The organism is Mycobacterium sp. ACS4331 (assembly GCF_001667265.1).
In the GTDB taxonomy this organism is placed as follows: domain Bacteria; phylum Actinomycetota; class Actinomycetes; order Mycobacteriales; family Mycobacteriaceae; genus Mycobacterium.
In genome coordinates this window covers 1-56,515 of the sequence record NZ_LZHW01000029.1, presented here as the reverse complement: position 1 = coordinate 56,515, position 56,515 = coordinate 1, and the positions used below count along the sequence as shown (strand labels likewise).

General features: G+C 69.5%; 53 protein-coding genes, 1 tRNA gene and 1 pseudogene (1 of these 55 cut by a window edge). 17 read left to right on the top strand and 38 right to left on the bottom strand.

Features of this window, described 5'->3' with window-relative positions; all coding sequences use genetic code 11:
- The 4 genes in view from A5727_RS07920 to A5727_RS07905 are tightly spaced (at most 53 nt apart) and all read right to left on the bottom strand, a layout consistent with a single transcriptional unit that may run on beyond the window.
- Positions 1 to 50, bottom strand: the 5' portion of a protein-coding gene (locus tag A5727_RS07920; RefSeq protein ID WP_068247255.1) for a DUF3090 domain-containing protein. It extends 538 nt beyond the left edge of the window; 50 of the gene's 588 nt are visible here — the first part of the coding sequence; its start codon is at positions 48 to 50; its stop codon lies off the left edge, out of view.
- Positions 51 to 103: 53 nt separating this feature from the next.
- Positions 104 to 808: a histidine phosphatase family protein gene (locus A5727_RS07915; RefSeq protein ID WP_068247253.1), complete on the bottom strand. Its 705-nt coding sequence runs from the start codon at positions 806 to 808 to the stop codon at positions 104 to 106.
- Positions 805 to 1,635: an undecaprenyl-diphosphate phosphatase gene (locus A5727_RS07910; RefSeq protein WP_068247352.1), complete on the bottom strand. Its 831-nt coding sequence runs from the start codon at positions 1,633 to 1,635 to the stop codon at positions 805 to 807. Before A5727_RS07910 ends, A5727_RS07915 begins: the two co-directional genes overlap by 4 nt.
- Positions 1,636 to 1,677: 42 nt before the next feature.
- The gene (locus A5727_RS07905; RefSeq protein WP_068247250.1) at positions 1,678 to 1,998 is read right to left on the bottom strand and encodes a hypothetical protein; all 321 of its coding nucleotides are present in this window, start codon (positions 1,996 to 1,998) and stop codon (positions 1,678 to 1,680) included.
- A gap of 62 nt (positions 1,999 to 2,060) precedes the next feature.
- On the opposite strand from A5727_RS07905, the gene A5727_RS07900 reads away from it, so the two are divergent.
- From A5727_RS07900 to A5727_RS07890, 3 genes are read left to right on the top strand one after another with little or no spacing between them, the layout of a single operon-like run.
- The gene (locus A5727_RS07900) at positions 2,061 to 3,125 is read left to right on the top strand and encodes a YncE family protein (protein WP_231991989.1); all 1,065 of its coding nucleotides are present in this window, start codon (positions 2,061 to 2,063) and stop codon (positions 3,123 to 3,125) included.
- Positions 3,122 to 3,394 carry a DUF5703 family protein gene (locus A5727_RS07895; RefSeq protein WP_068247245.1) on the top strand — a complete coding sequence of 91 codons (273 nt, stop codon included), beginning with the start codon at positions 3,122 to 3,124 and terminating at the stop codon, positions 3,392 to 3,394. Before A5727_RS07900 ends, A5727_RS07895 begins: the two co-directional genes overlap by 4 nt.
- Entirely contained in the window at positions 3,394 to 4,452 is a 1,059-nt protein-coding gene (locus A5727_RS07890) for a quinone-dependent dihydroorotate dehydrogenase (RefSeq protein WP_068247241.1), read from the top strand. Before A5727_RS07895 ends, A5727_RS07890 begins: the two co-directional genes overlap by 1 nt.
- Here A5727_RS07890 and A5727_RS07885 read toward each other — a convergent pair.
- The 4 genes from A5727_RS07885 to A5727_RS07870 form a co-directional block, all read right to left on the bottom strand.
- Complete coding sequence (locus A5727_RS07885; protein ID WP_068247238.1) at positions 4,449 to 5,261, bottom strand: MBL fold metallo-hydrolase; 813 nt, start codon at positions 5,259 to 5,261, stop codon at positions 4,449 to 4,451. The genes A5727_RS07890 and A5727_RS07885 overlap by 4 nt on opposite strands.
- Positions 5,258 to 5,716 carry an ester cyclase gene (locus A5727_RS07880; protein ID WP_068247236.1) on the bottom strand — a complete coding sequence of 153 codons (459 nt, stop codon included), beginning with the start codon at positions 5,714 to 5,716 and terminating at the stop codon, positions 5,258 to 5,260. Before A5727_RS07880 ends, A5727_RS07885 begins: the two co-directional genes overlap by 4 nt.
- Positions 5,717 to 5,981: 265 nt before the next feature.
- Positions 5,982 to 6,512 (bottom strand): YbhB/YbcL family Raf kinase inhibitor-like protein, encoded by a 531-nt coding sequence (locus tag A5727_RS07875; protein ID WP_068247233.1) that lies wholly within the window; start codon positions 6,510 to 6,512, stop codon positions 5,982 to 5,984.
- Positions 6,513 to 6,546: 34 nt separating this feature from the next.
- Complete coding sequence (locus tag A5727_RS07870) at positions 6,547 to 7,890, bottom strand: M20/M25/M40 family metallo-hydrolase (protein ID WP_068247230.1); 1,344 nt, start codon at positions 7,888 to 7,890, stop codon at positions 6,547 to 6,549.
- Between the two features lie 103 nt (positions 7,891 to 7,993).
- Here A5727_RS07870 and A5727_RS07865 point away from each other — a divergent pair.
- The 3 genes from A5727_RS07865 to A5727_RS07855 all read left to right on the top strand — a co-directional run bounded on the left by A5727_RS07865 (position 7,994) and on the right by A5727_RS07855 (position 10,070).
- Positions 7,994 to 8,079, top strand: a tRNA-Leu gene (locus tag A5727_RS07865).
- 371 nt (positions 8,080 to 8,450) lie between these two features.
- Complete coding sequence (locus tag A5727_RS07860; RefSeq protein ID WP_082949666.1) at positions 8,451 to 9,557, top strand: type III polyketide synthase; 1,107 nt, start codon at positions 8,451 to 8,453, stop codon at positions 9,555 to 9,557.
- Positions 9,558 to 9,566: 9 nt separating this feature from the next.
- Positions 9,567 to 10,070 (top strand): isoprenylcysteine carboxyl methyltransferase family protein, encoded by a 504-nt coding sequence (locus tag A5727_RS07855; protein WP_068247227.1) that lies wholly within the window; start codon positions 9,567 to 9,569, stop codon positions 10,068 to 10,070.
- Here the strand turns inward: A5727_RS07855 and A5727_RS07850 are convergent.
- Positions 10,061 to 12,583: an excinuclease ABC subunit UvrA gene (locus A5727_RS07850; RefSeq protein WP_068247225.1), complete on the bottom strand. Its 2,523-nt coding sequence runs from the start codon at positions 12,581 to 12,583 to the stop codon at positions 10,061 to 10,063. The two genes, A5727_RS07855 and A5727_RS07850, sit on opposite strands and share 10 nt — an antisense overlap.
- The gene (locus A5727_RS07845) at positions 12,583 to 13,437 is read right to left on the bottom strand and encodes a helix-turn-helix transcriptional regulator (RefSeq protein WP_068247222.1); all 855 of its coding nucleotides are present in this window, start codon (positions 13,435 to 13,437) and stop codon (positions 12,583 to 12,585) included. The genes A5727_RS07850 and A5727_RS07845 overlap by 1 nt, the downstream gene beginning before the upstream one ends.
- A 77-nt stretch (positions 13,438 to 13,514) precedes the next feature.
- Here A5727_RS07845 and ilvD point away from each other — a divergent pair, with 77 nt between their 5' ends.
- On the top strand, positions 13,515 to 15,356 hold the full coding sequence (ilvD, locus tag A5727_RS07840) for a dihydroxy-acid dehydratase (protein WP_068247219.1): 1,842 nt from the start codon (positions 13,515 to 13,517) through the stop codon (positions 15,354 to 15,356).
- Position 15,357: 1 nt separating this feature from the next.
- On the opposite strand, the gene A5727_RS07835 is transcribed toward ilvD, so the two are convergent.
- Positions 15,358 to 16,272 carry an SDR family oxidoreductase gene (locus tag A5727_RS07835; RefSeq protein WP_068247348.1) on the bottom strand — a complete coding sequence of 305 codons (915 nt, stop codon included), beginning with the start codon at positions 16,270 to 16,272 and terminating at the stop codon, positions 15,358 to 15,360.
- A gap of 85 nt (positions 16,273 to 16,357) precedes the next feature.
- On the opposite strand from A5727_RS07835, the gene A5727_RS07830 reads away from it, so the two are divergent.
- Positions 16,358 to 16,918: a TetR family transcriptional regulator gene (locus tag A5727_RS07830; protein ID WP_068247216.1), complete on the top strand. Its 561-nt coding sequence runs from the start codon at positions 16,358 to 16,360 to the stop codon at positions 16,916 to 16,918.
- Here A5727_RS07830 and A5727_RS07825 read toward each other — a convergent pair.
- Together A5727_RS07825 and A5727_RS07820 are read right to left on the bottom strand one after the other, a co-directional pair.
- Positions 16,912 to 20,922, bottom strand: a complete 4,011-nt coding sequence (locus A5727_RS07825) for a bifunctional nitrate reductase/sulfite reductase flavoprotein subunit alpha (protein WP_068247213.1) — start codon at positions 20,920 to 20,922, stop codon at positions 16,912 to 16,914. The two genes, A5727_RS07830 and A5727_RS07825, sit on opposite strands and share 7 nt — an antisense overlap.
- Entirely contained in the window at positions 20,919 to 22,361 is a 1,443-nt protein-coding gene (locus A5727_RS07820) for a nitrate/nitrite transporter (RefSeq protein WP_068247210.1), read from the bottom strand. Before A5727_RS07820 ends, A5727_RS07825 begins: the two co-directional genes overlap by 4 nt.
- Before the next feature lie 224 nt (positions 22,362 to 22,585).
- Here A5727_RS07820 and A5727_RS07815 point away from each other — a divergent pair, with 224 nt between their 5' ends.
- The 4 genes from A5727_RS07815 to A5727_RS07800 all read left to right on the top strand — a co-directional run bounded on the left by A5727_RS07815 (position 22,586) and on the right by A5727_RS07800 (position 26,390).
- Positions 22,586 to 22,939, top strand: coding sequence for a molybdopterin oxidoreductase (locus tag A5727_RS07815; RefSeq protein ID WP_068247204.1), 354 nt, complete (start codon positions 22,586 to 22,588; stop codon positions 22,937 to 22,939).
- Entirely contained in the window at positions 22,939 to 25,413 is a 2,475-nt protein-coding gene (gene nirB / locus A5727_RS07810) for a nitrite reductase large subunit NirB (protein ID WP_068247201.1), read from the top strand. The genes A5727_RS07815 and nirB overlap by 1 nt, the downstream gene beginning before the upstream one ends.
- Complete coding sequence (locus A5727_RS07805) at positions 25,410 to 25,715, top strand: Rieske (2Fe-2S) protein (RefSeq protein ID WP_068247198.1); 306 nt, start codon at positions 25,410 to 25,412, stop codon at positions 25,713 to 25,715. The genes nirB and A5727_RS07805 overlap by 4 nt, the downstream gene beginning before the upstream one ends.
- A gap of 225 nt (positions 25,716 to 25,940) precedes the next feature.
- Positions 25,941 to 26,390, top strand: coding sequence for an STAS domain-containing protein (locus tag A5727_RS07800; protein WP_068247196.1), 450 nt, complete (start codon positions 25,941 to 25,943; stop codon positions 26,388 to 26,390).
- Positions 26,391 to 26,395: 5 nt separating this feature from the next.
- Here the strand turns inward: A5727_RS07800 and A5727_RS07795 are convergent, their stop codons facing one another.
- From A5727_RS07795 to A5727_RS07780, 4 genes are read right to left on the bottom strand one after another with little or no spacing between them, the layout of a single operon-like run.
- A complete protein-coding gene (locus A5727_RS07795; protein ID WP_068247193.1) occupies positions 26,396 to 26,788 on the bottom strand; it encodes a universal stress protein in 393 nt (130 codons plus the stop codon).
- The gene (locus A5727_RS07790) at positions 26,785 to 28,326 is read right to left on the bottom strand and encodes a tripartite tricarboxylate transporter permease (RefSeq protein ID WP_068247191.1); all 1,542 of its coding nucleotides are present in this window, start codon (positions 28,324 to 28,326) and stop codon (positions 26,785 to 26,787) included. Before A5727_RS07790 ends, A5727_RS07795 begins: the two co-directional genes overlap by 4 nt.
- On the bottom strand, positions 28,327 to 28,839 hold the full coding sequence (locus A5727_RS07785) for a tripartite tricarboxylate transporter TctB family protein (protein WP_068247190.1): 513 nt from the start codon (positions 28,837 to 28,839) through the stop codon (positions 28,327 to 28,329). It lies immediately after the preceding gene.
- A complete protein-coding gene (locus A5727_RS07780) occupies positions 28,836 to 29,825 on the bottom strand; it encodes a Bug family tripartite tricarboxylate transporter substrate binding protein (protein ID WP_068247189.1) in 990 nt (329 codons plus the stop codon). Before A5727_RS07780 ends, A5727_RS07785 begins: the two co-directional genes overlap by 4 nt.
- A 110-nt stretch (positions 29,826 to 29,935) precedes the next feature.
- Here A5727_RS07780 and A5727_RS07775 point away from each other — a divergent pair, with 110 nt between their 5' ends.
- Together A5727_RS07775 and mymT are read left to right on the top strand one after the other, a co-directional pair.
- The gene (locus tag A5727_RS07775; protein ID WP_068247186.1) at positions 29,936 to 31,138 is read left to right on the top strand and encodes a cytochrome P450; all 1,203 of its coding nucleotides are present in this window, start codon (positions 29,936 to 29,938) and stop codon (positions 31,136 to 31,138) included.
- 16 nt (positions 31,139 to 31,154) lie between these two features.
- Entirely contained in the window at positions 31,155 to 31,301 is a 147-nt protein-coding gene (gene mymT / locus A5727_RS28070) for a copper-binding metallothionein MymT (protein WP_082949665.1), read from the top strand.
- Here mymT and A5727_RS07770 read toward each other — a convergent pair.
- The gene (locus A5727_RS07770; protein ID WP_231991992.1) at positions 31,254 to 31,610 is read right to left on the bottom strand and encodes a DUF2784 domain-containing protein; all 357 of its coding nucleotides are present in this window, start codon (positions 31,608 to 31,610) and stop codon (positions 31,254 to 31,256) included. The genes mymT and A5727_RS07770 overlap by 48 nt on opposite strands.
- 111 nt (positions 31,611 to 31,721) lie before the next feature.
- On the opposite strand from A5727_RS07770, the gene A5727_RS07765 reads away from it, so the two are divergent.
- Positions 31,722 to 32,945 carry a serine hydrolase domain-containing protein gene (locus A5727_RS07765; protein WP_068247182.1) on the top strand — a complete coding sequence of 408 codons (1,224 nt, stop codon included), beginning with the start codon at positions 31,722 to 31,724 and terminating at the stop codon, positions 32,943 to 32,945.
- Positions 32,946 to 32,970: 25 nt separating this feature from the next.
- Entirely contained in the window at positions 32,971 to 33,702 is a 732-nt protein-coding gene (locus A5727_RS07760) for a type 1 glutamine amidotransferase (RefSeq protein ID WP_068247179.1), read from the top strand.
- Here the strand turns inward: A5727_RS07760 and A5727_RS07755 are convergent.
- Complete coding sequence (locus tag A5727_RS07755) at positions 33,684 to 35,012, bottom strand: TIGR01777 family oxidoreductase (protein WP_068247177.1); 1,329 nt, start codon at positions 35,010 to 35,012, stop codon at positions 33,684 to 33,686. The genes A5727_RS07760 and A5727_RS07755 overlap by 19 nt on opposite strands.
- A gap of 49 nt (positions 35,013 to 35,061) precedes the next feature.
- Here A5727_RS07755 and A5727_RS07750 point away from each other — a divergent pair, with 49 nt between their 5' ends.
- Positions 35,062 to 35,706, top strand: coding sequence for a phosphoribosyltransferase (locus A5727_RS07750; protein ID WP_068247174.1), 645 nt, complete (start codon positions 35,062 to 35,064; stop codon positions 35,704 to 35,706).
- On the opposite strand, the gene A5727_RS27390 is transcribed toward A5727_RS07750, so the two are convergent.
- The 19 genes and pseudogenes from A5727_RS27390 to mraZ form a co-directional block, all read right to left on the bottom strand.
- Positions 35,703 to 36,023, bottom strand: coding sequence for a phage holin family protein (locus A5727_RS27390; protein ID WP_157521275.1), 321 nt, complete (start codon positions 36,021 to 36,023; stop codon positions 35,703 to 35,705). The two genes, A5727_RS07750 and A5727_RS27390, sit on opposite strands and share 4 nt — an antisense overlap.
- Positions 36,024 to 36,045: 22 nt before the next feature.
- Positions 36,046 to 36,846, bottom strand: coding sequence for a DivIVA-like cell division protein Wag31 (gene wag31 / locus A5727_RS07740; protein ID WP_068247171.1), 801 nt, complete (start codon positions 36,844 to 36,846; stop codon positions 36,046 to 36,048).
- A 186-nt stretch (positions 36,847 to 37,032) separates the two neighbouring features.
- Positions 37,033 to 37,323 (bottom strand): YggT family protein, encoded by a 291-nt coding sequence (locus A5727_RS07735; RefSeq protein WP_068247164.1) that lies wholly within the window; start codon positions 37,321 to 37,323, stop codon positions 37,033 to 37,035.
- An 85-nt stretch (positions 37,324 to 37,408) separates the two neighbouring features.
- Positions 37,409 to 38,083, bottom strand: coding sequence for a cell division protein SepF (locus tag A5727_RS07730; protein WP_068247161.1), 675 nt, complete (start codon positions 38,081 to 38,083; stop codon positions 37,409 to 37,411).
- 52 nt (positions 38,084 to 38,135) lie between these two features.
- Positions 38,136 to 38,873: a YggS family pyridoxal phosphate-dependent enzyme gene (locus A5727_RS07725; protein WP_068247159.1), complete on the bottom strand. Its 738-nt coding sequence runs from the start codon at positions 38,871 to 38,873 to the stop codon at positions 38,136 to 38,138.
- Entirely contained in the window at positions 38,870 to 39,586 is a 717-nt protein-coding gene (pgeF, locus tag A5727_RS07720; protein WP_068247158.1) for a peptidoglycan editing factor PgeF, read from the bottom strand. The genes A5727_RS07725 and pgeF overlap by 4 nt, the downstream gene beginning before the upstream one ends.
- Positions 39,587 to 39,589: 3 nt before the next feature.
- Positions 39,590 to 40,747, bottom strand: coding sequence for a cell division protein FtsZ (gene ftsZ, locus A5727_RS07715; protein ID WP_068247155.1), 1,158 nt, complete (start codon positions 40,745 to 40,747; stop codon positions 39,590 to 39,592).
- A gap of 181 nt (positions 40,748 to 40,928) precedes the next feature.
- Positions 40,929 to 41,834, bottom strand: coding sequence for a cell division protein FtsQ/DivIB (locus tag A5727_RS07710; RefSeq protein ID WP_231991987.1), 906 nt, complete (start codon positions 41,832 to 41,834; stop codon positions 40,929 to 40,931).
- Positions 41,831 to 43,288 (bottom strand): UDP-N-acetylmuramate--L-alanine ligase, encoded by a 1,458-nt coding sequence (gene murC / locus A5727_RS07705; RefSeq protein WP_068247136.1) that lies wholly within the window; start codon positions 43,286 to 43,288, stop codon positions 41,831 to 41,833. The genes A5727_RS07710 and murC overlap by 4 nt, the downstream gene beginning before the upstream one ends.
- Positions 43,285 to 44,352 (bottom strand): undecaprenyldiphospho-muramoylpentapeptide beta-N-acetylglucosaminyltransferase, encoded by a 1,068-nt coding sequence (gene murG, locus A5727_RS07700; RefSeq protein WP_231991991.1) that lies wholly within the window; start codon positions 44,350 to 44,352, stop codon positions 43,285 to 43,287. Before murG ends, murC begins: the two co-directional genes overlap by 4 nt.
- Positions 44,353 to 44,767: 415 nt before the next feature.
- A pseudogene (ftsW, locus tag A5727_RS07695) lies at positions 44,768 to 46,062 on the bottom strand (putative lipid II flippase FtsW); the annotation flags it as partial.
- A gap of 56 nt (positions 46,063 to 46,118) precedes the next feature.
- Positions 46,119 to 47,579 carry a UDP-N-acetylmuramoyl-L-alanine--D-glutamate ligase gene (gene murD, locus A5727_RS07690; RefSeq protein ID WP_068247129.1) on the bottom strand — a complete coding sequence of 487 codons (1,461 nt, stop codon included), beginning with the start codon at positions 47,577 to 47,579 and terminating at the stop codon, positions 46,119 to 46,121.
- Position 47,580: 1 nt separating this feature from the next.
- On the bottom strand, positions 47,581 to 48,660 hold the full coding sequence (gene mraY / locus A5727_RS07685; protein ID WP_068247126.1) for a phospho-N-acetylmuramoyl-pentapeptide-transferase: 1,080 nt from the start codon (positions 48,658 to 48,660) through the stop codon (positions 47,581 to 47,583).
- Complete coding sequence (locus A5727_RS07680) at positions 48,657 to 50,165, bottom strand: UDP-N-acetylmuramoyl-tripeptide--D-alanyl-D-alanine ligase (protein WP_068247123.1); 1,509 nt, start codon at positions 50,163 to 50,165, stop codon at positions 48,657 to 48,659. The genes mraY and A5727_RS07680 overlap by 4 nt, the downstream gene beginning before the upstream one ends.
- A complete protein-coding gene (locus A5727_RS07675) occupies positions 50,162 to 51,715 on the bottom strand; it encodes a UDP-N-acetylmuramoyl-L-alanyl-D-glutamate--2,6-diaminopimelate ligase (protein ID WP_068247120.1) in 1,554 nt (517 codons plus the stop codon). Before A5727_RS07675 ends, A5727_RS07680 begins: the two co-directional genes overlap by 4 nt.
- Positions 51,716 to 51,773: 58 nt before the next feature.
- Positions 51,774 to 53,657: a peptidoglycan D,D-transpeptidase FtsI family protein gene (locus A5727_RS07670; RefSeq protein ID WP_068247117.1), complete on the bottom strand. Its 1,884-nt coding sequence runs from the start codon at positions 53,655 to 53,657 to the stop codon at positions 51,774 to 51,776.
- On the bottom strand, positions 53,654 to 54,703 hold the full coding sequence (ftsL, locus tag A5727_RS28065; protein WP_068247115.1) for a cell division protein FtsL: 1,050 nt from the start codon (positions 54,701 to 54,703) through the stop codon (positions 53,654 to 53,656). Before ftsL ends, A5727_RS07670 begins: the two co-directional genes overlap by 4 nt.
- Positions 54,700 to 55,854 (bottom strand): 16S rRNA (cytosine(1402)-N(4))-methyltransferase RsmH, encoded by a 1,155-nt coding sequence (rsmH, locus tag A5727_RS07660; RefSeq protein WP_082949663.1) that lies wholly within the window; start codon positions 55,852 to 55,854, stop codon positions 54,700 to 54,702. Before rsmH ends, ftsL begins: the two co-directional genes overlap by 4 nt.
- Complete coding sequence (gene mraZ / locus A5727_RS07655) at positions 55,829 to 56,260, bottom strand: division/cell wall cluster transcriptional repressor MraZ (RefSeq protein ID WP_068247112.1); 432 nt, start codon at positions 56,258 to 56,260, stop codon at positions 55,829 to 55,831. Before mraZ ends, rsmH begins: the two co-directional genes overlap by 26 nt.
- Between the last annotated feature and the right edge of the window lie 255 nt (positions 56,261 to 56,515).

Below are 56,515 nucleotides of genomic sequence, written 5' to 3'. Positions count from 1 at the left end.
CCGGCCACGAAGCGGTCGGGCGTGCGGAAGACATGAATTGCGCGGGCCATGGCCCCTCCAAAATACCGGGAAACCGGAGACGGCCGCCGAGCCGCCGGTGGTTTCAGTCCGTCGATCCGCCGACGACGGCGTCACCCGCCGATGGCGCGGACCCGTCGTGGTCGGGGGTGGGTGGCGCGCTCAGTGCACTGGCCAGCGCGGGACCGGTGTGATTGACGTGGACGACGAAGGGCCGCATCGCGGTGTACCTGATGACGCTGCATGAGGCGGGATCGGCGGTGATCCGCTGAAACCCGTCGAGGTGCAGGCCCAGCGCATCGGCGACGATGGCCTTGATCACGTCACCGTGGCTGCATGCGACCCACAGCACGTCGGCGCCGTCGTTCTGCTCGGCCAGCCTGCGGTCGTGTTCGCGCACCGCGGCGACCGCGCGCGCCTGTACGTCGGCCAGCCCCTCGCCGTCGGGGAAGATCGCCGCGCTGGGCTGCTGCTGCACCACCGACCACAGCGGTTCCTTGAACAGCTCGCCCAGCGGCCGCCCGGTCCAGGAGCCGTAGTCGACCTCGACGATGCGCTCGTCGACCACGGGTGTCAGGCCCAGGGCGGCGGCCAGCGGCTCCAGTGTCCGCTCGCAGCGCAGCAGCGGTGAGCGCACCAACGCCTTGATCGGCAGCCCGGCCAGCCTGTCGACAAGCTCCTGCGCCTGCGCGCGGCCCTTGTCGTCGAGGTCGACGCCCGCGGACCGTCCCGCCAGCGTGTGGGCGGTGTTGGAGGTGGACCGGCCGTGCCGAACCAGGATCACCGTCATGTTGCGCTCATCACTCCCGTCCCCAACAGGATCATCACGATCACGCCGAGCGCGATGCGGTACCCGACGAACCAGTACATGCTGTGCCGGACCAGGAATCGCAGCAACCACGCGATCGCGGCCAGCCCGACGGCGAACGCGATCACGACCGACACCAGCAGCTGCGGGCCGGTTGCGCTCATGCCCTCTTTGACCGGTTCGAACGCATCCGGCAGGGAGAACAGTCCCGAGGCGAGCACGGCCGGAATCGCCAACAGGAACCCGAACCGCGCCGCCAGTTCGCGGTCGACGCCCAAGAACAGCCCGGCGCTGATGGTCGCCCCGGACCGGGACACCCCCGGGATCAGCGCCAGACACTGCGCGAAGCCGACGATGACGGCATCCCGGAACGTCAACTGCTCGGCGTGCCTGGTCTGCCTGCCGAAATACTCCGCCGCGGCTATCACGACGGCGAACACAATCAGCGCGGTCGCGACGATCCACAGGTTGCGGGCCCCCGACCGGATCACATCCTTGAACAGCAGACCCAGCACGCAGATCGGGATCGTGCCGATGATGACGAACCACCCCATGCGGTAGTCGACGTCGCGGCGCTCGCGGTCGAACAGGCCCGCGAACCACGCGCGGACGATCCGGACGATGTCCTTGGCGAAGTACACCAGGACCGCCGCCTCGGTGCCCAGCTGCGACACCGCGGTGAACGACGCACCGGCGTCATCGGAGAAGAACAGTCGCGAGGTGATCGCCAGGTGACCCGACGAGGAGATCGGGAGAAACTCCGTCAGCCCCTGCACCACGGACAGCACCACGACCTGCAGCCAGGACATCGCCGCCACATCCACGCCGACGACCGTACCGTGGTTGGCGCGTCAGCCCACGGTGGGCAGCCGAGATCCCGGTGCCGCGGTGGCGATCGCGTCGCGCACCGAGGCGGTGAGGCTGCGTTCGTCGTCGAGGTCGATGTCGCGGCAACCGCGGACCGCGGTGGCCACGACGTCGTCGGCGTCCGGCACCGGGCCCACCATCGTGCGCCGGTACACCTCGACGACCAGATGTTGACGGTCGACGACGCTGAACGCGAAGGTTCGTCCGTCCGGCAGCGAACCGAATCCACTGGCATGGATTCCGGTCGAGATGTCCTCGAAGACCAGGTCGGCCCCCGCGGCGGTGCGGTCGTCGGCCAATGTCATGGGCCGACGATACCGCCAGGCTCGGCGGGCCCGGCTGACCCTCCCCGATACAGTCTCAGACAGTGAATGCTCTCCAGTCCCCCCGGTGGGTGCGCCACACGCTGGCCGCCGCGAGCGCCGCGCTGCTGCTCGTCGGTGGCACGGCGTGCTCCTCGGACGTCGTCGACTCGACGCCGCCGACGATCCCGGCCGCCACGCCCGCGGTGTCGCCGCCCGCGCTGACCCCGCCGGCCGGAGTCGTCCGTCCCCTGACTGGTACGCCGACCGCCGCGACGTTCGACGCCGGGGCGGCGGCGCTGGTGGTGCTGGTGTCAGGCGCGCGTCCCGGGGACCCCGCAAGCCTTGTGGTGATGCCCGCAGCCGGGGGCGCCGCGCGCACCGTGGGCCTGCCTGCCGCGGCCACCGCGGCGACCACCGACGGGACGGGCCGGGCGTATCTGTCGACCCGGGGCGGGTACCTGCTGGTTGAGCTCGACTCCGGCAACACGACCCGCGTCGACGTGACCGGCGAGGCGGACACCGACTTCACCGCGATCACGCGGCGCGCCGACGGACGAGTCGTTCTGGGAACAGCCGACGGCGCGGTGGCGATTCTGGCCGACGCTGATGCCGCACGCAGTCCCGTCGCCGTCAGCCACCGCTCGAAGATCTTCGCCCGCGTGGATTCCCTTGCCAGCAGCGACGATACGACCCTGGTGCTGGACCGCGGGCAGACCTCGGTCACCGCGATGGACGCCGAGGGCAACGCCGCGCAGTCGCTGCGCGCCGGTGAGGGCGCCACCACGATGGTCGTCGACGACGCGGGTCGCGTGCTGGTGACCGACACTCGCGGCGACGAGCTGCTGGTGTTCAGCGCCGAACCGCTGATTATGCGTCAGCGGTTCCCGGTGTCGGCGGCACCGTACGGCCTCGCGGGTTCGGATGGGCTCTCCTGGGTGTCACAGACCGCGTCCAACACGGTGATTGGTTACGATCTGTCCACTGGAATTCCCGTGGAGAAGGTGCGTCACCCCACCGTGCAGCAACCGAACAGCCTCGGCTACGACGCCGGCACCGACACCCTGTACGTGGTGTCGGGTTCGGGTGCGGGAGTGCAGATCATCGCGCGGGCGTCAGGTACCCGATGAGCACGGGGGGCGGTGCGCGGGCCTCGCGCAGCCGGATGCCTCTCGGCTGGGATCATGACCTGTCCGACGAGTACGAGTGGATTCCGCTGCGACTGCCCCCGGATGTCACGCGGCTGACGGCGTCCACCCGGCTGTCCATCGAGGCGGAGTACCGCGGCTGGGAGTTGACCAAGGTGCGGCTCTACACCGACGGATCGCGGCGGGTTCTGCTGCGACGCAAGAAATCCCGTGTGCTCAATCCGTACGCGGGCGACCTACCGGAGCTTTGATGTACAACACGCTGCGACGCGGACTGTTCCTCATTCCCGCCGAGCGGATCCACACCGTCGCGTTCACGGCCCTGCGTGCCGCCACGGCCCCGGGCCCGGCCCGCCGACGACTGCGCGCACGGCTGGCCCCCAGCGACCCGATCCTGGCCAGCACGGTCTTCGGCGTGCGGTTTCCCGGCCCGCTGGGACTGGCCGCCGGATTCGACAAGGACGGGCACGGACTGAACGTCTGGGGCGCCCTGGGATTCGGCTACGCCGAGGTGGGCACCGTCACCGCGGCCGCCCAGCCCGGCAATCCCGCGCCGCGGCTGTTCCGGCTGCCCGAGGATCGCGGACTGCTCAACCGGATGGGCTTCAACAACCGAGGCGCCGGGGAACTCGCCCTGCAGTTGGCCCGGCACCAACCGGACATCCCGATCGGTGTGAACATCGGCAAGACCAAGGTCACGCCCCCCGAACAGGCGGTCGACGACTACCGCACCAGCGCACGGCTTCTGGGGCCGCTGGCCAGCTACGTGGTGGTGAACGTCAGTTCGCCCAACACACCGGGCCTGCGTGATCTGCAGGCCGTCGAGTCGCTGCGGCCCATCCTGGCCGCGGTGCTCGACGAGACGACGACGCCCGTGCTGGTGAAGATCGCGCCCGATCTGTCCGACTCCGATGTCGACGACATCGCTGATCTGGCAGTCGAATTGGGGCTGGCCGGCATCGTCGCGACCAACACCACGATCTCGCGGGACGGTCTGCGCACCCCGGGCGTCGCCGCGCTGGGCGCGGGCGGAGTCTCAGGCCCACCGGTCGCACACCGGTCTTTGGAGATCCTGCGCCGACTGTATGGCCGGGTGGGCGACAAGCTGGTGCTGATCAGCGTGGGCGGCATCGAGACCGCCGACGACGCCTGGGAGCGCATCACCGCGGGCGCGACGCTGCTGCAGGGCTACACCGGCTTCATCTACGGCGGCGGCATGTGGGCCAAGAACATTCACGACGGCATCGCGGCGCGGTTGCACGCCGGCGGCTTCGCCTCGCTGAGCGACGCCGTGGGGTCGGCCTCTTAGCTTTCGGACTGGGGCTGGCTGTCGGACTGAGGGCCACGCTGCGCGCGGGTCAGCAGGACCGGATCATGCGCGCTGACCATCAGCAGATCGGGTTCACCGCGCTGATGCAGTTCGGCCAGGCGCTCCTGATTGGCCCGCATCTGGCGGTAGTTGAATGCGCTTGCCATCGCCGAGACCGTCACGGTCCTGGGCACGGGAGTCCGCCCGTCGATGACGCCCCGAAGGTAGAAGGCGTCGCCGCAGTGCAGGATCCACCGCTCGCCCGCATCGACCGCGACACACGCGTGCCCGCGGGTGTGGCCGGGCAACGAGATCAAGACGATGCCGGGTGCGATGTCGGTCAGTTCGCGGGCCGCGGCGAATCCACGCCAGGCTTCGCCGTCGGGGCAGTGTTCGACGAGCTTCGGATCATGCGACCACTGGCAGCTGCGGTACCGGATCCGCTCGGACCACGAGGGCGCCGACACCGCGCCCCGCGCTTCGGCGGCCGTCACGTGCACCTGCGCATGGGGGAAGTCGGCGAGTCCACCGATGTGGTCGAAGTCGAAATGCGTCGTGACGATGTGGCGCACGTCCTCGCGGTGGAACCCCAGCTGTTCGATCTGGTGGGCCGCGGTCTCCTCGACACGCAGCGCCGGACGAAGCAGATGCCGCAACGGACCGATGCGTCGCGGATCCGCGCAGTCGAGCAGGCCGTACCCGGTGTCGACCAGGACCAGACCGGCGTCGGTCTCGACCAGGAGCACATGGCACACGAACATGGCGCCGGGGGCGTGCATGGTGCCGCAGTTGAGGTGATGGACCTTCACGCCGCGCCGTCCCCGCCCGTGGATGCCAGCAGTTCGGCACGGCCGATCTGGGTGACCAGGCTGGCCGAATCGAAGTAGACGCGCTCGTTGATGATCCCCTCCCCCTCGAAGAAGAACACCGCGATGACCGGCACACGGAATGACTTCCCGGTCGGGGGCAACCCGTAGAACTCCCCCAGATTGGTTCCCAGCAGGTCGAATTCGACGATCACCGTGTCGTCGGCCACGTGGAAGCGCGCATTCTCATGGCGCTGGTCGGGGAACGCGGTGCGCGTCGTCCGGTAGTAGTCCATGACGGCGTCCGCACCGTCGAAGACCTGCCCGGTGGGCATGATCTCGTAGCGCGGATGGCCGTCGAAGGTCGCCAGCGTGCGGTCGAACTCCTTGGAGACCTCGGTCTCCATATGCTCGCGAATCACCGCCAGCCGACGTTCACGCAGTGCCTGAGCAACCATCTCGGCTACGGTATCGCCCCACCCCGGCGAGCGCCCGTGTTTGTACAAAACACGCCGCCCCCAACGTACAAAGGCGGCCGCTCGGCGTCCTGGTCATGCGCCCCAGTGGCGACGGTGTGAACGGAACGCACTGGGCCGGCGTTGATTTGACTCCCGCGTCACCCCGTTGGTCCCCTGAACTGGCGAGCGCCCGGGTTTGTACGCAGAACCTCGGCGGGTCGCGTACAGACACGGGCGCTCGCGGGAAAGAGAAGGGGGGTGCGAGTTATTTCTGTTCGTAGGTGCCGTGGATGACGGCGCGCGCGATCGCGTTCATGAACAGGTTGAAGCCGAGGTAGGCAGGCGTCGCCGACTCGTCGATCTCGAGCTTCTCGACCTGCAGCGCGTGCACCGCGACGAAGTAGCGGTGGAATCCGTGGCCGGCCGGCGGGGCCGCACCCACGAAGCGGCGCAGGCCCGCATCGTTGGCCAGGGTCAGGGCATCACCGGGCAGTTCGCTGCCGTCGCCGATGCCGGCGGGCAGTTCGGTGACCGTCCCGGGCAGGTTGGCCACCGCCCAGTGCCAGAAGCCCGATCCGGTCGGGGCATCAGGGTCGTAGACCGTGACGGCGAAGCTGCGGGTCTCCTCGGGGAAGCCCGACCAGCTGAGCTGCGGGGAGATGTCGGATCCCCCGGCCCCCATCAGGCCGCTGACCTGGTCGTTGCCCCACGGTTGGCCGTCGGAGAACGACGTCGAGGTGAGCGTGAAGCTGGGCAGCTTCGGCAGGAAGTCGTAGGGGTTGTAGTCGAAGGCCATGCTGGTGTTCCTTTCGGGAGGAGGTGCGATCGGTCTAGCAGTGGGTCAGGAAGTGCTCGAGAACCTGCGCGCCGAACTCGAGGGACTCGACGGGCACCCGCTCGTCGACACCGTGGAACAGCGCGGTGAAGTCGAGTTCGGGTGGCAGCCGCAGCGGAATGAAGCCGAAGCAGCGGATTCCCAAGCGCGCGAAGTGCTTTGCGTCCGTACCGGCCGACAGCATGTACGGCACGGTGCGCGCCTCGGGGTCGACGGCCAGCAGCGCGGCGTTCATGGCGTCCACCAGGTCACCGTCGAAACTGGTCTCATACGAGGGCAGTTCGGTGATCCACTCGCGCGTCACGTCGGGGCCGATGATCTCGTCGACCTCCCGCTCGAAGGCGGCCTGCCGGCCCGGCAGCACACGGCAGTCGAACACCGCCTCGGCGGTCGCGGGAATGACGTTGGCCTTGTAGCCGGCCTTGAGCATGGTCGGGTTGGCGGTGTCCCGCAGGGTGGCGCCGATGATCCGGGAGATCGACCCCAGTTTGGCGATGGCACCGTCGATGTCGGGCGAATCGGGATCGAAGCTGTAGCCGGTCTCCTCGGCGACCGCGGTCAGAAACTCCTCGACCGCGGGGCTCAGGACGATCGGGAAGCGGTGCCGCCCGAGTTTCGCCACGGCCTCGGCCAGCACGGTGACGGCGTTGTCCTGGTGCACCATCGACCCGTGCCCGGCCCGCGCCCGCGCCGTCAGCCGCATCCACAGCATGCCCTTCTCGGCGGTCTCGATCAGATACAGCCTGCGCTCACCGCCGTCGCGGCGCGGGACGGTCAACGAGTAGCCGCCGACCTCACCGATCGCCTCGGTGACGCCCTCGAAGAGATCCGCCCGATTCTCCACCAGCCAACGGCAGCCGTACTTCCCGCCGGCCTCCTCGTCGGCGACGAAGGCGAACACGATGTCGCGGGACGGCACGATCCCGGCGCGTTTGAAGTGCCGGGCGACCGCGATCATCATCCCGACCATGTTCTTCATGTCGATCGCGCCACGGCCCCAGACGTAACCGCCCTCGACCGCACCCGAGAACGGGTGCACGCTCCAGTCGGCGGCTTCAGCGGGCACGACGTCGAGGTGCCCGTGCACCAGCAGCGCACCGCGCTCACGATCGGCGCCCGCAAGCCGCGCGAACACGTTGGCCCGGCCCGGCGCCCCCGATTCGACGTACTCGCAGGAGTACCCGACCTCCTCGAGCTGGGCCATCACCCACCGCGCGCAATCGGCCTCGCCCTTGGTGGTTTCGAGCTCCCCCGTGTTGGAGGTGTCGAACCGGATCAGGCTGCTGACAAGGCCGACCACCTCGTCGACGGCGCGCACGGAGTGGGTCACAGTTCCCATTACTACCAGCGCGCGTCGCGCCCGCGGCGTGCGGGTTTGGGCCAACGCGGCATGATCCGTTAGCCTTAGCTGCCCCACCGCGGAGACGGGGTGCGGCGAGCAGGTCCGAGTGGCGGAATGGCAGACGCGCTAGCTTGAGGTGCTAGTGCCCTATTAACGGGCGTGGGGGTTCAAGTCCCCCCTCGGACACTCTCTTCATCTCTTCTTCTTCCCCGTCCCGTTCACGGGGTTCTTCGTCCCCGTGACTCTTCACGGTCGGCTGTCAGCCGATCGGCAGGCAGCCGGCATCGAATTCCCAGTCTGAGACGCACGCCATTCGTATAATCGCCCCGATTCCTCCACCGGTTCCATGCCCAGCGGATGCACAGCCAATGCTCGGGAATCGCCACAGAATTGTTCATCAGGAATGGCTTTATCTCGGCCTTTGGATCCGTTCTGACCAGGAAGTTCACAGATACACAGGAAGATCTTTTATTCCGCTGGCCGCACATTTTCACAATGGACTTTGTCACGCCTTCCAGCACTGGAAATGGCTCGATTTATCCGTACTTTTGAGCGTTATGACCGATACCACGCATTTCCCCCTGACCGATCCGATCACCCACCACCGCAGTGGCGCACCCCGCATCGCGGGCACCGCGGTGGCGTTCACGCCGAACCGGTACGACCAGGCCGAGGTCGCCCAGGAACTCACCACGATGGGCGGCCCGGAGTTCATGCGGTTCGCACAGACCGCCGGGGTCGACACCCGCAGTCTGGCGCTGCCGTTGAACCGCTATCCGAAGCTGTCCGGATTCACCGAGGCCAACACCGCCTACCTCGAAGTCGCCACCGACCTCGGCGAACAGGCCATCCGCTCGGCACTGGAGGCCGCCCATCTCGGGGCCGACGAGGTCGACGCCATCATCACGGTGTCGAGCACCGGGGTGGCCGTCCCGACCATCGACGCGAGGGTGGCGTCCCGAGTCGGCCTGCGACCCGACGTCAAACGCATCCCGCTGTTCGGGCTCGGCTGTGTGGCCGGCGCGGCCGGGATGTCCCGGATGCACGACTACCTGCGCGGCTACCCCGATCACGTGGCCCTGCTGCTGTCGGTGGAACTGTGCTCACTGACCCTGCAGCGCGACGACACCTCGATTCCCGCGCTCATCGGGGTGTGCCTGTTCGGGGACGGTGCCGCCGCGGTGGTCGGCACCGGCGCCGACCGCGTGCCGTCGCACCCGGGGGTTCATGCCGATCCCCGCGTGCTGGCCACGCGAAGCCGGCTGTTCCCCGACACCGTGGACGTCATGGGCTGGAACGTCAGTTCCTCCGGATTCCAGCTCGTGATGTCACGCGACGTCCCGAAGATGGCCGACAAGTTCCTCGGCGCGGAGGTGGACAGCTTCCTGGCCGAGCACGGGCTGACCACCGACGACATCTCGACGTGGGTGTGTCATCCCGGCGGCCCCAAGGTGATCGACTCGATCGCCTCGGCGGTCGGACTGCCGCTGGACGCCCTGGCGCACAGCACGGAGTCCATGCGGGAGAACGGCAACATCTCGTCGGCCTCGGTGCTCGACGTGCTGCGCCGCACCATCGCCGACCCGCCGGCCCCGGGCAGCCTCGGGGTCATGTTGGCGATGGGGCCCGGGTTCAGCTTCGAACTGCTGCTGCTGAGCTGGTAGGGGGGCGACATGGTCTACTACCTGTTCATCCTGGCCATCGGAATGGAACGACTGGTCGAACTGGCGGTCTCACGGCGCAACAGCCGCTGGTCGTTCGCCCAGGGCGGGCGCGAGTTCGGGCAGGGTCACTATCCGGTGATGGTGGCCATGCACACGCTGCTGCTCCTGTCCTGCGTGCTGGAGGTCGCGGTGGCCCACCGGCCCTTCATGCCGTGGCTGGGCTGGCCGATGGTGGCGGTGGTCGCGGCGAGCACGATCCTGCGCTGGTGGTGTGTCGCCACGTTGGGCAGGCACTGGAATCCGCGGCTCATCGTGATCCCGAATGCGCCACTGGTGCACCGCGGTCCGTACCGCTTCCTGCACCATCCCAACTACACCGCCGTCACCGCGGAGGTGCTAGCACTGCCGTTGGTGCACTCGGCATGGCTGACCGCGATCGTCTTCACGATCGCCAACGCACTGGTGCTCAACGTCCGAATCCGCGCCGAGAACACCGCGCTCGGCTACGCCTGACCCCCCAGGCTCGCAGCCAGGTAGGGGGCAGTGCGGCTCCCCTCGGCTGCGGCCACCTCCCCCGGCGTGCCGGTGGCCACCACCCGGCCGCCGGCATCGCCACCTCCCGGGCCGAGGTCGATCACCAGATCGGCCCCGGCCACCACGCCCATATCGTGTTCGGCCACCACGACGGTGTTTCCGGCGTCGACGAGGCGATGCAGTTGACGTTCCAGCTGCTCCACATCGGCCGGATGCAGTCCGGTGGTCGGTTCGTCGAGCACGTAGAGGGTGTGCCCGCGACGGGCCCGCTGCAGTTCGGTGGCCAGCTTGATGCGCTGCGCCTCGCCGCCGGAGAGCTCGGTGGCGGGTTGCCCGAGACGCAGATACCCCAGGCCCACCTCGCGCAGCGTCGTCAGACTCCTTGCCGCGCTGGGGATGTCGGCCAGGAACTCATGTGCCTCCTCGACCGTCATGGCGAGCACGTCGGCGATCGTGTGGTCGCGATAACGCACCGTCAGTGTCTCCTCGGAGTACCGGGCACCGGCACAGGCCGGGCAGGTCGCGTAGGTCCCGGGCAGGAACAACAGCTCGACGGCGACGAATCCCTCACCCGCACAGGTCTCACAGCGACCCTCGGCGACGTTGAACGAGAATCGCCCTGCGCTCCAACCCCTCCGACGCGCCGCGGAAGTGTCGGCGAAGGCCTTGCGCACCGCGTCGAACATCCCGGTGTAGGTGGCCAGATTCGACCGCGGGGTGCGCCCGATGGGTTTCTGGTCGACGACCACCAGACGGCTGATGGTCTCGACGCCCTCGACCGTCACACCCACGCTGGCGTCGGTGTCGATGTCGAGCAGTTCGCTGTCGGGTTCGGCGTCGGCATCGGAGGCCTCGGCGGGGCGACCGCCCAGATGCCTGGCCACCACGTCGCCGAGCACCTTGCAGACCAGTGTCGACTTGCCCGAACCGGAGACCCCGGTGACCGCGATGAACGATCCCAACGGCAGGTCGACGCTGACGTCGCGCAGGTTGTGGAACGAGATGTGGCGCAGCCGAAGCATTTCGGTGGACCTGCGCGGGGCCCGTGCACGCCCCGCGCCGTGGGCGAACAGGTGCTGACGGGTGACGGACGCCTCCACGGCGGCCAGGCCGGCCACGGGTCCGCTGTAGAGCACCTCACCGCCCAGTTCACCGGCACCGGGACCGACGTCGACGACCCAGTCCGCGCGGCGCACCACGTCCATGTCGTGTTCGACCACGAACAGCGAGTTACCGGCGCGACGGAGCTTCTCCAGGACCGCCAGCAGCGGTTCGGCGTCGGCCGGATGCAGGCCCGCCGACGGCTCGTCAAGGACGTAGAGCACGCCGAACAACCCGGCCCGCAACTGTGTTGCGAGCCGAAGCCGCTGCAGTTCACCCGGGGACACCGACGGCGTGCGCCGGTTCAGGCTCAGATAACCCAGGCCCAGGTCGATCAGCACGCCGATCCGGGCCACCAGGTCTGCGGCGATCATGGTGGCCACCTCGGTGTGCTCGCCGGACTCCAGCGACTCGTAGGCGGCCTCGAACTCGGTGCGGGTGGCGGTCGGGCCCAGGGTCTCGGACAGTTCCGTCAGCGGCATGGCGACCATGTCGGCGATCGTGTGGCCGGCGAACGTGACCGCGAGCGCCTCCGGTCGCAATCCGGAACCGCGGCATTCGGGGCAGTCGATGCTGTCGACGTACTGCAGCACGCGGCGGCGCATGGTCGCGCTCTGCGAGTTGGCCAGCGTGTGCCGGACGTGGCGTTCAGCGCTGGAGAACGTGCCGTTGTAGTAGTAGTCGGCGGTCACCGGATGCTGGGACGGGTCGATCTCGACGGTGGGCTGTTCGTCGGTGAAGAGGATCCAGTTCCGTTGCCGTTTCGGCAGTCTGTGCCACGGTTTGTCGATGTCGTAGCCGAGTGTGATGAGGATGTCGCGCAGGTTCTGCCCCTGCCAGGCGCCGGGCCAGGCCGCCACGGCCCCCTCGCGGATGGTCAGCGACGGATCGGGCACCAGGGTGTCCTCGGTGACCCGGTGGATGCGGCCCAGCCCATGACATTCGGGACATGCACCGACGCTGGTGTTCGACGAGAACGCGTCGGAGTCCAGACGCACGGTGGCGCCGGCCGGATAGGTGCCCGCGCGGGAGAACAGCATCCGCAGCAGGTTCGACAGCGTGGTGACGGTGCCGACCGTGGACCGCGAGGTCGCGGTGCCGCGGCGCTGCTGCAGCGCCACCGCCGGCGGCAGGCCGGTGATGTCGTCCACCTTGGGCGCGTCGTCGGGCAGCAGCAGCCTGCGGGCGTAGGGGGCGACGGACTCGAAGTAGCGGCGCTGAGCTTCGGCGTAGACGGTGCCGAAGGCCAGCGACGACTTCCCCGACCCCGACACCCCGGTGAACACCACGAACGCGTTGCGCGGCGCGGAGACGTCGACACCCCGCAGATTGTGCACCCGCGAGCCGTAGACGCGGACGTGCGTGTCGATCTCGTCGTACCCGTCGGTCATCAGGAGTCGCTTTGGGCGCGTGCGACCAACTCCGCGAGGCGTTCGGCGGCGCCGCTGCCGGGCACGGGAAGGTAGGCCACGATCGCAATCTCCGGTACGTCGGCGGGTTCGAGTTGATGGTGCTCGAGCAGGAGTTCCCCGACGGCCTCGTGGAAAAACCGGCGCTCCCGGGAGGCGAAGCGCTCCACACTGCCCGCCTCCCAACCGGCCCTGAAGTGCGGGCTGGCCGACAGGAGTCGGTCGATCAGCTCGGTGTAGGACGGCTCGCCGACGCGGGCCCCGGCTTCGGCACGGAACTCGGCGAGGAAGCGCCCGCTGTCGATGTCCCAGTCCGGCAACAGCTTCCGGATCGCCGGATCCATGAACACCAGCCACAGCAGGTTGCGGTCGGCGGGTGCGGTGATCTCGATGTTGGGGTACAGCGCGGCATACGCGGTGTTCCAGGCCGCGATGCTCCAGTCCGGGCCGAGCGCGAAGGCCGGATACCCGTGCAGCGCGTCGAGGAAGCGCTGAATGTGGGGCGGCGGCGGTCCGCCGGCCTGGCCCGCGTGGCTCGACCCCGCCCCGCGATGGCCGCCGAGGGCCAGCACGTAGTCGTGTTCGGCGGGCGAGAGTCGCAGCGCGCGGGCCACCGCGTCGAGCACCTGTCGGGACGGATTGATGTCACGGCCCTGTTCGAGCCAGGTGTACCAGGTGACGCTCACGCCGGAGAGCACGGCGACCTCTTCCCGGCGCAGCCCACTGGTGCGCCGGCGCGGAACCTCGGGCATCCCGAGTTCGGCGCGCGGCGCGGCCTCGCGGCGCACGCGAAGGAACTCTCCGAGTGCCAGTCTCTGCTGCGTCCGCTTGTCCACACGCTCAGGGTATTACTGCCACTACTAGTATCAGCGCCGACTTCCCGACGGCGGGCTCGGCTGGGACAGTGGTCGGCATGCCTGAATTGAGGTCGCGGACGGTCACGCACGGTCGGAACATGGCGGGAGCACGGTCGCTGCTGCGTGCGGCGGGTGTGGCCAATGCCGACATCGGCAAGCCGATCATCGCGGTGGTCAACAGCTTCACCGAGTTCGTGCCGGGCCACACACATCTGCAGCCCGTGGGCCGGATCGTCTCCGAGGCCGTCACGGCCGCCGGCGGTGTCCCCCGCGAGTTCAACACCATCGCCGTCGACGACGGCATCGCGATGGGCCACGGCGGCATGCTCTACTCGCTGCCCAGCCGTGAGCTGATCGCCGACTCGGTCGAGTACATGGTCAACGCGCACTGTGCCGACGCCATGGTGTGCATCTCCAACTGCGACAAGATCACTCCCGGCATGCTGATGGCCGCGCTGCGGCTCAACATTCCGACGGTGTTCGTCTCCGGCGGCCCGATGGAGGGTGGCACGGCCGTGCTGGTCGACGGCACGGTGCGCACGCGCCTGAACCTCGTGACGGCGATCGCCGACGCGGTCAACTCCGAGGTGTCCGACGACGACATCAACCGCATCGAGGAGGCGGCGTGTCCGACCTGCGGGTCGTGTTCGGGCATGTTCACCGCCAACTCGATGAACTGCCTCACCGAGGCGCTCGGGCTGGCATTGCCCGGCAACGGCTCCACCCTGGCCACGCACACCGCGCGGCGCGCCCTCTACGAGAACGCGGGCAGCACCGTGATGGATCTGTGCCGGCGCTACTACGAGCAGGACGACGCGAGCGTGCTGCCGCGCGCGATCGCGACGCGCGACGCCTTCGACAACGCCATGGCGCTCGACATCGCGATGGGCGGGTCCACCAACACCGTGCTGCACCTGTTGGCCGCCGCGCGCGAGGCCGAACTGGACTACACGCTCGAGGACATCGAGAAGCGCAGCCGGGTGATCCCCTGCCTGTGCAAGGTGGCGCCCAACGGCCACTACCTGATGGAGGACGTGCACCGCGCCGGTGGCATCCCCGCGATCCTCGGTGAGCTGTGGCGGGGCGGGCACCTGCACGAGACCGTGCACACCGTGCACTCCGGGTCGATGGCGGAGTGGCTGCGCGAGTGGGATATTCGCGGCGGCTCGCCGAGCGACGAGGCCGTCGAGCTGTTCCACGCCGCCCCGGGCTGTGTGCGATCTGCGTCGGCCTTCTCCCAGTCGGAACGCTGGGACAGCCTCGACACCGACGCCGCCCAGGGCTGCATCCGCGACGTCAAACACGCCTACTCGGAGGACGGCGGCCTGGCGGTGCTGCGCGGCAACCTGTCGGTGGACGGGTGCATCGTCAAGACCGCGGGCGTGGACGAGTCCATCTGGAAGTTCTCCGGTCCGGCCGTCGTGGTCGAGTCCCAGGAGGACGCCGTGGACGCGATCCTGTCGAAGCGCGTCAAGGCCGGCGATGTGGTCGTGGTCCGGTACGAGGGCCCCAAGGGCGGCCCCGGGATGCAGGAGATGCTCTATCCGACAGCGTTCTTGAAGGGCCGCGGCCTGGGCGCGCAGTGCGCCCTGATCACCGACGGCCGGTTCTCGGGCGGCACGTCGGGCCTGTCCATCGGGCACGTGTCCCCCGAGGCGGCCGCCGGCGGCACCATCGCACTGGTGCGCGACGGCGACCTCATCACGATCGACATCCCGGACCGCACCATCGTGGTCGACGTCGACGATGCCGAGTTGGCCCGGCGCCGTGCGGAGTTGGAGGCCAACGGCGGGTACCGGCCGCGTGACCGCGAACGGGTGGTGTCCCCCGCGCTGCGAGCCTACGCCGCGATGGCGTTGTCGGCCGACAAGGGTGCCGTGCGCGAGGTGCCCGAATAACTCACTGCTCGAAGTAGTGCGCGGCCGCCAGGTCCTCGAGCAGCGAGGGGTGTTCGGGCTGCCAGCCCAGCAGCCGCTGCGTCGTGGCGCTGGAGGTCGGATTGTCCAGTGCCGCAACCACACCGATGAATGCCAGCTGGTCGATCGCCTCCTCAGCTGAGACGCTGATCACCGGGACGTCCAGACGTTCACCGATGGCCTGCGCGATCGCCCGGAACGGCACGCCCTCCTCGGCGGCCCCGTGCAGCCGTGTCCCGGCCGGCGCGGACTCCACCGCAAGGCGGAACAGCCGCGCCGCGTCGCGGTTGTCGACCGCGGGCCAGCGGTTGGCGCCGTCACCGACGTGGATGGCCGCCCCGGTCTTTCGCGCGTGCGCGATCAGGGTCGGAATGAAGCCGTGGAAGTCGGTGGGCCCGTGCACCGTCGGCGCCAACCGGATGATCGAGGCACGCACGTCGCGCTGCGCCAGCGCCAGGGTCGCGTTCTCCGACGCCGCCCGCGGGGCGGACGGGTCCACCGGGGTGTCCTCGGTGCTCGGCTCCGCCGAACCCGCCCCCGCCGCACCACCGAGCGCCAGCACCGCCGTGCCCGAGGTGGTCACGAACGGTCGTCCGCTGCCCGCCAGCGCAGCGCCCATCGCCTCGACGGCCCGCAGGTCGGCCTCCGCCGCGGCCGCGTAGTCGCCGAAGTCGTGCTTGAACGCCAGATGCGCGACCCCGTCGGCCTCGGCCGCGGCACTGGCCAGCACATCGAGGTCGTCGAGCGTTCCGCGCACCACGGCGGCTCCCGCGGCGGTCAGAGCCGCGGCCGAGGCGTCTGACCGCGCCAAGCCCGTGACCTGGTGACCGTGGGTGAGAAGCTCGTGGACCACCAGCGAGCCGATGTGCCCGGAGGCACCGGTGACGAAAATGCGCATGACTGCTCCTTCGGTCATGTGATGTCAGCTACTGACATCACTCTGTGACTGATGTCAGCACCTGTCATCGCCGTAGTATTCCCCTATGGCCCGCTGGGAGCCGGACGCGAAGGGACGCCTGGAGCAGGCCGCGCTGGATCTGTACCTGGAGCGCGGCTTCGACCAGACGACCGTGGCCGAGATCGCCGAGCGCGCGGGGCTCACCGAACGCACCTTCTTCCGGCACTTCGCCGACAAACGTGAGGTGCTCTTTCGGGGCACCGAGTTGGCGGACGCCATCGCAGCGGCCCTCGACGAGGTCCCCGAGTCCGTGCCGCCCCTCGACGCCGTCGCGAACGCGCTGGAGGCGATCGCGGACTTCTTCGACAGCAGGCGGGCCTACAGCGCGGTGCGCCAGAAGGTCATCGCGGCCAATCCGGCGCTGCGGGAACGGGAGCTGATCAAGCTCGCCGCCATGGCGGACACCCTCGCCGACGCGCTGCGGCGCCGGGGTGTCGCCGAACCGGCCGCGAGCCTGACGGCCCAGACCGGGATCGCGGTGTTCAGAATCGCCTTCGAGCGCTGGCTGGCCGACCCGGCGGCACGAAGCATCGCGGTGCACATCCGCGAGTCACTCTCTGAGCTCCGGTCGGTGGCGGCTCAATAGACGTCGCGCAGATAGCGCTTGTCGGCAATCAGCATCCGTCTGTACTCGTGCGCAGCCTCATTCGACATCCCGCCGTGCGTCCTGATGATGTCGGTCAGGGTGTCGTCGACATCCTTGGCCATCCGCGTCGCGTCACCGCAGACATAGAAGTGCGCACCGTCCTCGAGCCAGCGCCACAACTGCTCACCGGCCTCACGCATCCGGTGCTGCACGTACAGGCGCTTCCTCTGGTCACGTGAGAACGCCAGATCCAGTTGGGTCAGCAGGCCGTCGGCCACCATGTCCTCGAGATCGTCGCGATAGTAGAAGTTCTCGGCCCGGTGCTGGTCACCGAAGAACAGCCAGTTGCGGCCGGTGTGGCCGAGCGCTCGGCGTTCCTGCAGGAACGCGCGGAAGGGCGCGATCCCGGTCCCGGGGCCCACCATGATCATCGGGGTGTGCGCGTCCGAGGGCGGACGGAAGTGCGGGGACCTCTGCAGGAACACCGGCACGCCGGCGCCCTCTGCCCGGTCGGCCAGGAACGTCGACGCGACCCCGCCGCGCGCACCACCGTCGCTGCCCCGATAGCGCACCACCGACACCGTCAACTGGATCTCGTGCGGGCTCACCAGCGGACTCGATGAGATCGAGTACTGCCGCGGCGTGAGGCGCACCAGCACCTCCTGCCAGCGTTCGGGTTCGGCGCGCACCGGCGTCTCCCGCAGCACATCCAGCGCGTTGCGGTTGGACAGCCGACCCCACGGACCGCGCAGCGTCTTGGCGGCCGCCCTGTCGCCGCACTGTTCGGCGACGAAGCTCAGCAGTCCAGGGGTGACGCGGCAGATGTCGTAGGACACCGTCAGTGCCGCACGCAGGCTCGTCTCCGCGCCGTCGACCATTACTGGCTCGGCGCCGACCAGGCCCGTCGCGGACAGCCACGCATCGACCGCACAGTCACTGTTGACCGCGTACACCCCCAGCGAGTCGCCGGCGGCGTAGCCTATGCCGTGGTCGGCGACGTGCTCGGAGATGTCGAAACCGAAGTGGCGCACCTCTTTTGCCGCACCGTCGGCAGTGAGCCGCACGTTCCGGACCAGTGGCGCGGGCAGGGGCCACGCGCGGGTGAACGGTTCGGCGGCGGCCTCCGGGAGTGCCGTCGCCGGAGTGCGGGCGAGCGCGGAGCTGACCTGCTCGGCCCAGGCCGTCATGGGGTCGTCGTCATACGCCTCGCACTCGACGCGCTCGAACATCCGGGTCGCTCCCAGGCCGGACAGCCGCGCATCCAGTGCCTTCGCGTAGCCACAGAAGTCGTCATAGGCGCGGTCGCCGATGCCGAGCACGGCGTACCGGAGCCCGGTCAGGGTGGGCGCATCCGGTGCGCGCAGGCGATCCCAGAAGTCCGCGGCGTTGTCGGGCGGGCCGCCGTCGCCGAATGTCGAGGTGACCACCACCGCCTCACGCGCCGTGACGAGATCGGCCGGCGTGCAGTCGTTCATGGCCACCAGGCGCGCACCCGCGCCCAACCGCTCGGCGACCCGGGCCGCGAAGTCCTCGGCGGTGCCGGTCTGGGAGGCCCACACCACCAGCGGGCCTGACGCCGTCGTCTCCGGTGTGTCCGTCGGCGGGGCCAGGCGCGAATGTGTGCCCGCAAGTTGGCCATTGACCCACAGGCGCACCGGCGCGCGCACGGGCGCCGTCTCGGGCAGCACCGGGACTCCCGAGGGCCCGGCCGCGAGGGCGCCCAGAAACGCCGCCAGATAGATCTTCTCGTCGTCGGTCAGGGTGGGTGGCCGCTGATGCTGCAGCCCCAGTGCCGCGATCAGCGGGTGGTCGGCGGCGATCGGTCGCATGCGCGCGGCGCAGACCTTGAACTCCGGCTGCAGTGAGTCGGGGTCGACGGCGTCGTTGGTCAGCGCGTTGACCGTCAGGTCGGCGCCATGGGTGTCGTTCCAGTGGAACGGTGCCCAGATGCTGCCGCGCCGCACGCGGTCGGTGATGACCGCGGGCAGGACGGCCCGGCCCCGCCGCGTCGTCAACTCGACCGGCTGGCCGTCGGCGATGAGGTGCTCGGCGGCGTCGTCGGGGTGAACCTCGACGAAGGCGGCCGCGTTGAGGCGGTTGAGCTTGTCCACGCGACCGGTCTTGGTCATGGTGTGCCACTGGTGCTGGAGGCGGCCCGTGTTGAGCGTCATCGGATACTCGTCGTCGGGCATCTCGGCCGGAAGCAGGTGCGGTCGGGCGTGAAACCTCGCGCGCCGCGACGGCGTGGCGAACGCCAGGCGGGGCCGCCGACCGTCGGCATCGACGAACAGATGCTGGCTCACGCCGTCGTTGAGGTAGCGCAGCGGATGCCGGTCGTCGCCACCGCCCGGGGCGTCCTCCGGCGGGCACGGCCACTGCAGCGGGGTGCGGCGAAGGCGCTCATAGCTGGCACCGCGCAGGTCGTAGCCCGTGTTCGGATTGTGGAATCGGCGGATCTCGTCGAACACCTCCTCGCTGGACTTGTACGCGAAATGCGCACCGAAGCCGAGGTGTTCGGCGACCGCACAGATCAGTTCCCAGTCCGGCCGGGCCTCCCCCGCGGGCGGGATGGACTGCTGCAGCAGCGTCAGGGTGCGTTCGGAGTTGACCATCACGGCGTCGGATTCGGCCCACAATGTCGCGGGCAGCACGATGTCGGCGTACGCGTTGGTTGCGGTGTCGCTGTAAGCGTCCTGGGTGATCACCAGCTCGGCCTCACGCAGACCCGCGATCACTGTCGCCCGGTTAGCCACGGAGGCAACAGGATTGGTGCAGATGATCCAGCAGGCCTTGATGTCACGGGTCGCCATCTGCTCGAACATCGCGACGGTTCCGGGCCCGGCCTCGCTGCGGATGGTGCCCGCCTCGAGGCCCCACTGCGCCTCGACGAACCTGCGGTCCTCATCGAGGTGCACGCTGCGCTGGCCCGGCAGACCCGGACCCATGTAGCCCATTTCGCGGCCACCCATGGCGTTGGGCTGCCCCGTGAGCGACATCGGCCCGCTGCCCTCGCGGCAGATCGCGCCGGTCGCCAGGTGCAGGTTGCAGATCGCGTTGGTGTTCCAGGTGCCATGCGTGCTCTGGTTGAGCCCCATGGTCCAGCAGGTCATCCAGTCCGGGGCCGCGGCGATCATCGCGGCGGCCGCACGGATGTCGGCCTCGGAGAGGCCGGTGATCTGGGCGACCCGGTCCGGCGAATAGTCGGCCAGGAACTCGGGCATGCCCGCCCAGCCCTCGGTGTGCTCGGCGATGAATTCACCGTCGATGTCACCGTTTTCCACCAGCAGGTGCAGGATCCCGTTCAGCAGGGCCAGATCGGTGCCCGGGCTGATCTGCAGAAACAGATCGGCCTTCTCGGCGGTGGCGGTGCGCCGTGGGTCCACGACGATCAGCTTCGCGCCGGACTTGAGTCGTTCGGCCATCCGCAGGTACAGGATCGGGTGGCAGTCGGCCATGTTCGAGCCGATCACGAGGAACAGGTCGGCGTGGTCGAAGTCGGCGTAGGAGCCGGGTGGGCCGTCGGCACCCAGCGACTGTTTGAATCCCGTTCCCGCGCTGGCCATGCAGAGCCGCGAGTTGGACTCGATGTGCACGGTCCGCAGGAATCCCTTGGCCAGCTTGGTCGCCAGGTACTGGGCCTCGATGGACATCTGCCCGGACACGTACAGGGCCACCGAGTCGGGGCCGTGCTCATCGATGATGGCCCGCAACCGGGCGGCGGCCTCGGCCACGGCATCGTCGACCGGCACCGCAACGGGGTCGGCGCCCCGGCCGAACCGCAGCAGTGCTGTGGTCAGCCGCCCGTCGGCCGCGGCCATCAACTCGGCGTGCGTGGCGCCCTTGGTGCACAACCGGCCCTGGTTGGCCGGATGCAGCTTGTCTCCGCTGACCCGTGCGATGACCGGCACGCCCGTATCGGGGTCGGGCCGCGTCTCGACGCAGATTCCGCAGCCCACCCCGCAGTACGAGCAGGCCGTTCTGGTCGCTTGGGCGCTTGCGATCATCCGGCCGCCACGGGTGCCGGGGAACGAAGGCGCTCGCCGGTGGGTGCCGCCGAGCGCATCCGCAGGAACACGAACCACGTGACGATCGCACACACCACGTAGAAGACCAGGAACACCCAGAACGCGTTGGTGGCCGACTTGGCGTCGCTGACGTAGGAGGCGCGCAGCACGATGTTGATGAACACGCCGCCCAGCGCACCGACGGCGCCGGCGAAACCGATCAACGCCCCGGACATGGCCCGCGACCACGCGGCCTTCTCGGTCGGACTCCACTCGTCGTGCCCCTGCGCCTTGGCCTCGAAGATCGACGGGATCATCTTGTAGGTGGACCCGTTGCCGATTCCCGACAGGATGAACAGCAGGATGAAACCGACGACGTAGGCGACCATCTGGGCGCCCGTCGGCGCGCCGGCCATGGCGTCGTCAAGCACCCCGGTGACCACGAGGATGCCTGCGGCGAACATCATCGCCACGAACGTGTAGAGCGTGATCCGTCCACCTCCGATGCGGTCGGCCAGCCTGCCGCCGAAGGGGCGCGAGATCGACCCCAGCAGTGGGCCGACGAACGAGATCTGGGCCGCGTGCAGCGACGCCTGCGCCGCGGTGTCCCCGCCGGCGAGGAAGTTGATCTGCAGCACCTGGCCGAACGCGAAGGAGAAGCCGATGAAGGACCCGAATGTGCCGATGTACAGGAAGCTCATGACCCATGAGTGCCGGAACCGCAGGGCCTCGGCGAGCGCGCCCAGATTGGACCTCTGGTTGCGCAGATTGTCCATGAACAGCGCGGCGCCCACAGCGGCCAGTGCGATGAGCACCAGATAGATGGCGCAGACCAGATGGGGTGCGGTGTTGGACACCGTGGCGATCACCAGGAGGCCGACCAGTTGGATGACCGGGACGCCGATGTTGCCGCCCCCGGCGTTGAGGCCCAGCGCCCAGCCCTTGAGTCGCTGCGGGTAGAACGCGTTGATGTTGGTCATCGACGACGCGAAGTTGCCGCCGCCCAGGCCCGCGACGGCCGCGACGATCATGAACGTCGTGTAGGAGGTGCCCGGGTTGCTCATCACGTACCAGGTGAGCGTGGTCGGAATGAGCAGCAGCAGGGCGCTGACCACGGTCCAGTTGCGGCCGCCGAAGCGCGCCGGGGCGATGGTGTACGGAATCCGCATGAACGCACCCACCAGGGTGGGCATCGCGACCATGAAGAACTTGCCCGCCGCGTCGATGTGGTACACGTCCTGCGGCATGAACAGCACCATGACCGACCAGATCGACCAGATCGAGAAGCCGACGTGCTCGGCGATGATCGACCAGATCAGGTTGCGCCGCGCGATCGTGGAGTTGCCGTTCTCCCAGGCCACGACGTCTTCGGCGTCCCAATGTTCGATGTCTCGGGAGCGTTTCCAGCGGGCCGGGACCGCGGTGGACAGGGTGGGCATCGGCAGGCCTTTCGGGGAAGCGTGACTGCGGGGTGGTTCTCGTCTCGGCTACAGGTCTACGGCCTGCGGATTCCGCACCCGTTGCGCGTTCATGACCGAAAGGTCAATTGCGGCTCACAGGGCTTTCGGCCTCACGGTGAGCACTCGGAAGCCGTGCGCAGGGGTATTCGTCGGTGACTCACCTGCGCAACCGGCCGGAAACACAACGGACCTAGCTTCGAGCCATGTCCGATGGCAGCACACCACACTTCCTGCAGGGCGCCTTCGAATTCGAGGGCAGCGGATACGCCGACCCTGTCCTGCTCGATGGATCGCTTCGCTACGTGGTGCCCGCGGGCACCGTCAGCCAGCCGGTGTACTTCCGCGGCGGCAACTCCACGAAGCAGATGATCAGCGTGGTGTTGTTCCGGGACGGAAAACCCATGCGCTGGTTCCCGATTGCCGCCAAGGGCGCCACCCACGTCGCGCTGCGCGTGGTGGAGGACCTGCTGGCCGACACCGTGTTGGAGCTGTACGTCAGCGCACCCAGGGGCGTGTCGGGAAGCGTGGTCGTCGATCTGGGTCTGGTGGAGGTCTGATGAGCGCGCGTAGGCCACGGCTTGTGGTCGTGGGCAACGGTATGGCCGGGATTCGGGCCATCGAGGAGATCCTGAGCCGCGGCGGTGGCGCGGCGTTCGACATCACCGTGTTCGGCGACGAGCCATACGGCAACTACAACCGCATCCTGCTGTCGAATGTCCTTGCCGGCAAGGATGATCCGAACGAGATCTACCTCAACGGGCTGGACTGGTACTCCGACAACGGCATCGACCTGCGCGCCGGGGTGCGGGTGGTGCGCCTCGACACCTTCGCACATGTGGTGCACGCCGACGACGGCACCCGGATGCGCTACGACAAGCTGATTCTGGCCACCGGAAGCCGCTCGTTCTTCCCGCCGATGGCCGGCCTGTGGGCCGACGACAAGAACCTTGTCTCCGGCGTCTTCGGATTCCGCACCCTCGACGACACCTCGGCGATGATCGCCGCGGCGGCCGACCACACCAAGGCGGTCGTGATCGGCGGCGGCCTGCTCGGCCTGGAGGCCGCACGCGGGCTGCAGAACCGCGGGCTGACCGTGGACGTGGTGCACGCGGGCCCGACCCTGATGAACGCCCAACTCGATGAGGCCGCGGGCGCGATCCTGCGCAGGTCCGTCGAGGATCTGGGCATCGGCGTACACGTCGACAAACGCACGACCGAGGTCGTCGTCGAGGACGGGGCCCTGACCGGTGTCCGGTTCTCCGACGGCGGGGGGCTCGACTGCGACATGCTCGTCATCGCCGCGGGGATCCGCCCCAACGTGGGCCTGGCGCAGCGTGCGGGGTTGACCGTCGAGCGTGCGATCGTCACCGACGACCACATGCGATCGGTCGACGACGACGACGTCTACGTCGTCGGCGAGTGCGCGCAGCACCGCGGACAGGTCTACGGCCTGGTCGCGCCGCTGTGGGAGCAGGCCAAGGTGCTCGCCGACCACATCACCGAAACCGACCGCGGCGCGGCCTATCACGGCTCGCGGGTGGCCACCAAGCTCAAGGTCGCCGGCGTGGACGTCGCCGCGATGGGTCTCAAACACCCCGAACACCCCGACGACGAGTTCGTCCAATACAGCGAACCGCGCCACGGGGTCTACAAGACCGTGGTGATCCGCGACGGCAGGTTGGTCGGCGCGACCCTGCTCGGCGATGTCAGCAAGGTGTCCTTCCTGACCCAGGCGTTCGACAACGGCCTGCCCCTGCCCGACGAACGGGTGTCGCTGATGTTCGACCTCGGCACGCCCGGCGTCGAGGTCGGGGTGGCCGAACTGGCCGACGACGCGCAGATCTGCAACTGCAACGGCGTGTCCAAGTGCGCGATCGTGGACTGCGTGGCCCAGGGCGCCACGTCGGTCCCCGCCGTCATGGCGAAGACGAGGGCCGGCAAGGGGTGCGGGGCGTGCCGCCAGCTGGTGACCCAGCTGGTCGAGTGGGCCGCGGGCGGCACGGCCACCGAGGATCCGTCGGCGACGTGGTACGTGCCCAGCATCCCGTACGACAAGCCCACGCTCATGCGAATGATCCGCGAGCTCGAACTGCATTCCGTCGCTTCGGTGTTCGCGGCGCTGGCACCCGACGGCAAGCCCGACGCCAACTCCAAGATGGCGTTGTCGTCCCTGCTGGAGATGATGTGGGCCGACGAGTTCGTCGACGACACCTCGGCCCGGTTCATCAATGACCGCGTGCACGCCAACATCCAGCGCGACGGCACGTTCTCGGTGGTGCCACAGATGAAGGGCGGCGTGACCACTCCGGGCCAACTGCGCCGCATCGCCGACGTCGCCGAGAAGTACGAGATCCCGATGATCAAGTGCACCGGCGGACAGCGCATCGACCTGCTGGGCGTGCGCAAGGAGGACCTGCCCGCGGTGTGGGCCGACCTGGACATGCCCTCGGGGTACGCCTACGGCAAGAGCTTCCGCACCGTGAAAACCTGCGTGGGAAGTGACTTCTGCCGATTCGGCCTGGGCGACTCGACCGCGCTGGGCATCGCGATCGAGGAGCGTTATCAGGGTCTGGCCAGCCCCGCCAAGATGAAGCTCGCCGTCACCGGATGCCCCAGAAACTGCGCCGAGGCGCTGTGCAAGGACCTCGGCGTGGTCGCCGTCGACGGGGGTCGCTGGGAGATCCACGTGGGCGGCGCCGCGGGCGCGCACATCCGCAGGGGCGACCTGCTGGCCACGGTCGACACCCCCGAGGAGGTGATCACGCTGACGGGCCGGTTCCTGCAGTACTACCGCGAGGACGCCAACTGGCTGGAGCGCACGTATGCCTGGGTGCCGCGGCGAGGGATCGAGCACATTCGTGCCGTGGTGGTGGACGGCGCCGAGGACGTGATCGCCGGATTGGATGAGAGGATGGCCAAATCCATTGCCGCCTATCGAGATCCGTGGATGCAGGGACGCGAGCCCGTCGCGCCGGGACAGTTCCGCACGGCGCTGCCCCTGCTGCCGTTGCCACAGGTGCCGGCGCGATGAGCGAGGTCATGGTCGGGCGCGTCGAAGAGATCCCGGTCGGAGAGGGACGCACGTTCGCCGTCGACGGTGAGCAGATCGCCGTGTACCGCCTGCGTGACGGTTCGCTGCGCGCTCTGGATGCGGTCTGCCCGCACCGCGGTGGCCCGTTGGCGGACGGACTCGCCGACGACGACATCGTGGTGTGCCCGCTGCACAGCTACTCCTTCGACATGTGCTCCGGCGCCGAGACGTCCGGCAGTGGGCTGTCGGTGCGCCGCTTTCCGGCGACCGAGGTCGACGGGAACATCCAGATCACGGTATGAGTTGTTTGGACCACGCCAGACAACTGATTCCGTGGCGAAAACGAGATTCCACTCGCCAAGCAACACAATCAGGGGGCGAAGTTCTGCTCGAAACCGGGGAATTGTCAATAAATCCGCTGAACAGGGCCCATACGACGAAATCCGTAGTAAAGTCACTGCCAGGTTGAGCTTCCAGCCTCGCCCCTTCCATGGGGCCCTCATCCACAGCGTTGTGTAGGGAGTGCGATGCCCGCTTCCACCGGCACCATCAGACTGTACCGGCCAGACCCCAGCACCCTCACCGAGTCGAGGCGATACGGCCGGGCGACCTACTCCGTGTATCCGGCAACCTCGACCCGCATTCACGTCGCGGTGTGCGGCGACGTCGACGCGGTCAACGGGCGCGCACTGGGTCAGTACGTCGAACGCCACACCGGCACCTCTCGGCAGATGGTCCTCGACCTTCGAGCCGTCGACTTCTTCGGGACGGCCGGCTTCACGGCGCTCTACTACATCAGCGTGCACTGCAACCGGCGCGACGTGGACTGGATGCTCGTCGGCGGCCCACCGGTGCGTCGCCTGTTGCGGATCTGCGACACCTCGCACGAACTGCCGCTGTGCGCCGACCTCGACACCGCGTCGGCCCGCCTCGAACACCTTGCGGTGAGCCGCCGCCGCGTCGCGACAGCCGGCTGACCGACTCAGTCGTCATCGGGTTTGACCGCCAGCACCGGCTTGGGGCATTCCAGGATGAGCTGCTGGGCCGTGCTCCCCATCAGCAGTTTTCCGACCGGGTTGCGGTGCCGGATGCCGATCACCAGCAGCTCGGCGGCCGGATGGTCCATGGCCTTGAGCAGTTCCTCGACGACGTCGACGCCCACGGGCTGATGGAGTTCGAACGGCACACCCGTCTCTGCCAGGTGGGTCGCGAGGTCGACGATCTGGCCGGACCGGGCGAACCGCGGGTCCACATACGCCTGGCCCGATGTCGCGTTGATGACCCGAATGGCGGTCCGACGCCGTCGGGCCTCCGCGATGCCGGCCTCGAGGGCGGCCGCGCCGTAGCGGTCGGCGCTGTATCCGACGACGATCATGTGTGGGTCGCCTTCGCTGTCTGGTCCCTGTCGTCCTCGACGATCAGCAGCGTCTCCTCACTGCGGTGGAGCAGCCGCAGCACCAACGGCGCCGCCAGCAGCAGGATGATCAGCACGTAGGTCACGATCGCGACCGGTTCGGTGAACAGGCTGTTCAGATCCCCGCCGCCGAGCTGCAGGCTCTGTCGAAGCTGGCGCTCGATGCGCGGGCCGAGGATGACCCCGATGATCAAGGGGAGCACCGGCAGCCCGAACCGTCGCATCATCAGCCCCATCAGACCGAACACCAACAACAGCGCCAAGTCCAGCGGTTGCAGGTTCACCGCGAAGGCCCCCAGTGCCGCGAAGAACAGGATTCCGGCGTACAGGTACGGCCGCGGCGTGCGGAGCAGCTTCGCCCACAGCGGGGCCAGTGGGAGGTTGATCACGAGCAGCAGGAGGTTGCCGATGAAGAGGCTGGCAATCAATGTCCAGATCAGCAGCGGCTCCTTCTCGAACAGTGTGGGCCCCGGCTGGATGCCGTAGGAGACGAATGCCGTCAGCATCACGGCGGCAGTGGCATTGGTCGGCAGACCCAGCGAGAGCATCGGGACCAGGGTGCCCGCGGCCGAGGCGTTGTTGGCCGCCTCGGGCCCCGCGACGCCCTCGATGGCCCCCTTGCCGAACTCCTCGGGGTGCTTCGAAAGCCGCTTCTCGGTGATGTATGACAGGAACGTCGGCAACTCCGCGCCGCCGGCCGGTAGCGCGCCGAACGGGAAACCGTAAGCGGTACCGCGCAACCAGGGCTTCCACGACCGTGCCCAGTCCTGCCGCCCCATCCACGGCCGCCCGACCGGAATCACCTCGGCGGGCCGCCGGCGCAGGTGGGCGGCCACCCACAGCGCCTCCCCGACCGCGAAGACCGCGACCGCGATCACCACGATGTCGATGCCGTCGGACAGCAGCGGGATGCCGAACGTGGCCCTGGGCTGACCCGTGAGCGAGTCGATCCCGACGACGCCGATGGCCAACCCCAAAAGCAGCGAGATGAGGCCGCGCATCTTGGACGAGCCCAGCACCGCGGTGACCGCGACCAGCGCGAACAGCATGATCGCCAGGTACGACGGCGCGCCCAGGGTGACCGCGAACCGCGACACCGCAGGCGCGAACCCCGCCAGCAGGGCGGTGCCGATCGCGCCCGCGACGAACGACCCGATGGCCGCGGTGGCCAGCGCCTGGGCCGCTCGTCCCGCCTTGGCCATCCGGTTGCCCTCGATCGCGGTGATGACTGAGGACGACTCCCCCGGCGTGTTCAACAGGATCGACGTGGTCGATCCGCCGTACATCCCGCCGTAGAAGATCCCGGCGAACATGATGAAGGCCGCACTCGGGCTGACGTTGTAGGTCACCGGCAACAGCAGAGCCACCGTCATGGCCGGACCGATACCGGGAAGCACGCCGACGGCGGTGCCGAGGAGCACCCCGATCACGGCGTACAGGAGATTCATCGGGGTCGCGGCCTCGGCGAACCCCTGCAGCAGCCAGTCGAAATTCTCCATCTACAGAATCCCATCCAAAATCCCTGCGGGCAGCGGGATTCCGAGTCCGGAGTAGAACGCGTAGAAGGTGCCCACCGCGAGCACCCCGCCGATGACGAGGTTGCGGATGTGGTGCCTGCTGCCCAGCACCGTGGCGCACCCGGCGAAGAACAGCGCACCGGCGATCGCCCAACCGAGTGGAACGACCAGCACGATCAGTCCGGCGAACAGCGCGACCAGCAGACCGACGGTGCGCCAGTCGCTGGGCAGGTCCGGATCGATGTCCTCGCCGGCATCCGCCTCACCGCGGTGTCCCCGGGGAATCGCCACCGCCAGCACAACCGCCAGGATGAGCAGTCCCACCCCGATGGCGATCGGAAACATCCGCGGCCCAACGGGATCGACCTCCGCGAAGCCTCCGGTCATCGTGGTGGAGTCATAGATCAGGAACCCGCCGACCGCCACCAGGACCACGCAGACGATGTACTGCGCCCAGTCCGGGCGAACCCTCTCCTGCCGCTCGGGAGTGCTCACACCAACCCCAGTTCTGTCAGCGTCGACTCGACGCGGTTGTCCTGCTCCCGCAGGAACTCCTCGAAGGCCGGCCCGGTGAGGAAGGCGTCACTCCAACCGTTCTGGGCCAGCGCGTCCCGCCACGCCTGAGTCCTGTGCAGGTCCTCGAGCACCGCCACCATGGCGGACCGGTCCTCGGCGGCGATCCCGGGTGGCGCGATCACGCCGCGCCAGTTGGTGAACGTCAGGTCGATGCCGGACTCGCGCAGTGTGGGAGCGTCGATGCCCTTGACCCGCTTTTCGCCCGACACGGCGAGCACCCGGACCTGCCCGGCCTCGATCTGATCGACGTACTCCCCCAGACCCGATGTGCCCGCGGCGATCTTGTTGCCCAACAGGGCCGTCAGCAGATCTCCTCCGCCGTCGTAGGAGACGAAATTGACCCGCGTCGGATCCACACCGACGGCCTTGGCGGTCTCCATCGGGAACAGGTGGTCCGGCCCGCCGGGATTGGAGCCGCCGCCGATGGTGACCTTCGCCGGGTCGGCTCTCCAGGCCGCGACGAAGTCGCCCACGGTGCGAAACGGTGAGTCGGCGGGCACCAGGATGCCCTCCTGCTCTTCGACCACCCGCGCCAGGGCGGTGGCGTCGGAGGCTCGGGCCGTCGACCCGTTGGTGAACGTCGCCCCGACCACGCCGAGCCCCATCATCATCATCAGATCGCCGTTGCCGCGTTCGTTCATCAACCGGGCCATCGCGACGGTGCCGCCGGCGCCGATGACGTTGAACACCTCGATACGACCCGTGATGTCCTCGTCCTCGAGGATCTTCACCGCGGTGCGCGCGGTCAGGTCGTACCCGCCGCCCGGGCTGTTCGGGACCATCATCCGCAGCCGGTGCATTCCGGCCGGGTCGTCACCGCGCGTCACCCCGCAGGCCGCCGACAACAGCACCGCGCAGACGACGAGGGCAACCACGGCCGCCAGACGCCGTCTGAGTGCTGTCACGACTGGAGAGTGACCCAAGTCACTCCCGGGTAAACCACGACATTCGGCGGATGGCGGTCAGGTAGCGGACTACGCTCCCGCCCGGCGAGCCGCGCGCCGACGATCGCCTCATGAGTACCGCAGTGATTCCCGACCTCGCCTACGACCATCTCGACGATCCCGAGGCCGCGCACCGAGCGATCCGCGCGGCGCGGGAACGCGGCCCCCTCGCGATGGGACCGCACGGTGTGGAGGTGCTGAGCCACGACCTGGTGCGCGCGGTGCTGCGCGACGACCGGTTCGTGGTGCCCAAGGGCTTCGCCCTGGCCCCGCAGGGCGTCACCTCGGGGCCGCTGTGGGACCGCGCCGTCACCAGCCTGCTGTGTCTGGACGGCGCCGAACACCGGCGGTTGCGCAGGCTGGTCGCCCAGGCGTTCACCCCGAAATCGGCGGCCCGGATGCGCACCGCCTGCATCGACGTCATCTCCGGGCTTCTGGACCAGCACCCCGGTGCCTGCGACATGGTCAGCGACATCGCCCGCCCGTATCCGGTGCCGATCATCTGTGCGCTGCTCGGGGCGCCACGTCAGGACTGGCATCGCTTCTCCGACTGGGCCGAGGACGTGCTGCGCCTGTTCAGCTGGGACGCCGCAGCCAACGCCGACGCCATCCTCTCCGCGTGGACTGCGTTGGACGCTCACGTCGACACAATGATCGCCGAGCGTCGCCAGCGGCTGACCGACGACCTGCTCTCCGACCTGATCCGCTGCGAGGACGCCGGGGACCGATTGAGTCACGGCGAACTGCTGATGCTGGCCGGTGGGCTGTTGATGGCCGGAACCGACACCACCCGGAACCAGTTGGCCGCGGCGATCGAGGACCTGTGCGACCACCCCGACCAGTGGCGCCTGCTGCGCGAGAATCCCGAACTGGCACCGCTGGCCGTGGAGGAGTTGATCCGGCACCGCCCGATCGTCTTCGCCGCCCTGCGGGTGACGACCGAGGACGTCGAACTCGCCGGGCACCGGATCCCGGCGGGCACCACGGTGGTGGCCAACACCGCGTCGGCCAACCGCGACCCGGCCGTGCACGACGATCCCGACCGCCTCGACATCACCCGCGAGGGTGTCCCGCCGATCCTGACCTTCGGCAGCGGCGTCCACTACTGCCTGGGTGTCCACCTGGCCAAACTCGAACTGGCAGAGGCACTGGCCGCGATCACCGCACGGATCGCCGAACCCAGACTGACCGCCCGGCACCCGTGGCGGCCGCTGAGCGGGATCAGCGGACCGACCAGTCTGCCTGTCGAGTTCGCCCACGCCGAGGCGGCATAGGGGGCACCATCGAAGGATGGGAAACGAACAGGGAACCCTGCTCACGTGCGCGCACGAGGGCTGCGGGTGTCGTGTGCGCATCGAGTCCGAATGCCACTGCCCGGACGGCGGCGGTTCATACCGATGTACGTGTGGCGCCGAGCTCGTGCCGGTGGACCAGTAGCCAGGACAGCAGCACCACACCGACGACCAGGCCCCGGACGACGCCCACCGCGCCCCCGGGATAGAGCACGCCGGTGAGGTAGTGGGCGATGAACCCGTCCGGGGGCAGTGGCCCCATGCCCGCACGCTCGCGGGCCCACCGCTCCACTGATGTCAACGGGCACGGCAGCGGATACAGCGTGCTGCCGATCCCCCACAACACCGCCAGGATGTGCAGGGCCAGGGTCCGCCGCCATCGCAGCGCGAGGAACCCACCGATCACCAGATAGCCGATGAACGCGAAATGCACGGCAACTGTGCCGATCACCAGTGCTGTTGCGACGACCTCGATCACCCGATGTTACGCGCGGCCACCACGACGCTCCGGCGCGTCGTGCCCACCTGCGCCTCATCCGGGTCGTTGACAGGGCAAGCTCTCCCCATGATCCGAAGAGGGACCGCCCTGCTGGTGGCCGCGCTGTTGCTGACGGGGTGCGTGTCGCCCGAGAATCCGCCGACTGCGGCGCCCACCACGCACACCGCGCAGGCCGACGCCATCCGGGCCGTCGTGAAGTCTGTGATGGCGTCCGAGCACCTGAAGTCCGCGCTGGTGCGGGTCACGGTCGACGGCAAGGAGGTGATCAGCGAGGCGTTCGGCGAGTCGATCACGGGGGTGCCCGCCAGCACCGACATGCACTTCCGCAACGGCGCCGTGGCGATCTCCTACGTGTCCACCCTGCTGCTGATCCTGGCCGAGGAGAACAGGGTCGGCCTCGACGACAAACTCTCCGACTTCCTGCCTGAGATCGCGCACGCCGACCGGGTCACGCTGCGACAGCTGGCCCAGATGACTTCGGGGTACGCCGATTACGTCCTGGACAATGACGCGTTCGCCGCCGCCCTCTACGAGAATCCGTTCCGGCAGTGGAAGCCTGAGGAACTGCTGCAGTTCGCGGTCACCAAGCCGCTGCAGTACGAGCCGGGCACCAACTGGAGCTACGCCCACACCAACTATGTGCTGCTCGGACTGGCCCTGGAGCGGGCCACGGGTGAGTCCATGCCGAAACTGTTGTCGGAGAAGGTGCTTGATCCGCTGGGTCTGCGAAACACCGCCAACTCATTCACTCCCGCGATCCCCGAACCCGCACTGCACGCGTTCACCGCCGAACGGCGGGCCAATCTGGACATCCCGGCCGCCGTGCCGTTCCTGGAGGAGTCGAGCTTCTGGAACCCGTCGTGGACCATCACGCACGGCGCCATCCAGACCACCACGATCGAGGACCTCGCGACGTCGGCGGCCGGCATCGGATCGGGCCAGTTGCTGTCGCCCGACAGCTACCGGATCTTCGCGTCCAAGGACCTGCAGGGCAGGACTCACAGCGCGCCCGGCTGCCCGACGTGCGCTCCGCAGAGCGACTTCTACACCTACGGCCTGGGGATCGTGCTCTCCGGCGACTGGCTGCTGCAGAACCCCATGTTCTTCGGCTACGCCGCAGTGGGCGCCTACCTGCCCGAGCGCCGGATCGCGATCGCGACGGCGGTCACCTTCAACGAAGACGCCTTCGACGACGAGGGCAACTATTCGAACGCCGCCGACGCGCTGTTCCGCAGGATCGGCGCAGAAGTCGCACCCGAGCACGCGCCTCCCAGCCGTCCCGCGCGGTGACGGGATCGCCAGTAGAGTTTCCCAAGTGGCAGGTCGGCTTCTCTTCATCTACAACGACCCATCGGCCCCCGAGGCCCTGCTGGGCGAGGTGTTCACCGAGCACGGGTTCGACATCGACGTCCTCAACGTGGTCCCCGCCGACCGGCTCGACGATCCGGCGGTCGATGTCACCTTCCCCGACCCGACGGATTACGACGTCGTGGTGCCACTGGGTTCCCGTTGGTCGGTGTACGACGACGCACTCCTGTCGACGTGGGTGGGTGCCGAGATGCAGTTCATTCGGGACGCACAGGCCGCCGGGGTCGGCGTACTCGGCGTGTGCTTCGGCGGGCAGTTGATCGCGCAGGCGTTGGGCGGATCGGTGTCCCGCTCCCCGTCCCCGGAGCTCGGCTGGTACGAAGTGTCCAGCACCACGCCGGATCTCGTGTCCAGCGGACCGTGGTTCGCGTGGCATTTCGACCGGTGGACGCTGCCCCCGGGCGCGGTCGAGGTGGCCCGAAACAGCTCGGCCTCCCAGGCGTTCACCGCGGGCAGCGCCCTTGCCCTGCAGTTCCATCCCGAACTGGACGACGCACTGCTCGAACTGTGGATCGACGAGGACCGCGACAACGAGGTCGAACGTGTCGGAGCCGACGTGGACAGACTCCGCGCGGACACCGCAGCACAGCGTGACGCCGCGGCGGGCAGGGTGCGCGCGCTGGTCTCCGGGTTTCTGAGCCGAGTCGGACGACCGGTCGCTCACGCCCGCCCGAGTTGATGCGCGAGCGCCTCGGCGATCCTGGGGTGCCGGAACCGGTGCCCGAGGGTCGACAGCACGGTGGGCTGCACCCGTTGTGAGGCCTGGGCCAACTGCTCGACCCCCTCGGCGCCCAGCAGTGCCCGCGGGCCGAACGACGGCACCGGAAGAAGAGCCGGCCGGTGCAGTCTGCGGGCCAGCGCGGTGGTGTACTCGGCGTTGCGGACGGGGTGCGGCGCAACGGCATTCACCGGACCGCTGAGCCGCTCGTCGAACAGCGCGCGGTAGTGGATGTCGGTCAGGTCGTCGATGCCGATCCACGACAACCACTGAGTGCCGTCGCCGAGCCGGCCACCCAGGCCCGCACTGAACAGCGGGCGCAGCAGACGCAGCGTGCCGCCGCGGGCGGACTGCACGATTCCGGTCCGCACGCGCACCACCCGCACCCCCGCCTCGGCGGCGGGCTCGGTCGCGGCCTCCCAGTCGCGCACCACCTCGGCCAGGAATCCCGAACCCGCTGCGCTGTCCTCGGACAGGACCTCGTCCCCGCGGTCGGCGCCGTAGAACCCGATTGCTGAGGCGCTGACGAACACCGCCGGCCCGTCCGATGCGCGCGCCGCGACCTCGGCCAACCGGCGGGTGGGGCCGATCCGGCTGTCGCGGATCGCGACCTTGTGCGCTGCGGTGAACCGCCCCGCGATCGACGCGCCGGCCAGGTGCACCACACCGTCGACGCCGTCGAGCAGGTCGGGAGCGGGATCGTCGGGATCCCAACGTCGTTCGTCGGGGCCGAGGTCGCCACCGCGGATCAGTCGCAGGACTCGATGCCCGCCGGTGCTGAGCAGGGCGCACAGCGCCGTCCCGACCAACCCCGAGGATCCGGTCACCGCGACCGTCAACCGACGTTCGAGCCGCTGCCCGGCGTCCTGGTGGATCGCGAGGTCGTCGGCGAGTTGGCGATGACGGTAGGTGAACATCGGCCGCAGCAGTGCGGCCGGCACGGGTGCGGTGACCCGGTCCCGCATCAGGGTGGTGTCGCCGTCGTGCTCAAGGAACTCGTGCACGTGCCGCCAGGGCTGCAGCCCGCCCAACGCCCAGGTGTCGACGAACTGCTGCGGCGGCCGGAATCCGGCCGGGTCGTGCCGGGCCGTCCAGCGCAGGCCGCCGGGCAGGCCGAGCACCGCGCGGCCGTCGGCCAGCGACGATGCCTCCCGCACCGGGGTGAGCGGCTGCCACGGCGGCAACAGGCGCTGCAGCGCTCCGGGCCTGGTGTGCCAGGCGTACACCGTGGGGCGGGGATGGGCGAGCACACTGGAGAATTCGATACCCACGCCGCGCGGGTACCCGTTTGGTCAGACTGGGACGCACAGGAGTACACCGATGCATCGCTGCCATTACCGCAACCGCGCCGAAGCGGGTCGTGTGCTGTCGGAGACACTGACCGCAGGCAGCACACCACTGGGCGACCCGTCGCAGATCGTCGTGCTCGGGTTGGCCCGCGGCGGCGTTCCGGTGGCCGCCGAAGTGGCCCGCCGGCTCGGCGCGGTCCTCGACGTCGCGGTCGTGCGCAAACTGGGTGTGCCCGGACATGAGGAGCTGGCGCTCGGCGCGATCACCCGCGAGCGGATCGTGCTCAACGACAAGCTCATCCGGTCATTGGGGGTGGCACAGAAGGACATCGACGAGGTGGTGGCCCGCGAACGTCGCGAACTCATCCACCGCGAATCGGCGTATCGGGGCGGACGGGAACCCCATCCACTGGTCGATCGGACCGTGATTCTGGTCGACGACGGCATCGCGACCGGCGCCAGCATGCGTGCGGTGGCGCTGGATGCGCGGGCGCAGGGAGCCCGGCGGGTGGGGGTCGCGGTGCCGACGGCGCCGGACTCGGTGTCCGCGGACTTCGCCGAGGTCGCCGACGAGTTCGTCTGTCCGCACACCCCGCGGCCCTTCACCGCCGTCGGGATGTCCTACGCCGACTTCGGCCAGACCAGCGACGACGAGGTGCGCGCGCTGCTGACCTAGGGCTGGTTGGACCGGGGTTCTTCCGTGGTGTCGACGTCTGACGGCGCCGTGGCCGGGGTCTCCTCGGGGTAGTCGGCGTCGAAGTTCTGGTACGTCGCCTCGGTTGAGTCGTCCGGTGGCACAACGGGTTCCTCGGCGTCGGCGACGTCGGCGGCCGTACCGCGCTGACGTTCACGGATCGCGTCCACGATGAGCAGTATCACGCCCAGCACGCTGGCCGCGATACACACCCACGCCACGATCTCACTGCTCGTCACCACTGCTGTGACGAGGGCGATCAGGCCGATGACGGCCAGCACCAGGGCAACGATCAGCATCGCAACGCCTCCCCGGCGCTAGTCAGTTGGTTCCGCGATTGAACTGGTTGAAACCGCCGTCGCCCGCGCTCGAATCGACCGGAGCGGCGGACCCGCGTTGACCGAGTTCCTCCAACTGCGATTCCAGGTAGGTCTTGAGCCGGGTGCGGTACTCGCGCTCGAACGTGCGCAGCTGCTCGAGCCGGCCCTCCAGCACCGTGCGCTGCTGGTTGATGGTGCCCATGATCTCGGAGTGCTTGCGCTCGGCGTCGGCCTGCAGGGCGTCCGCCTTCTCCTGAGCCTGGCGCAGCTGGGTCTCCGACCGCGTCTGGGCGTCGGCGAGCAGCGCGTCGGCGCGCGTCTTGGCCTCCGAGACGGTGGTCTCAGCGGTGCGCTTGGCCTCGCTGACCATGGTCTCGGCGTTCGTGCGGGCGTCGTAGAGCAGCTTGTCGGCCTCAGCCTTGGCCGTGCTGGTCAGGCGGTCCGCGGTGTCCTGCGCCAGGGCCAGCACCTTGGCGGCCTTGATGTGGGCCTCCTCGCTGGGCGCGGCGGCCGCGGCTGGCGCCTCGTAGACGGGCTGCGGTGCGGGCTCGGGCTCCGGCTCAGGCTGATACAACGGGACGGCCTGCGTGGACTGCCCGCCGCCGCCGGCCCGCGCGCTGGCCAACTCCTGATCGAGCTCGCTGACCCGCTGGCGCAGGTCGGCGTTCTCTTCGATGAGGCGCGTGAGCTCGTTCTCGACCAAGTCGAGGAAGGCGTCGACTTCGTCCTCGTTGTATCCGCGTTTGCCGATCGGCGGCTTGCTGAACGCGACGTTGTGGACGTCGGCTGGTGTAAGCGGCATTCTCTGCCCCCTCGAGGTCTGTGCGGTCGAACCGTTCGGACAAGTTTAGAACGGACCACCAGGTTGGTAGCCGGACTGTAACTGGCGTCCATCCTGTCACACCAGAACCGCCGGTAGCCGTGGGGGGCGATAATTAAGGACGAATTTCAATCTCCGGCGAGCGATTTGCCAGCCCACCCGAGCGGCCTATATGGAGGCCGCGAACGCCACACGCATGGCGATGAAGGTCAGCAGCAGCAGCACCATGATGGACAGGTCCAACCGGACCGCACCGATGGTCAACTGCGGAATGAGCCGCCGCAGAAGCTTCACCGGGGGGTCGGTGACGGTCATGATGGCTTCCAGGATCACGACGGTGAAACCGCGCGGATGCCAGTCCCGGCTGAATGACCGGATGAACTCCACGACCACCCGGGCGATGAGCAGCACCCAGAACAAGAACAGCGCGAAACCCAGGATTTCGAAGAAGATCTTCAACCTTGAGCGACCTTACTGACGAGGTTGTGACGACGCCGATGCGAACGATCGGCCCTCGTCAGCCTACCGGTGGGGAACGGCGGGCTTACTGGTAGGCGTAGAACCCGGCCTCAGCCATCCGCCGGCGCTCCTCGGGCGTGACCTCGACGTCCGCCGGCGACAGCAGGAACACCTTGGTGGCCACCTTGTCGAAGGACCCGCGCAGGGCGAATGCCAGGCCCGCGGCGAAGTCGACGAGCCGCTTGGCGTCCGCGTTGTCCATGGACACCAGGTCCATGATCACGGGCGTGCCGTCGCGGAACCGCTCCCCGATGGTGCGGGCCTCGCTGTAGTCCTTGGGGCGCAGCGTCGTGATCTTCGACAGCGGGCTGCCCTCGTCGAACAGCATCTGCATCCGCCGGGGGTCCATCGCCAGCGCGCCGCGGGTCGACCCACGCAGGGCGCCCAGTCGTGGCGCCGCGGCCGCCGCCGGGCGGTCGAACTCACGGGGCCGGAAACGGGTGTCGCGGGGATCCTCGGCGTAGCCGCCGCGGTACGCGCCGGCGTACTCGGGCTCGTCCTCGTACTCGCGCTCGGGGTAGCGGCCGCCACGGTCGTAGCCGCCGTCGAATCCGGGGCCCTCGAAACGCTCGCGGCGCGGGTATCCGCCCCGCCCGGCGCCACGCTCGTGGTCATGATCATGGTCGTCGTAATACTCGTCGTCGTAGTCCTCCAACGGTGCCATCCCGAAGTAGGCCTTGACCTTGTGCAGTGCGCTCATCGCGGGACCCTCTCGATGGTGCTTGTGATGAAGATGTGACTGGAGTGACTACTCACGGTGACGTTAGCGGTCGAGGGCCCATAAGCGCGGTTCCGACACGCACACATGTCGACCCATGTTTGACCGCCGCCTCGAGATCACCGGTCATCCCCGCGGACAGTCCGAGGCGCTGCTGACAGTGGGCCTGTACCCGCTCCCGTTCGGCGGCCAACGCGGCGAACGCCCGGTCCGCGTCGGCGCCCAGCGGCGGGATGGCCATCAGGCCAACGAGTTCGAGCCCTTCGGCGGCATCCACCTGCGCACAGAGCGCATCGACCGCGGCGGGATCGTTGATGTCGACGCCTCCCCTGCTGACATCGCCGTCGAGGCTGATCTGGATGTAGACGCCCACGGGTGCCTGACGGCGCCCCTCGGCGCGGGCGTCGACCGACCCACGGTCGAGTGCGGCCGCCACCTTGGCACTGCTCACCGAGTGGACCGTGGTGGCCCACCCGGCGATCGAGCGGGCCTTGTTGCGCTGGATCTGGCCGATCATGTGCCAGCTCACGTCGTCGGGCCAGTCCGGGATCCGGGCCAGCGACGCGATCTTGTCGCGCGCCTCTTGATCACGCGACTCGCCGAACGAACGGCAGCCGAGGTCGACCAGAATCTGCACGTCCGAGGCGGGGAAGAACTTGGTGATGGGCAGCAGTTCGATCTCGTCGGTGCTGCGCCCGGCCGCCTCGGCGGCATCGGCGAGACGGGTGCGCAGGGCCGCCCAGGCCCGGTCGAGGTCGTCGCGGCGGCTCATCGCTGCGGCTCCAGCCAGATCAGTGACGCCAGGCGCCCCGTCGGCGCACCGCGACGATGACTGAACAGTGAGGTGTCGTCGACCGTGCAGCGCGGATCGATGTCGATCGCCCGGACACCGAAATCCGTGAGCTGGCGCGCGATTCCGGCGCGCAGGTCCAGACCCGGAGTCCCCTTCGCGGTCACGGTCACACTGCCCGGCAGCGCGACCTCGACGTCGGCGGCCATCTCCCGGGGCACCTCGTAGTTGCGTCCGCTGACGGCCGGGCCGAGCAGCACCGAGATGTCGGCCGCCCGCGCACCGAGTGCGACCATGGCCTCGAGCGTGCGCAGCACGATCCCGTTCTGCGCACCGACCCGACCGGCGTGTGCGGCCGCGACGACGCCGGCGCGGGCGTCGGCCAGCAGGACCGGAACACAGTCGGCGGTCACGACCGCCAGCGCCAGCCGCGGCTGGGCGGTGACCAGGGCGTCGGTGTTGTCGAACGACGTGGTGCGGGGACCGTCGACGACCTCGACGTGGGCGCTGTGCACCTGGTTCATCCAGACGACACGGTCGACGCCGAGACCCGTCGCCTCGGCGAGCCGACGCCGGTTGGCGGCGACGGCCGCGGGATCGTCACCGACGTGGTCGCCCAGATTGAAGGTGTCGTACGGCGGCGCGGACACGCCACCGGCGCGGGTGGTGGTGACGCGCCGGACCCGGTGCGTCACCGGTCAGTGGCGCATGAAGGGCGGGACGTCGACGTCATCGTCAGCGATGCCGTCGTCGTCGCCACCGCCGACACGCACCGTGGCCCCGTTGGTGTGAGCGGGCACGGTGGCGGGATCGGACGGTTCGAACAGCGAGGTCGTGACCGAACCGGCGCGGCCCGGCGCCACGGCCTGACCCGATCCGGAGGCGGCCACCACGGGCTTGCGACCGGCGGAGCCGGCCTCGAAGCCCGCCGCGATCACCGTGACGCGGACCTCGTCGCCGAGCGAATCGTCGATCACGGTGCCGAAGATGATGTTGGCCTCGGGATGCGCCGCGTCCTGCACGAGCGAGGCGGCCTCGTTGATCTCGAACAGGCCCAGGTCGCTGCCGCCCGCGACCGACAGCAGCACGCCCTGCGCCCCGTCCATCGACGCCTCGAGCAGCGGAGAGTTGATCGCGATCTCGGCGGCCTTGAGCGCGCGACCGTCGCCGCGCGCGGCGCCGATGCCCATCAGGGCCGTTCCCGCACCGCTCATGACGCCCTTGACGTCGGCGAAGTCGACGTTGATCAGGCCCGGCGTGGTGATCAGGTCGGTGATGCCCTGCACACCGTTGAGCAGCACCTCGTCCGCGCTGCGGAACGCGTCCATCAGCGACACCGCGGCATCGCCCATCTGCAGCAGTCGATCGTTGGGGATCACGATCAACGTGTCGCAGCTTTCGCGCAGCGCGGTGATGCCGGCTTCGGCCTGGTTCGACCGACGCTTGCCCTCGAACGAGAACGGCCGGGTGACCACGCCGACGGTCAGCGCACCGAGCTTGCGCGCGATGGTGGCCACGACGGGAGCGCCGCCGGTGCCGGTGCCACCGCCCTCGCCTGCGGTGACGAACACCATGTCGGCGCCGCGCAGGAGTTCCTCGATCTCATCCTTGGCGTCCTCGGCGGCCTTGCGGCCCACCTCGGGGTCGGCGCCGGCGCCGAGACCGCGGGTCGAGTCGCGCCCGACATCGAGTTTGACGTCGGCATCGCTCATCAACAGCGCCTGGGCGTCGGTGTTGATGGCGATGAACTCGACACCCTTGAGGCCCTGTTCGATCATTCGGTTGACGGCATTGACGCCGCCGCCGCCGATGCCGACCACCTTGATGACGGCCAGGTAGTTGTGCGGGGGGGTCATGGGTCGCCTTCCTCCCAAGATCGGTTGTCTGTCGTCCACCGAACTCCTGACCGGCAAACCCTCAACCTCAACCATAGGCTTAGAGTTATGTCAAGTAGTTCCGTGTAACACAGACGGTATGGCCGTCGCCGCGTTCAGTCGTGCAGGCGCGCCGAAACCCACGAGCAATTTTGGCCCGGATTCACTTCACAGTCGGCAGGTCCGGGCTGGAGACGTCATAGACCCGCCCGGGCTGGGTCAGCAGCGCCGCGAGTTTCTCGGCCTTCTCCGCGGTGCGTTCGTTGGTGCCCCACACCACTTCCCTGCCGTCGGACAGTGTCAGCGTGATCGAGGCCACCGACGGCGCGGCGACGCGGCCGACCTGACCGGCGACATCGGGTGCCAAAGTGGTCAAGACGGCCAGGGCCGCCTCGGTCGACGGGTCGTTGGGTCCCGGCGCCTCGACGTCGAGGTACGGCAGTGAGGGCGGCGGCGGGGCGGTCGCGAAGTCCACGCCGTCACGATCGAACAGGTGCGGTCCATCCGGATAGTCCTTGACCGCCACCGGAACCCGCTCCACGATCGTGATCCGCAGCGTCGAGGGGTACTCACGCTGCACGCGTGCGCTCGCGACCCGGCGGATGGTCGCGACCCGGTCGGCCACGTCAGAGGTGTTGATCTGCAGAAGTGGCGTGCCGATCCGCACCTGCGCGGCGCCGAGCACCTCCTCGGCCGTCACCTCACCGGTTCCCACCACCACCACATCGCGCGCGGACATCAGCGGCGTGAAGTACACGATCAGCCCCAGCGCCACCGCCAGCACCGCGACCAGAACGCCGATCGCCAGCGCCTTCAGGCCCCGAACCGACCCGCGCGCAACGGGTTTGGCCGACGCCAGGGCATCCGAACGGGCCTTGCGCTTGGCCTCGCGGCGAGCCTCCTCGATCGCGATGGCCCGTTGCTGGGCGGCTCGGCGTTCCTCTCGCTCACGCCGTGCGCGCCGCCGCGGCCCCTCGAAGTCCCCCGCCTCCTGCGCCTGTGCGTCGTCGTGAGGCGGTTCGGGTTCCGCGTCGTCGGTCTGCGCGACGGGATCGTCCGACTCGGTCACCAGCCGACTCCGGGCCGCCCCGGCGCACTGCGGTTGGCCTGCACCTGAACCGCCGTCACGATCTCCGGGCCGAGCATCGTGACATCGCCCGCACCCATCGTGACCACGACGTCCCCGGGACGCGCGATCTCGGCCACGGTCTGGGCCACCGACGAGAAGTCCGGCAGGTAGCGCACCGGCACCGAGACCTTCTCCGCGATGGTGGCACCGCTGATCCCGGCGAGCGGCTGTTCCCGCGCGGCGTAGACGTCGAGCACGAACACCCGGTCCGCGGTGCTCAGCGCGTCCGCGAAGTCGGCCGCGAAAGTCTTTGTGCGCGAATACAGATGTGGCTGGAACACCGCGAGCGTGCGGCCTCCGCCGCTCTGCTCGGCCACGGTGCGCAGCGCCGAGAGCACCGCGCGGACCTCGGTCGGGTGATGTGCGTAGTCGTCGAAAACCCGCACGCCGTTGGCCACCCCGACCAACTCGAAGCGGCGCCGCACACCTTCGAACCCGCTCAGGCCGTCCAACACGGTCTCCACCGGCGCGCCGGCCTCGACCGCGGCCAGCAGCGCCGCCAGCGCGTTGAGCGCCATGTGCCTGCCCGGCACCGCCAACCGCATCGCACGCGGATGGGATTCGCCGGCCAGCGCGATCTCGGCCACCGCGCCGGTGCCCTGCTGCTGCCAGGACAGCAGCGTGCCCGCCAGTTCTCGCTCCCCCGCGGTTCCGTAGGCGAGCACCCGCACACCCTGCGCGGCCGCGCGGTCGGCCAGTGCGGCCGAACCCGGGTCGTCGGCGCAGACCACCAGCGCGCCGCCGGGGGCCAACCGGTCGACGAACTTGTCGAAGACCTCGCTGTAGGCCTCGGCGCTGCCGAAGAAGTCGAGGTGATCGGCCTCGATGTTGGTCACCACCGCGACATTCGGCGTGTACTCCAACAGCGACCCGTCGCTCTCATCCGCCTCGGCGACAAAGCATCCGCCGCTGCCGTGGTGCGCATTGGTGCCGGCCTCGCCCAGGTCGCCGCCCACCGCGAAGGACGGGTCCATGCCCGCGTGCTGCAGCGCCACGATCAGCATCGAGGTGGTCGTCGTCTTGCCGTGCGTCCCGGTGACCATCAACGTCGTGTGGCCGGCCATCAGCTTGGCCAGCACCGCGGGCCGCAGCACCACGGGGATCGCCCGGCGGCGCGCCTCGACGAGTTCGGGATTGGTCTTGGGGATCGCGGCGTGCGTCGTGATGACCGCGGTCGGGCCACCCGGCAGCAGATCCAGCGCCGAGGCGTCGTGACCGATGTTGATCAGTGCGCCGCGGGCCCGCAGCGCCACCACGCCGCGCGACTCCTTGGCGTCGGAGCCGCTCACGAGCGCGCCGCGGTCCAGCAGGATCCGGGCGATCCCGGACATGCCGGCCCCGCCGATGCCCACCATGTGCACGCGCTGAAGCTCCTCGGGAAGCGGTGCGCTCATCGTCGTCCCCTCGCCCGGGCCGCGCGCGCGACCTCCAACGCGACGGCGGCCACCTTCTGCGCCGCGTCGCGGTGACCGACCTGCGCCGTGGCGGTGGCCATCGCCGCGAGCCGGGCCTCGTCGCGCAGCAGGCCGCCGACCACGTCGGCGACGAACTCTGCAGACAGCTCGGCGTCGTCGATCAGCAGGCCGCCACCGGCCTCGACGACCGGGAGGGCGTTGAGTCGCTGTTCCCCGTTGCCGATGGGCAACGGAACATAGACCGCCGGAAGTCCGACCGCCGACACCTCGGCCACCGTCATGGCACCCGAGCGGCACATCGCGAGGTCGGCGGCGGCGTACGCCAGGTCCATCCGGTCCAGGTAGGGCACCGCGACGTACGGCGGATCGCCGGGTGCGGGCGTGCGCAGGTCCAGGGTGTTCTTGGGGCCGTGTGCGTGCAGCACCGCGATCTTCTGGGCGGCCAGCGCGCCGGCCGCCGCCGAGACCGCCCGGTTGATCGAGGCGGCGCCCTGCGATCCGCCGAACACCAACAGCACCCGGGCGTCCTCGGCGAAGCCGAAGTGCGCACGGGCCTGAGCGCGAAGGGTCGCGCGATCGAGTCCGGTGATCGTCGAACGCACCGGAATGCCGACCACCTCGGCGGCCTTGAGACCGGAGTCGGGCACCGCGGCCAGGACCTGGGCCGCCGACCGGGCGCCGACCTTGTTGGCGATGCCCGCCCTCGCGTTGGCCTCGTGGATGACGACGGGCACCCGGTGGCGGCCGGTCGGCCCACCGCGGGCGGCCAGATAGGCCGGCAGCGCGACGTATCCGCCGAATCCGATCACGACGTCGGCGTGCACAGCGGTGAACACGTCGCGGACCTCACGCACCGCGGTGCGCACGCGCGCGGGCAGGCGCAGCAGGTCAGCACTCGGCTTCCGCGGTAACGGCACCGGGGTGATGAGTTCGAGGTGGTAGCCGCGTTCGGGCACCAATCGGGTCTCCAGACCGCGTGCGGTGCCCAGCGCCGTGATCCGCACCCGCGGATCGAGTGCTGTCAGCGCATCGGCGACGGCCATCGCGGGCTCGACATGTCCGGCCGTCCCGCCTCCGGCGAGGACCACGGAGAACACATCGTCCTGGCGCTGGCGCCCCGAGTCGCTGTGCTCCTGCCCGCCGGCGGGCACCTGGACCGAGTCGTTCACCCGTAACGCTGACCTTCCACTGCGCTGGCGCCGCGTGACCGGGGATTCCTCCCGCCCGCAGCCGCCGGTTGTCTACGACCTCGCGGGGCATCCTGGCCCCGTTGGCCGTCTCCATGATGCCCTGACCGTCGCACCCGGCGTTCATCAGCATGGGACTTGGCGGTTCGACTCGGGGTGGACCGAGCGGCCTTCGCCGGTTTGGCGGACTTCGCCTTCGCCGGTTTCGCGGACTTCGCCTTCGCCGGTTTGGCGGACTTGGCCTTCGCCGGCTTCGCGGCCGCCTTGGGCTTGGTCCGCAGCCGATCGCGCAGCACCTCGACCCGCGACGGGACGTACGGCTCCGGCAGTGGAAGGCGCAGCAGACGGTTCATCCGGTCGTCGGTGCCCGCCCGCAGTGCCGCCACCGCGTCCGGTTCATGCCGGGCCGCATTCGCCATCACGCCGATCATGAAGAGGGTGGTGGCCGTCGATGTTCCGCCGGCCGAGATGAGCGGAAGCTGCAGCCCGGTCACCGGCAGCAGACCCACGACGTATCCGACGTTGATGAACACCTGACCCAGGATCCACATCGTCGTGGTCGCGGTGAGCAGCCGCAGGAACGGGTCGGCCGACCGGCGAGCGATGCGCATGCCGGTGTAGGTGAACAGCGCGAACAGGCACAGCAGGCCGACCGCGCCGATGAAGCCGAGTTCCTCGCCGATGATCGCGAAGATGAAGTCGTTGTGGGCGTTCGGCAGGTAGTTGTATTTCGCTGTGCCCTGGCCCAGACCGTCACCGAAGATGCCGCCGTTGGCGAGTGCGAACTTGGCCTGACGGGCCTGGTATCCCGAGCCCTGGGCGTCCGCGGACGGATCCAGCCAGGACTGCACGCGCGCCGACCGGTACCCCTCGGACACCGCGAGGATGGCGCCGGCCACGAAGATGCCGAGCACCGAGGTCAGAAAGACCTTCAAGGGCAGGCCCGCGTACCACAGCAGGCCCAGCAGGATGATGCCCAGCGACACCGTCTGCCCCAGGTCGGGCTGGAGCACGATCAGCAGGAGTGCGACAAGCGCCGCCGGGACCAGCGGGATGAGCATTTCGCGCAGGGAGGCGCGTTCCATGCGGCGGGCGGCCAGCAGCTGGGCACCCCAGATCGCGAACGCGATCTTGGCCAGTTCGGAGGGCTGCATGGAGAACCCGGCGACGACGAACCAACCCCGGGACCCGTTGGCGACGGTGCCGATGCCGGGGATGAGCACGAGTACGAGCAGCACGATGGTCAGCGCGAAACCCGGAAACGCCAGGCGGCGCATCACCGCGACCGGCGTGCGCAGCGCGGCGTAGAACGCCACGAGGCCGATCACCGTCCACAGCACCTGCTTGGCGAAGATCGTCCACGGCGAGCCGTCCTCGTCGTAGGAGTGCACGCCCGAGGCCGACAGCACCATGATCAGGCCCAGTGTCACCAGCAGGGCCGCGATCGCGACGATCAGATGGAACGACGTCATCGGCTTGCCCAGCCACGTTCCGAACCGGGTGCGTGGCGTCCCGGCGGCCGTCGCCGGGGCCGGCTGCGGCGCCGCGTCCGGTTCGGGTCCCGCCGGGCGGACCCGGGCCCACCACCGGCTCACGATGTCAACCCCCATCGCCCCGGACTCCTACCGGCCGGTGGCGGTCAGGGCCCGTACCGCGGCGGCGAATCGGTCGCCGCGGTCGGAGTAGCCGCTGAACTGATCGAAGGAGGCGCCCGCGGGCGCCAACAGCACAGTGTCGCCGGGGGCGGCGAACTCGCGCGCCGCCGTGACGGCCTGAGCCATCACCGCGTCCCCCAACGCGCCGTCCGCGATATCAATCACACGAGTCACAGCTGACTCATCTGTCCCAAGCACCCCAACATCCTCCCCCGCCACCAACGCAACCACGGGGACATCGGGTGCGTGTCGCGCCAAGGCGTCGGCAATCACAGCCCGGTCGCGCCCGATCAGGACCGCAGCAACCAGCCGATCGGCGACCCTGGCCACCATGTCATCGACGGATGCGCCCTTGAGCAGCCCGCCGGCAATCCATACGACACGCGGGAACGCATTGATCGAGGCCTCGGCGGCATGCGGGTTGGTGGCCTTCGAGTCGTCGACGTAGGACACCCCGTCGACCTCGCCCACCACCTCGGCACGGTGCCGTCCGACCCGGAAGGTCGCCAGCGCCTCGGCGATCGCCTCTGCCGACACGTCGACGGCGCGGGCCAGTGCCGCCGCGGCCAGGGCATCGAGCACGCCCACGGGCCCGGCCACCGGAATGGCGTCGACCGGCGCGAGCGGCACGCCGTCGCCGTCCGCGAAGGCGCGGTCGACCAGCATGCCGTCCCGCACGCCGAGTTCTCCGGGCCCGGGTGGGCCGAGCCGGAACCCGACCCGAACCGGGGCCGACGCCGAGTCCAGCAGCGCCGACGCCAGCGCATCGTCGAGACCGACGACCGCCACCCGGCCCTCGAGCACCTTCGCCTTGGCTCCCGCGTAGTGCTCGAGCGAGCCGTGCCAGTCCAGGTGATCCTCGGCGATGTTGAGCACCACCCCCGCCTCCGGCCGCAGCGACGACGACCAGTGCAGTTGGAAACTCGACAGCTCGACCGCCAGGAACTCCGACGGGGACGCGAGCACATCGAGGACGGGGTCACCGATGTTGCCGCACAGCAGGCTGCGCCGCCCGGCCGCGGTGAGCATCGCGTGCAGCATCGAGGTTGTCGTGGTCTTGCCGTTGGTGCCGGTCACGACGAGCCAGCGCCGAGGGGGCCCGAATACGCCTGCCTGATCCAGGCGCCAGGCCAGTTCGACGTCACCGATCACCGGGATTCCGGCTCGGGCCGCGGCCGTCGCGATGGGCGAGGTGGGCGGCAGGCCCGGGCTGACGGCCACCAGCGCATAGTCACCCACCCGCTGCGCCGCGGAGTCACCGTCGATCACCCGCACACCCTGGAAGGCGAACGGCTCCAACGCCATCGGGTTGTCGTCGGTCAGGTCGGCCAGGACTCCCAGCGGCGTCAGCGCCGACAGCAGCGCGCGGCCCGTCACCCCCGCCCCCACGACCAGGACGCGGGTGCCGGCAGCCAGCGGTCCGGTCACCTCAGGCGCCGATCGTGGTCAGCCACTCGCCGTAGAACAACGCCACGCCCAGGCCGCAGGCGATCGCGGTGAGCAGCCAGAACCGGATGATGACGGTCGTCTCGGCCCATCCGACGAGTTCGAAGTGGTGATGGAACGGCGCCATCCGGAACACCCGCCGGCCCGTGGTGCGGAAGGCCAGGATCTGCACGACCACCGACACGATCTCGGCCACGAACAGCGCGCCGAGCACGACCGCGAGCACCTCGGTGCGGCTGGTCACCGACAGACCGGCGATGATGCCGCCCAGCGCCAGCGAGCCGGTGTCACCCATGAAGATCTTGGCCGGTGCCGCGTTCCACCACAGGAAGCCGATACAGGCGCCCGCGGTGGCCGCCGCGATGATCGCCAGGTCCAGCGGGTCACGCACGTTGTAGCAGCCCAGGTCCGGCGCCGTCGCGCACGCGTTGCGGTACTGCCAGAACGTGATCAGCACATACGCCGCGCTGACCATGCCCATGCTGCCCGCCGCGAGGCCGTCGAGACCGTCGGTGAAGTTCACCGCGTTGGACCAGGCCGACACGATCAGGACCACGAACAGCACGAACAGCAGCGGCGGCAGCGTGATCGTGGCGATCTCGCGGACATAGGACAGTTCGGTGCTGGCCGGCGTGAGCCCGTCGGCGTTGCGGAACTGCAGCACGAGCACGCCGAACAGGACGGCCGCCAGCACCTGGCCGACGGTCTTGGCGGTCTTGTTCAGGCCCAGGTTGCGGGACCTGCGGATCTTGATCAGGTCGTCGAGGAACCCCACGATGCCCAGCGCCGTGGCCAGGCCCAGCACGAGCATCCCGGTGGCCGACGGCCCGGTGCCGTCGAGTGCGAGGCCGATCAGGTGCGTACCCAGGTAACCGGCCCAGATGCCGGCCAGGATCGCGACGCCGCCCATCGACGGCGTGCCGCGCTTGGTCTTGTGGCTCGGCGGGCCGTCCTCACGGATCTCGTGCCCGAAGCCCTGCTTGGTGAACAGCCTGATCAGGGCCGGGGTCAGCAGGATCGACACCGCCAGCGAAAGGCCGACGGCGATCAGGATCAGTTTCATTCGCCGCCCTCAGGGTCGTCGACCAGCGTCTGCGCCAGGGCGGCCAGGCCCACCGAGTTCGAGGCCTTCACCAGCACGACGTCGCCGGGCGCCAGTTCGGCACGCAGAAGCGCCAGCGCCGCATCGACATCGTCGACGCGGACCGCCTCCGATCCCCACGACCCCTCCATGACCGCACCCTGGTGCATGGCGCCCACTGCCCTCCCGGTTCCCACGACGATCAACCGTGACACATCTAAGCGCACCGCGAGCCGGCCGATGCGGTCGTGCTCGGAAATCGTGTCCTCACCGAGTTCGGCCATCTCACCGAGTACGGCGAAACTGCGTCGTGGTCCCTGCGGTCCATCGGCCGAGCGCGCCATCCAGGCCAGCGCCTGCAGACCGGCGCGCATGGAGTCCGGATTGGCGTTGTAGGCGTCGTTGACGACCGTGACGCCGTCGGCCCGGGTCGTCACGGCCATGCGGTGCGGTGACGCGGGTCCGGCGGTGGCCAGCGCGGTCGCGATCTGCTCGCCGGTGGCGCCGCATTCGAGCGCCACGGCCGCGGCACACAGCGCATTGGTCACCTGATGGTCGCCGTGTACCGCGAGCGCCACCGGGACGTCCTGATCACCCCAGTGCAGATGGAATCGAGGCCGGGCCAGGTCGTCGAGTGCCACCTGGTCGGCCCAGACCTCGGCGGCACCGGCGGCGGCGCTGCGACTGACCCGCACCACCTTGGCGTCGGTGACGGCGGACATCGCCGCGACCGCCGTGTCGTCGACGTTGAGCACCACCACCCCGTCGGACGAAACCGCCTGCGCCAACTCGGCTTTCGTGTCCGCAATGGCCTGCCGGGAGCCGAACTCGCCGAGGTGGGCGGTGCCCACGTTGAGCACCACGGCGATGCGCGGCGGCGCGATCCTGGCCAGTTCCGCGATGTTGCCGCGGTGCCGCGCCGACATCTCCAGCACCAGGAAGTCGGTGTCACCGGTGGCGCGCAGCACGGTCCATGGATGGCCGAGTTCGTTGTTGAACGACCCGGGCGGGGCGACGACCTGGCCCAGCGGCGCCAGCACCGCGGCCAGCAGGTCCTTGGTCGAGGTCTTGCCCGACGATCCGGTGACACCGATGATGGTCAACCCGTCAGCGGCCAGGCGGCGCGCGACCGCTCCCGCGAGTCTGGCCAGCGCGGCCAGCACCGCGGCCCCTGCGCCGTCGCGGTCATGCTCGAGCACGCTGGCGCCGCTGTCGCCGGGGTCCACGGGCGGGACCACGATCGCGGGCACGCCCACCGGGCGGGCGGCCAGCACCGCGACCGCCCCCGCCTCGATGGCGGCCGGTGCGAAGTCATGTCCGTCGGCCCGTGCGCCGGGCAGCGCCAGGAACAGGCCGCCGGGGCCCAGTGCGCGGGTGTCGAACTCCACGGTGCCGGTCACCACCGTGGCCGCGGCCTCCTGCTCGCTGATGTCGGCGAGTCGGCCGCCGACGATGTCCGCGATCTCGACCAGAGTCAGTTCGATCATCGTGCCGCCTGTCGTGCGTCGAGCGCCGTCGCCAACTCGACCCGGTCGTCGAACGGCACCGTCGTGCCGCCCGCGGTCTGTCCCGTCTCGTGCCCCTTGCCGGCGATCAACACCACGTCCCCGGCGCGGGCCCAGGCGACGGCGTGCGCGATCGCGGCACGCCGATCGCCGATCTCAACGATCTGCGCCAGGGTGGCCGCCCCGGTGGCGCCGGCGACGACCTCGGCGCGGATCGCCGCCGGATCCTCGTCGCGGGGGTTGTCGTCGGTGACGACCACGAGGTCGGCGAGTTCGGCTGCGGTGGCACCCATCGGCGCACGCTTGCCGGCGTCGCGGTTGCCTCCGGCACCGAACACGACCGCGATGCGGCCGACACCGTCCTGCCTGCGCAGGGTCTCGAGCACCGCGCGCAGCGCACCGGGCTTGTGCGCGTAGTCCACGAGCGCCAGGAAGTCCTGTCCGCGCTCGATCGGTTCGAGCCGACCCGGCACGGTCGCGGCCATCAGACCCGGCGCGGCCTGCTCCGGGGCCACCCCGATGGCGTCGAGGATTGCCAGCGCGACAAGGCAGTTGGCGATGTTGTAGCCGCCGGGCAGTCTGATGCCGACGCGGTGGTGCACACCGGCCGGATCGACGGCCGTGAACTCCTGGGCACCGTCGCCGGTGACCACGACGTCCTCCACGGTCCAGTCGGCGGGTCCGGTGGCGCTGACGGTCACGGCGCGCCCGGCCCGGGCCGCCATGGCACGTCCGGCCTCGTCGTCGACGCAGATCACGGCGAGACGCGCATGCCCCGGCGAGTCCGCGGCGAACAGCCGCGCCTTGGCCTCGAAGTAGTCGGCCATCGTCGGGTGGAAGTCGAGGTGGTCGCGCGAGAGGTTGGTGAACCCGCCCACCGCGAAGCCGATGCCGTCCACGCGCCCCAGCGACAGCGCGTGGCTGGAGACCTCCATGACCGCGGTGTCGACACCGCGCTGGACCATGGCCGCGAGCAGGCCCTGCAGCGCAGGCGCCTCGGGTGTGGTCAGTGCGCTCGGGACGTCCTGGCCGTCGATGCGGACGCCGACTGTGCCGATCAGACCGGGGCGCCGGCCCGCGGCACGCAGACCGGCCTCGATGAGGTGCGTGGTGGTGGTCTTGCCGGACGTGCCGGTGACGCCGACGACGGTCAGGTGCTCCGACGGCCAGCCGTAGACCTCGGCGGCGGCCCTGCCCAGCACCGATCTCGGATCGTCGTGCACCAGGACGGGCGCCGTGGGCGCGGACCGGCCCAGCACGGCCGCACCGGCGGTGTCGGTCAGCACGGCGACGGCGCCGCGGGCCAACGCATCCCCGGCGTAGGCGGCGCCGTGGGCCGAGGCCCCGGGCAGCGCCGCGAACAGGTCTCCCGGCCGGGCCTCCTGACCACGCAGGGTCACTCCCGTGACGACAAGGTCCGCCGGTCCGGTCAGAGTCGCGCCGACGGCGCCGGCCAACCGGCCCAACGACACCCCGGGAACGCCCTCAGGACGCAGGATCGACACTCCAAGCACCTCCGTCCGCGCAGCCATCGTCGGGTGTTCCGACCAGCCTGACACCCTACCGAGCGAGCGGCGGGGGTCCTGCGCGTCAGGTGGCCTGCAGCATCAGCGGCGGTCCCGGATCCGGCGACAGCGGGACGTTCTCCCGCTGCATGAGCCAGGCGGCGATGTTGTGGAACAGCGGCGCGGCCGACGAGCCGGGGCTGCCGTCGGCGGCGCGGTGCGGGGCGTCCATCATCACGCCGATGACGTACCGCGGGTCGTCCACGGTCGCCATACCGGCGAAGGTGATCCAGTAGACGTCGCTGTAGTAGCAGCCGCAGGCGGGGTTGATCTGCTGGGCGGTGCCGGTCTTGCCCGCCACCTGGTAGCCCTCGACGGCGGCCTGCGGGCCGGTGCCCTGCTGGTAGCCCATCGGGTCGCGCTGCACGATCGCGCGGAACATGTTGCGCACGGTCTGCGCGGTCTGCGCCGAGACCACCCGAACACCCTCGGGCCGCGGTTCCTCGGTGCGGGTGCCGTCGGGCGCGATCGTGGCCTTGATGATGCGCGGCGGAATCCGGATCCCGTCGTTGGCGATGGCCTGGTACATGCCGGTCATCTGCAGCAGGGTCATCGAAAGACCCTGTCCGATGGGCAGGTTGGCGAAGGTGCTGCCCGACCACTGGGCCATCGGCGGCACCAGGCCCGCGCTCTCGCCGGGCAGGCCGACGTTCGCGCGCTGCCCGAGCCCGAACTTGCGCAACATCTCAAACCAGCGCTCCTCGCCGATCCGCTGCGCCAGCATCAGCGTCCCGACGTTGGAGGACTTCCCGAACACGCCGGTGGTGGTGTAGGGCATGACGCCGTGCTTCCACGCGTCACCGACTGTGACACCGCCCATGTCGATCGAGCCCGGAACCTGCAGCACCTCATCGGGATTGGTCAGGCCGTACTCGATCGCCGCGGCCGCGGTGACGATCTTGTTGACCGACCCCGGCTCGAACGGCGACGAGACCGACAGGTTGCCCATCTGCCGGTCGCCCTGCCTGCCGATGTCCTGGGACGGGTCGAACGTGTTGTCATTCGACATCGCCAGCACTTCACCGGTTTTGGCGTCGAGGACGACGGCCGAGACGTTGGCCGCGCCTGAGGCGTCCTTGGCCATCTGCACCTGCTGCTGCACATGGAACTGGATGTCGTCGTCGATGGTCAGCTGCACGGTCGATCCGTCGACCGCGCTGTGCCGGTTGCGGTAGCTGCCGGGGATGACGACGCCGTCGGAACCGCGGTCGTAGGTGATCGACCCGTCCGTGCCCGCCAGCACCGCGTCCATGGAGTCCTCAAGACCCAGAAGGCCGTGGCCATCCCAGTCGATGCCCCCCACGATGTTGGCGGCCAGCGCGCCGCCGGGATACTGCCGCAGGTCCTGACGCTCGGAACCGACCTCGGGGAACTCCTCCGAGATGGCGGTGGCCACCGCGGGATCCACGGCACGGGCCAGGTAGACGAAGGTCTCCGCGCTGTTGAGCTTGCGCAGCAGGGTGGCCATGTCGGGCCGGTTGTCCAGTTTCTCGGCGACCCCGCGTGCGATGTCTCGCAGGCGCTGCTTGGGGTCGGGCGCCTTCTCCGACTTCTCCCGCGCCGCGGCCAGCTGCTCGCGGATCCGCACCGGCTGGAACGTCAGCGCGCGGGCCTCGATCGTGAACGCGAGCTTGTCGAAGTTGCGGTCGACGATGCTGCCGCGGACGGCTTTTTCGACGTCGGTGACCTTCAACTGGCCCGCGGCCTGCGCACGCAGTTCCGGCGCCCGCGGAACCTGCAGGCTGAACAGCTGGGCCGACACGACGATCAGCACCAGAAAGATCGCCGCGCTCCCGATCCTGTGACGGAAGGCGAATGACGCCGTGCCGGAGTCGGGTTCACTGATCTCACGAGTGCGCCGAGCGCGCGCGGAGTGTCCGGGACCGCTGGGGTCGGGCTTGCGACTCATGCCGTGGCCTCGGGTGCGGGCGCGAGCGCTGCGGGTGCGGGTGCGGGCGCGGGCAGCAGACCCGGCACGGGCCCCTCAAGCGGGCTCGGGGCCGGACCCGGCAGCGGTGCCGCGGGCGTGGCCACCGGTGCATGGTCAAGCGGCGGCGCCGGAGCCGACGGGCGGACCAGCACCTCAGGACCCGCCGCGGGCAGGGGCGCAGGTATGGCGACCAGGGGCTGCACCGGCGGAACGACCGGTTCGGCGACGGGCGGCGCCGGCAGCCGCACCGCACGCTCAGGGTTGGCCGGCGTCGGCGGGGGCGCGGGGCGCTCGTCGGGAAGGGGGGTGTTCAGCGGCGGCGGCGGCACGCCCTCGGCCGGTTTGGGGGTGCCCACCACGATCCAGTTGCCGGTCGGGTCCTTGACCAGATGCGCGGTGTCGCGGGACGGGATCATCCCGAGGTTTCGAGCTGCCTCGGCGAGCGCCGGTGCGGCCTGGGCCTCCAGCACATCGCGTTCGAGGGCCTCCTTCTGCTGCATCAGTACGCGGTTGGCCTGGCGGGCATTGCCCAATTCGTACGACCGCTCGGCGGCGTCGGTCGAAAGCCACAGCGTGACACCGAGTCCCACCCCGAGTGCACCGATCACGAGCACCACGAAGGGCACCCGCGCGGCCAGGGTGCGGGGATTGAGGTCGATGGTGGCGATGCGATTGAGCAGCCGTTCCCGCAGCGGTACGCGGACAGCTTTGGGCGCCTTGGCCTTGCGGGCCTTGGCTCGGGCCTTCGCCTGCGTCGCGCTCGTGGGCCGGGCCGGCCGCCGTGATGGTGCGGTGGCCGGGCCGTGCTGGAGCGCGCGGGCGTCGCGGCCTCGGCCCCGGCCGTCCCGCGGCGGTTCGACGGGACGACGCGCTGTCCTGCGGGTGTCGTTGTCGGGGCGGCGACGACGCTCGCGGGGGTCCTCGCGGCGGGCCCCCTTGACCGCCGTCGAGGCGGGACGGCGCCGAGCCGAGTCGGCGGCCTTCGCGTTCGACCCCTTCGGCGTCGCGACACGCTTGCCTTTCACAGTCCACCCCGTTCTGTCGCTCGTTGCACTGCCCGCAGTCGCACTGCCGCTGCGCGCGGGTTCTGTTCGATCTCGTCGGCCTCGGCCCGTTCGGCGCCTCGAGTCACGGACACGAATTCCGGTTCGTGGCCGGGGAGTTCGACGGGCAGGCCGGGCGGCGTCCGGCTGGCGGTGGCCTCGGCGAACTCCGACTTGACGATGCGATCCTCCAACGACTGATAGGCCATGACGACCACCCGTCCGCCGACCGACACCGCCTCGAGCGCCGCGGGCAGTGCGGCCCGCAGCGAATCCAGCTCGGCGTTGACCGCGACCCGCAGGGCCTGGAAGGTGCGCTTGGCCGGATGCCCGCCGGTGCGTCGCGCGGGCGCCGGAATGGCCTCGTAGAGCAGCTCGACCAGTTCCGCTGTCGTCGTGAACGGTCTGACCTGCCTGCGCCGGACCACCTGAGCGGCGATCCTGGAGGCGAAGCGCTCCTCGCCGTACTCACGCAGGATCGCCGTGAGCTCTCCCTTGTCGAAGGTGTTGAGGATGTCGGCTGCACTCAGCGGCAGGTCCGGATCCATCCGCATGTCCAGCGGCGCGTCCGCCGAGTAGGAGAACCCGCGCTCGGTGCGGTCGAGCTGCATCGACGACACCCCGAGGTCGAACAGCACTCCGTCGATGGATCGGGTTGCGCTCAAACCGCATTCGGCGAGGGCGTCGGCGATGCCGTCGTAGCGCGTACGCACCGAGGTGAACCGGTCACCGAACCGAGCCAGGCGATCGCCGGCGATCTGCAGCGCGCTCGGGTCGCGGTCGAGGCCGATCACGCGCAGCGCGGGGAACTGTTCCAGGAAGCGTTCGGAATGCCCGCCGGCGCCGAGCGTCGCATCGACCAGCACCGCCTGTGCACCGTCCGGACCATGTCGGGTCAACGCGGGCGCGAGCAGATCGACGCAGCGTTCCAGCAGGACCGGCAGGTGACCATACGGGCCTTGATCTTCTGCCACCGCGACACCGCCCCTCAGGTGGTTGGCCACCCGCACATCGAGGTCCCTGCCCGATGCGGACCTGGCGTTGGGGAAGTACGCCAGGGCCGATTCGGACAGAGGCCACGATGCACGGGCCGGTTCACTCGCCGGTTCACAAGCTGTCGGAAAGCGCTTCATCGCCGGCTGCGGAGAAGTTCTCTTCGTGGGTCTGCTGGTAGGTCTGCCAAGCTTGGGCGTCCCAGATCTCGAGGTAGTCGACCGAACCGATCACCACGCACTCCTTGGACAGCCCCGCATAGCGACGGTGGTCTGCGGACAGGGTGATCCGGCCCTGACTGTCGGGGTGCTGCTCATCGGCGGCCGCCGCGAACACTCGAAGGTCAGCCCGCTTGTCCGGGTTGGCCTTGGCATCGGCGACAGCCTTGCGAGCCCGCTCCTCGAACTCCGCCCGCGGATACACGGCGAGGCTGTGATCTTGGCCTTTGGTGACCATCAACCCTCCTGCCAGTGCGTCGCGGAACTTCGCGGGCAACGTCAGCCGCCCCTTGTCGTCGAGCTTGGGCGTGTAGGTGCCGAGAAACACTCGTCACCTCCGCATCCCAGCCCTTGGGCCTTACCTGTCCGGACCCCCTCGCTCCGCACTCCGCCACCATACCCCACTCTCCCCCACTTTTCTCCATCTTTGTCCCCCAATAGGGCGCGTCGGCCCCACCTCGGCCCCGCCAGGGCGGTGTTGCAGGCCCCGAGCTGGGCACGAAAAGCGACCATCGCGCACAGATTCGCTGGTCACAGTGGTGCGCGGGGTACGGGGGGTGTGGTGGGGACGCTGTCTCTGATA

Excerpts from the sequence above, each read along its gene's own strand:
- A5727_RS07915 (WP_068247253.1), bottom strand. The coding sequence starts at position 808 with ATGACGGTGATCCTGGTTCGGCACGGCCGGTCCACCTCCAACACCGCC.
- A5727_RS07910 (WP_068247352.1), bottom strand. The coding sequence starts at position 1,635 with ATGTCCTGGCTGCAGGTCGTGGTGCTGTCCGTGGTGCAGGGGCTGACG.
- A5727_RS07905 (WP_068247250.1), bottom strand. The coding sequence starts at position 1,998 with ATGACATTGGCCGACGACCGCACCGCCGCGGGGGCCGACCTGGTCTTC.
- A5727_RS07895 (WP_068247245.1), top strand. The coding sequence starts at position 3,122 with ATGAGCACGGGGGGCGGTGCGCGGGCCTCGCGCAGCCGGATGCCTCTC.
- A5727_RS07890 (WP_068247241.1), top strand. The coding sequence starts at position 3,394 with ATGTACAACACGCTGCGACGCGGACTGTTCCTCATTCCCGCCGAGCGG.
- A5727_RS07880 (WP_068247236.1), bottom strand. The coding sequence starts at position 5,716 with ATGGTTGCTCAGGCACTGCGTGAACGTCGGCTGGCGGTGATTCGCGAG.
- A5727_RS07875 (WP_068247233.1), bottom strand. The coding sequence starts at position 6,512 with ATGGCCTTCGACTACAACCCCTACGACTTCCTGCCGAAGCTGCCCAGC.
- A5727_RS07870 (WP_068247230.1), bottom strand. The coding sequence starts at position 7,890 with ATGGGAACTGTGACCCACTCCGTGCGCGCCGTCGACGAGGTGGTCGGC.
- A5727_RS07860 (WP_082949666.1), top strand. The coding sequence starts at position 8,451 with ATGACCGATACCACGCATTTCCCCCTGACCGATCCGATCACCCACCAC.
- A5727_RS07855 (WP_068247227.1), top strand. The coding sequence starts at position 9,567 with ATGGTCTACTACCTGTTCATCCTGGCCATCGGAATGGAACGACTGGTC.
- A5727_RS07850 (WP_068247225.1), bottom strand. The coding sequence starts at position 12,583 with ATGACCGACGGGTACGACGAGATCGACACGCACGTCCGCGTCTACGGC.
- ilvD (WP_068247219.1), top strand. The coding sequence starts at position 13,515 with ATGCCTGAATTGAGGTCGCGGACGGTCACGCACGGTCGGAACATGGCG.
- A5727_RS07835 (WP_068247348.1), bottom strand. The coding sequence starts at position 16,272 with ATGCGCATTTTCGTCACCGGTGCCTCCGGGCACATCGGCTCGCTGGTG.
- A5727_RS07830 (WP_068247216.1), top strand. The coding sequence starts at position 16,358 with ATGGCCCGCTGGGAGCCGGACGCGAAGGGACGCCTGGAGCAGGCCGCG.
- A5727_RS07825 (WP_068247213.1), bottom strand. The coding sequence starts at position 20,922 with ATGATCGCAAGCGCCCAAGCGACCAGAACGGCCTGCTCGTACTGCGGG.
- A5727_RS07820 (WP_068247210.1), bottom strand. The coding sequence starts at position 22,361 with ATGCCCACCCTGTCCACCGCGGTCCCGGCCCGCTGGAAACGCTCCCGA.
- A5727_RS07815 (WP_068247204.1), top strand. The coding sequence starts at position 22,586 with ATGTCCGATGGCAGCACACCACACTTCCTGCAGGGCGCCTTCGAATTC.
- nirB (WP_068247201.1), top strand. The coding sequence starts at position 22,939 with ATGAGCGCGCGTAGGCCACGGCTTGTGGTCGTGGGCAACGGTATGGCC.
- A5727_RS07805 (WP_068247198.1), top strand. The coding sequence starts at position 25,410 with ATGAGCGAGGTCATGGTCGGGCGCGTCGAAGAGATCCCGGTCGGAGAG.
- A5727_RS07800 (WP_068247196.1), top strand. The coding sequence starts at position 25,941 with ATGCCCGCTTCCACCGGCACCATCAGACTGTACCGGCCAGACCCCAGC.
- A5727_RS07795 (WP_068247193.1), bottom strand. The coding sequence starts at position 26,788 with ATGATCGTCGTCGGATACAGCGCCGACCGCTACGGCGCGGCCGCCCTC.
- A5727_RS07790 (WP_068247191.1), bottom strand. The coding sequence starts at position 28,326 with ATGGAGAATTTCGACTGGCTGCTGCAGGGGTTCGCCGAGGCCGCGACC.
- A5727_RS07775 (WP_068247186.1), top strand. The coding sequence starts at position 29,936 with ATGAGTACCGCAGTGATTCCCGACCTCGCCTACGACCATCTCGACGAT.
- mymT (WP_082949665.1), top strand. The coding sequence starts at position 31,155 with ATGGGAAACGAACAGGGAACCCTGCTCACGTGCGCGCACGAGGGCTGC.
- A5727_RS07765 (WP_068247182.1), top strand. The coding sequence starts at position 31,722 with ATGATCCGAAGAGGGACCGCCCTGCTGGTGGCCGCGCTGTTGCTGACG.
- A5727_RS07750 (WP_068247174.1), top strand. The coding sequence starts at position 35,062 with ATGCATCGCTGCCATTACCGCAACCGCGCCGAAGCGGGTCGTGTGCTG.
- A5727_RS27390 (WP_157521275.1), bottom strand. The coding sequence starts at position 36,023 with ATGCTGATCGTTGCCCTGGTGCTGGCCGTCATCGGCCTGATCGCCCTC.
- wag31 (WP_068247171.1), bottom strand. The coding sequence starts at position 36,846 with ATGCCGCTTACACCAGCCGACGTCCACAACGTCGCGTTCAGCAAGCCG.
- A5727_RS07730 (WP_068247161.1), bottom strand. The coding sequence starts at position 38,083 with ATGAGCGCACTGCACAAGGTCAAGGCCTACTTCGGGATGGCACCGTTG.
- A5727_RS07725 (WP_068247159.1), bottom strand. The coding sequence starts at position 38,873 with ATGAGCCGCCGCGACGACCTCGACCGGGCCTGGGCGGCCCTGCGCACC.
- ftsZ (WP_068247155.1), bottom strand. The coding sequence starts at position 40,747 with ATGACCCCCCCGCACAACTACCTGGCCGTCATCAAGGTGGTCGGCATC.
- murC (WP_068247136.1), bottom strand. The coding sequence starts at position 43,288 with ATGAGCGCACCGCTTCCCGAGGAGCTTCAGCGCGTGCACATGGTGGGC.
- murG (WP_231991991.1), bottom strand. The coding sequence starts at position 44,352 with ATGGCCGTCGCCGATGCGCTGACAGCACTCGATCCGCGGGTGCGGATC.
- mraY (WP_068247126.1), bottom strand. The coding sequence starts at position 48,660 with ATGAAACTGATCCTGATCGCCGTCGGCCTTTCGCTGGCGGTGTCGATC.
- A5727_RS07680 (WP_068247123.1), bottom strand. The coding sequence starts at position 50,165 with ATGATCGAACTGACTCTGGTCGAGATCGCGGACATCGTCGGCGGCCGA.
- A5727_RS07675 (WP_068247120.1), bottom strand. The coding sequence starts at position 51,715 with ATGGCTGCGCGGACGGAGGTGCTTGGAGTGTCGATCCTGCGTCCTGAG.
- A5727_RS07670 (WP_068247117.1), bottom strand. The coding sequence starts at position 53,657 with ATGAGTCGCAAGCCCGACCCCAGCGGTCCCGGACACTCCGCGCGCGCT.
- rsmH (WP_082949663.1), bottom strand. The coding sequence starts at position 55,854 with ATGAAGCGCTTTCCGACAGCTTGTGAACCGGCGAGTGAACCGGCCCGT.